The 42,477-nt window shown below is 67.8% G+C and carries 40 protein-coding genes and 1 riboswitch; of the genes, 16 read left to right on the top strand and 24 right to left on the bottom strand.

Features of this window, described 5'->3' with window-relative positions:
- Positions 1-115: 115 nt before the first annotated feature.
- Positions 116-802, bottom strand: a complete 687-nt coding sequence (locus HC022_RS02165) for an arylesterase (RefSeq protein ID WP_175583415.1) — start codon at positions 800-802, stop codon at positions 116-118.
- Positions 803-818: 16 nt separating this feature from the next.
- On the opposite strand from HC022_RS02165, the gene HC022_RS02160 reads away from it, so the two are divergent.
- From HC022_RS02160 to HC022_RS02150, 3 genes are all read left to right on the top strand, one after another.
- Positions 819-1,511 (top strand): ABC transporter ATP-binding protein, encoded by a 693-nt coding sequence (locus HC022_RS02160; protein WP_167451154.1) that lies wholly within the window; start codon positions 819-821, stop codon positions 1,509-1,511.
- On the top strand, positions 1,508-4,033 hold the full coding sequence (locus HC022_RS02155; RefSeq protein WP_167451153.1) for an ABC transporter permease: 2,526 nt from the start codon (positions 1,508-1,510) through the stop codon (positions 4,031-4,033). The genes HC022_RS02160 and HC022_RS02155 overlap by 4 nt, the downstream gene beginning before the upstream one ends.
- Positions 4,034-4,110: 77 nt before the next feature.
- Complete coding sequence (locus HC022_RS02150) at positions 4,111-4,992, top strand: inositol monophosphatase (protein WP_167451152.1); 882 nt, start codon at positions 4,111-4,113, stop codon at positions 4,990-4,992.
- Positions 4,993-5,126: 134 nt separating this feature from the next.
- Here the strand turns inward: HC022_RS02150 and gcvP are convergent, their stop codons facing one another.
- From gcvP to HC022_RS02130, 4 genes are all read right to left on the bottom strand, one after another.
- On the bottom strand, positions 5,127-7,976 hold the full coding sequence (gcvP, locus tag HC022_RS02145) for an aminomethyl-transferring glycine dehydrogenase (RefSeq protein WP_167451151.1): 2,850 nt from the start codon (positions 7,974-7,976) through the stop codon (positions 5,127-5,129).
- Between the two features lie 146 nt (positions 7,977-8,122).
- Entirely contained in the window at positions 8,123-8,482 is a 360-nt protein-coding gene (gene gcvH, locus HC022_RS02140) for a glycine cleavage system protein GcvH (protein WP_008886906.1), read from the bottom strand.
- Between the two features lie 19 nt (positions 8,483-8,501).
- On the bottom strand, positions 8,502-9,629 hold the full coding sequence (gene gcvT, locus HC022_RS02135; protein WP_167451150.1) for a glycine cleavage system aminomethyltransferase GcvT: 1,128 nt from the start codon (positions 9,627-9,629) through the stop codon (positions 8,502-8,504).
- A 160-nt stretch (positions 9,630-9,789) separates the two neighbouring features.
- Positions 9,790-9,875: riboswitch (glycine riboswitch) on the bottom strand.
- A 19-nt stretch (positions 9,876-9,894) separates the two neighbouring features.
- Positions 9,895-10,374 (bottom strand): Rrf2 family transcriptional regulator, encoded by a 480-nt coding sequence (locus HC022_RS02130; protein WP_008887107.1) that lies wholly within the window; start codon positions 10,372-10,374, stop codon positions 9,895-9,897.
- 94 nt (positions 10,375-10,468) lie between these two features.
- Here HC022_RS02130 and HC022_RS02125 point away from each other — a divergent pair, with 94 nt between their 5' ends.
- Both HC022_RS02125 and HC022_RS02120 read left to right on the top strand, forming a co-directional pair.
- Positions 10,469-11,035, top strand: coding sequence for a gamma-glutamylcyclotransferase family protein (locus tag HC022_RS02125; protein ID WP_167451149.1), 567 nt, complete (start codon positions 10,469-10,471; stop codon positions 11,033-11,035).
- The gene (locus HC022_RS02120) at positions 11,032-12,261 is read left to right on the top strand and encodes a DUF2254 domain-containing protein (RefSeq protein WP_167451148.1); all 1,230 of its coding nucleotides are present in this window, start codon (positions 11,032-11,034) and stop codon (positions 12,259-12,261) included. The genes HC022_RS02125 and HC022_RS02120 overlap by 4 nt, the downstream gene beginning before the upstream one ends.
- 21 nt (positions 12,262-12,282) lie before the next feature.
- On the opposite strand, the gene gltX is transcribed toward HC022_RS02120, so the two are convergent.
- Positions 12,283-13,620, bottom strand: coding sequence for a glutamate--tRNA ligase (gene gltX, locus HC022_RS02115; protein ID WP_089956486.1), 1,338 nt, complete (start codon positions 13,618-13,620; stop codon positions 12,283-12,285).
- 101 nt (positions 13,621-13,721) lie between these two features.
- On the opposite strand from gltX, the gene HC022_RS02110 reads away from it, so the two are divergent.
- Positions 13,722-14,672, top strand: coding sequence for a 1-phosphofructokinase family hexose kinase (locus HC022_RS02110; protein ID WP_008887241.1), 951 nt, complete (start codon positions 13,722-13,724; stop codon positions 14,670-14,672).
- Positions 14,673-14,724: 52 nt separating this feature from the next.
- Here the strand turns inward: HC022_RS02110 and HC022_RS02105 are convergent, their stop codons facing one another.
- Both HC022_RS02105 and HC022_RS02100 read right to left on the bottom strand, forming a co-directional pair.
- A complete protein-coding gene (locus tag HC022_RS02105) occupies positions 14,725-15,723 on the bottom strand; it encodes a hypothetical protein (protein WP_167451147.1) in 999 nt (332 codons plus the stop codon).
- Between the two features lie 12 nt (positions 15,724-15,735).
- Positions 15,736-15,945, bottom strand: coding sequence for a hypothetical protein (locus HC022_RS02100; RefSeq protein WP_008886544.1), 210 nt, complete (start codon positions 15,943-15,945; stop codon positions 15,736-15,738).
- 147 nt (positions 15,946-16,092) lie between these two features.
- Here HC022_RS02100 and HC022_RS02095 point away from each other — a divergent pair, with 147 nt between their 5' ends.
- A complete protein-coding gene (locus HC022_RS02095; protein WP_167451146.1) occupies positions 16,093-17,013 on the top strand; it encodes an MBL fold metallo-hydrolase in 921 nt (306 codons plus the stop codon).
- A 148-nt stretch (positions 17,014-17,161) separates the two neighbouring features.
- Here the strand turns inward: HC022_RS02095 and HC022_RS02090 are convergent, their stop codons facing one another.
- Entirely contained in the window at positions 17,162-17,713 is a 552-nt protein-coding gene (locus tag HC022_RS02090; protein ID WP_089956479.1) for a 2OG-Fe(II) oxygenase, read from the bottom strand.
- A 124-nt stretch (positions 17,714-17,837) separates the two neighbouring features.
- On the opposite strand from HC022_RS02090, the gene HC022_RS02085 reads away from it, so the two are divergent.
- The gene (locus tag HC022_RS02085; RefSeq protein ID WP_008886555.1) at positions 17,838-18,227 is read left to right on the top strand and encodes a metallopeptidase family protein; all 390 of its coding nucleotides are present in this window, start codon (positions 17,838-17,840) and stop codon (positions 18,225-18,227) included.
- A 233-nt stretch (positions 18,228-18,460) separates the two neighbouring features.
- Here the strand turns inward: HC022_RS02085 and HC022_RS02080 are convergent, their stop codons facing one another.
- Positions 18,461-20,119, bottom strand: a complete 1,659-nt coding sequence (locus HC022_RS02080; RefSeq protein ID WP_167451145.1) for an NAD+ synthase — start codon at positions 20,117-20,119, stop codon at positions 18,461-18,463.
- 147 nt (positions 20,120-20,266) lie between these two features.
- Between HC022_RS02080 and HC022_RS02075 the strand changes: the two genes are divergently transcribed.
- Positions 20,267-21,748 (top strand): MORN repeat-containing protein, encoded by a 1,482-nt coding sequence (locus HC022_RS02075; protein ID WP_167451144.1) that lies wholly within the window; start codon positions 20,267-20,269, stop codon positions 21,746-21,748.
- Positions 21,749-21,895: 147 nt separating this feature from the next.
- On the opposite strand, the gene HC022_RS02070 is transcribed toward HC022_RS02075, so the two are convergent.
- Positions 21,896-22,399 (bottom strand): hypothetical protein, encoded by a 504-nt coding sequence (locus tag HC022_RS02070; RefSeq protein ID WP_167451143.1) that lies wholly within the window; start codon positions 22,397-22,399, stop codon positions 21,896-21,898.
- Positions 22,400-22,628: 229 nt separating this feature from the next.
- Here HC022_RS02070 and HC022_RS02065 point away from each other — a divergent pair, with 229 nt between their 5' ends.
- A complete protein-coding gene (locus HC022_RS02065) occupies positions 22,629-23,549 on the top strand; it encodes a YihY/virulence factor BrkB family protein (RefSeq protein ID WP_167451142.1) in 921 nt (306 codons plus the stop codon).
- A 248-nt stretch (positions 23,550-23,797) separates the two neighbouring features.
- Here the strand turns inward: HC022_RS02065 and HC022_RS02060 are convergent, their stop codons facing one another.
- From HC022_RS02060 to HC022_RS02050, 3 genes are all read right to left on the bottom strand, one after another.
- Entirely contained in the window at positions 23,798-24,850 is a 1,053-nt protein-coding gene (locus tag HC022_RS02060) for an AI-2E family transporter (protein WP_008886941.1), read from the bottom strand.
- Between the two features lie 87 nt (positions 24,851-24,937).
- Positions 24,938-25,627 (bottom strand): TrkA family potassium uptake protein, encoded by a 690-nt coding sequence (locus HC022_RS02055; RefSeq protein WP_165617034.1) that lies wholly within the window; start codon positions 25,625-25,627, stop codon positions 24,938-24,940.
- A 2-nt stretch (positions 25,628-25,629) separates the two neighbouring features.
- Positions 25,630-27,030 carry a TrkH family potassium uptake protein gene (locus HC022_RS02050; protein WP_167451141.1) on the bottom strand — a complete coding sequence of 467 codons (1,401 nt, stop codon included), beginning with the start codon at positions 27,028-27,030 and terminating at the stop codon, positions 25,630-25,632.
- Positions 27,031-27,250: 220 nt separating this feature from the next.
- Between HC022_RS02050 and HC022_RS02045 the strand changes: the two genes are divergently transcribed.
- Entirely contained in the window at positions 27,251-27,850 is a 600-nt protein-coding gene (locus tag HC022_RS02045; protein WP_167451140.1) for an exopolysaccharide biosynthesis protein, read from the top strand.
- A 27-nt stretch (positions 27,851-27,877) separates the two neighbouring features.
- Here HC022_RS02045 and HC022_RS02040 read toward each other — a convergent pair whose 3' ends face one another.
- Genes HC022_RS02040 through HC022_RS02030 form a run of 3 tightly spaced genes read right to left on the bottom strand, consistent with a single transcriptional unit; the run spans position 27,878 to position 29,909 of the window.
- Entirely contained in the window at positions 27,878-28,102 is a 225-nt protein-coding gene (locus tag HC022_RS02040) for a hypothetical protein (protein ID WP_167451139.1), read from the bottom strand.
- A gap of 20 nt (positions 28,103-28,122) precedes the next feature.
- Positions 28,123-28,971: a metallophosphoesterase gene (locus tag HC022_RS02035; RefSeq protein WP_167451138.1), complete on the bottom strand. Its 849-nt coding sequence runs from the start codon at positions 28,969-28,971 to the stop codon at positions 28,123-28,125.
- Entirely contained in the window at positions 28,968-29,909 is a 942-nt protein-coding gene (locus tag HC022_RS02030) for a diacylglycerol kinase family protein (protein WP_167451137.1), read from the bottom strand. The genes HC022_RS02035 and HC022_RS02030 overlap by 4 nt, the downstream gene beginning before the upstream one ends.
- 204 nt (positions 29,910-30,113) lie before the next feature.
- On the opposite strand from HC022_RS02030, the gene HC022_RS02025 reads away from it, so the two are divergent.
- The 3 genes from HC022_RS02025 (at position 30,114) to HC022_RS02015 (ending at position 32,650) form a co-directional block, all read left to right on the top strand.
- Entirely contained in the window at positions 30,114-30,842 is a 729-nt protein-coding gene (locus HC022_RS02025; RefSeq protein WP_089956452.1) for a CbiX/SirB N-terminal domain-containing protein, read from the top strand.
- A gap of 112 nt (positions 30,843-30,954) precedes the next feature.
- The gene (locus HC022_RS02020) at positions 30,955-31,410 is read left to right on the top strand and encodes a hypothetical protein (protein ID WP_167451136.1); all 456 of its coding nucleotides are present in this window, start codon (positions 30,955-30,957) and stop codon (positions 31,408-31,410) included.
- 4 nt (positions 31,411-31,414) lie between these two features.
- A complete protein-coding gene (locus HC022_RS02015) occupies positions 31,415-32,650 on the top strand; it encodes an HlyD family secretion protein (protein ID WP_167451135.1) in 1,236 nt (411 codons plus the stop codon).
- A 112-nt stretch (positions 32,651-32,762) separates the two neighbouring features.
- Here the strand turns inward: HC022_RS02015 and gyrB are convergent, their stop codons facing one another.
- From gyrB to rpsT, 5 genes are all read right to left on the bottom strand, one after another.
- The gene (gene gyrB, locus HC022_RS02010; RefSeq protein ID WP_008887125.1) at positions 32,763-35,180 is read right to left on the bottom strand and encodes a DNA topoisomerase (ATP-hydrolyzing) subunit B; all 2,418 of its coding nucleotides are present in this window, start codon (positions 35,178-35,180) and stop codon (positions 32,763-32,765) included.
- 79 nt (positions 35,181-35,259) lie between these two features.
- The gene (gene recF / locus HC022_RS02005; RefSeq protein ID WP_167451134.1) at positions 35,260-36,366 is read right to left on the bottom strand and encodes a DNA replication/repair protein RecF; all 1,107 of its coding nucleotides are present in this window, start codon (positions 36,364-36,366) and stop codon (positions 35,260-35,262) included.
- 148 nt (positions 36,367-36,514) lie between these two features.
- Positions 36,515-37,633, bottom strand: coding sequence for a DNA polymerase III subunit beta (gene dnaN, locus HC022_RS02000; RefSeq protein WP_008886527.1), 1,119 nt, complete (start codon positions 37,631-37,633; stop codon positions 36,515-36,517).
- A 153-nt stretch (positions 37,634-37,786) separates the two neighbouring features.
- A complete protein-coding gene (gene dnaA, locus HC022_RS01995) occupies positions 37,787-39,163 on the bottom strand; it encodes a chromosomal replication initiator protein DnaA (protein ID WP_040384663.1) in 1,377 nt (458 codons plus the stop codon).
- Between the two features lie 522 nt (positions 39,164-39,685).
- A complete protein-coding gene (gene rpsT, locus HC022_RS01990) occupies positions 39,686-39,949 on the bottom strand; it encodes a 30S ribosomal protein S20 (RefSeq protein ID WP_008887011.1) in 264 nt (87 codons plus the stop codon).
- A 254-nt stretch (positions 39,950-40,203) separates the two neighbouring features.
- Here rpsT and HC022_RS01985 point away from each other — a divergent pair, with 254 nt between their 5' ends.
- Entirely contained in the window at positions 40,204-40,386 is a 183-nt protein-coding gene (locus HC022_RS01985; protein ID WP_008886447.1) for a hypothetical protein, read from the top strand.
- A gap of 115 nt (positions 40,387-40,501) precedes the next feature.
- On the opposite strand, the gene HC022_RS01980 is transcribed toward HC022_RS01985, so the two are convergent.
- Positions 40,502-41,278: an enoyl-CoA hydratase gene (locus HC022_RS01980; protein ID WP_008886852.1), complete on the bottom strand. Its 777-nt coding sequence runs from the start codon at positions 41,276-41,278 to the stop codon at positions 40,502-40,504.
- 64 nt (positions 41,279-41,342) lie between these two features.
- Entirely contained in the window at positions 41,343-42,194 is an 852-nt protein-coding gene (gene mutM / locus HC022_RS01975; RefSeq protein ID WP_167451133.1) for a bifunctional DNA-formamidopyrimidine glycosylase/DNA-(apurinic or apyrimidinic site) lyase, read from the bottom strand.
- Positions 42,195-42,275: 81 nt separating this feature from the next.
- Between mutM and HC022_RS01970 the strand changes: the two genes are divergently transcribed.
- A partial coding sequence (locus tag HC022_RS01970) for a class I SAM-dependent methyltransferase (RefSeq protein ID WP_167451132.1) occupies positions 42,276-42,477 on the top strand: 202 nt, incomplete at its 3' end.

The raw sequence follows: 42,477 nt of genomic DNA, 5'->3' as shown, positions 1-42,477 counted from the left end.
CCAGACCCAGACCCAGACCCAGACCCAGACCCAGACCCAGACCCAGACCCAGACCCAGACCCAGACCCAGACCCAGACCCAGAGGCGTTCACCCGATCCGCGAGGACCGCAAGCCTCAGTCGGCGTCCTCGATCCGGGCGATCAGCTCCTCTACGGACGGCCCGAGCGCCTCGACGACGCGCGTCACGCCCTCGGCGTTCGGATGGATCCCGTCGGCCTGCATGAACCCCGTGGCGTCCTGCGGCGTACCGCCCTCGGGCAGGATCCCCGCGAAGAAGCTCGGCGCATAGACCGTGTCGAACCGCTCGGCCAGTTCGGGATAGATGGCATCGAAGCTCTGCTTGAACTCCGGGCCGTAGTTTCCCGGTGCCTGCATCCCAACCAGCAGCACCTCGACCCCCTTCGCCTCGGCGGCCTGCAGGATTCCCTCGAGATTGGCGCGGCTCACCTCGGGGCCCAGCGCCCGCAGCAGATCATTGCCGCCCAGCGTCACGATCATCCCCTGGATCTCGGGCGTCAGCGACCAGTCCACCCGCGACAGCCCGCCCGCGGTCGTGTCGCCGGAGACACCGCCGTTCACGATCCTGACATCGTGCCCGCGCTCTTCGAGCCACGCGCGCAGCTGCGGTACGAAGCCGTCCTGCTCGATCAGCCCGTATCCTTGCGTCAGGCTGTCACCCAGCGCCAGCAGGTGCACCGTTTCGGCCCGGGCTGGCGCCGCGAGCATGCCGCAGAGCAGCACCAGCGCCGGCATCGCCTTGTTCAGCCGCATGGCGACCCCATATCCTAGCGAGCGCTTCATTTTCCCGGATCCCCTTATGCCTGCTCCCGTCATCGCCCTCAAAGATGTCACGCTCAGCCTGCGCGGCAATGCCGGGATGGTAGAAATCCTGCACGGCATCTCGCTCGAGGTCGGCAGCGGCGAGACGCTGGGGCTGATCGGTCCGTCGGGCAGCGGGAAGTCCTCGCTTCTGATGGTGATGGGCGGCCTCGAGAACGCCACCGGGGGCACGGTCGAGGTTCTGGGACAGGACCTGACGTCGATGACCGAGGACCAGCTCGCGCGCTTTCGCAGGGATCACATGGGGGTGGTGTTCCAGAGCTTCAACCTGATCCCGACGATGACCGCGCTCGAGAACGTGGCAACGCCGCTCGAACTTGCCGGTCATCGCGATGCCTTCGAGAGGGCCCGGGCCGAGCTCGAGGCGGTGGGGCTCGGCCATCGCGCCGACCACTACCCGGCGCAGATGTCCGGGGGCGAACAGCAGCGGGTCGCGCTGGCCCGCGCTTCGGCGCCACGGCCCGACGTTCTGCTGGCGGACGAGCCCACCGGCAACCTCGACGGTCGGAACGGCGACGCGATCATGGACGTGCTCTTCGGCCTGCGCGACCGCCACGGCGCGACGCTGGTGTTGGTCACCCACTCGAACGCACTGGCGCAGCGCTGCGACCGCGTGGTGCGGCTGACCGACGGCGAGGTCGCGGAAGGGGCGGCGAGGGCGGCGGAATGAGCCTTTCCATCGCGGCCCGCTTCGCCCGACGCGAGTTGCGCGGCGGCCTGCGGGGGTTCCGGATCTTCCTCGCCTGCCTCGCCCTTGGCGTCGCGGCCATCGCCGGCGTCGGATCGGTGCGCTCGGCGATCCAGGCCGGTCTCAGCGATCAGGGCGCGATCCTGCTCGGCGGCGACGCGCAGGCCGAGTTCACCTATCGCTTTGCCTCGGAGGACGAGCGCGCCTGGCTCGAGAGCGTGTCGACTGCGGTCTCCGAGGTCACCGACTTCCGTTCGATGGCCGTGGCCGAGGGCGAGACCGGACCCGAGCGTGGCCTGACGCAGGTGAAATCGGTTGACGACGCCTACCCGCTGCTGGGCGAAATGGTGCTCGACCCGCCGATGCCGCTGTCGCAGGCGCTCGACGGCAACGACCTGCCCGGCGCGGTGATGGCACCGGTGCTGGCCGACCGGATGGGCCTCAGCCCGGGCGACAGCTTCGCGCTCGGCACCCGCCGCTTCACCCTCTCGGCCACCATCGTGACCGAGCCCGACGATGCCGGCGGCGGCTTCGGGCTGGGCCCGCGCACCATGGTCCGCACCTCCGATCTCGAGGGCTCGGGCCTGCTCGCGCCCGGCTCGCTCTTCGAGACCGAGTACCGCTTGCTGGTGCCCGAGGGCACAGACATGGACGCGCTGCGCGGCCGGGCCGAGGCGCAGTACGAAGGCAGCGGCATGCGCTGGCGCGATGCCCGCAACGGCGCGCCGGGCGTCGCGCGCTTCGTCGACCAGCTGGCGAATTTCCTCGTGCTGGTCGGGCTCTCCGGGCTCGCGGTCGGCGGCATCGGCGTCTCTGCCGCGGTGCGCGCCTACCTCGCGCGCAAGACCGCGGTCATCGCCACCCTGCGCACCCTCGGCGCCAGCCGCCGGGTGATCTTCCTGACCTATTTCCTGCAGATCGGCGCGCTGAGCCTGCTCGGAATCGCCATGGGCCTGGTCCTCGGTGCCGCCGTGCCGTTGCTCTTCGCCCCGATGATCGCGGGCGCGCTGCCGATCCCGGTGATCTTCACCCTCTACCCCGGGCCGTTGGCCGAGGCCGCGATCTACGGCATCCTGACCGCGCTGCTCTTCACGCTCTGGCCGCTCGCCCGCACCGAGGAGGTCCGCGCCGCTGCCCTCTTCCGCGACGCGCTCGACAGCGCCCGCGGCCTGCCTGCGACCCGCTTCGTGGTCGCGACCGGACTGCTGGTGCTGCTTCTGGTGGGCGTCGCCATGGTGTTCTCGGGGAGCCCGCAGATCACCCTCTGGACCGCCGGCGGCATCCTTGGCGCGCTCATAATCCTCGCGGTCGCCGCCACCGGCATCCGCGCGCTGGCCCATCGCAGCGTCTCGGCCGCGCGCGGTCGCCCCGCCCTGCGCTGGGCGCTCGCGGCCATCGGCGGCCCGCGCGAGACCGCCGCCTCGGTGGTGCTGTCGCTGGGGCTGGGGCTCTCGGTGCTCGCCGCCGTCGGCCAGATCGACGGCAACCTGCGCAGCGCCATCGACCGCGACCTGCCCGAGGTCGCCCCGTCCTATTTCTTCGTCGACATCCAGCCCGCCCAGATCGACGGCTACCTCGAGCGTCTCGAGAATGACCCGGCCGTCAGCCGCGTCGACACCGCGCCCATGCTGCGCGGCGTGATCACCCGGATCAACGGCGTCAACGCGCAGGAGGTGGCGGGCGATCACTGGGTGGTGCGCGGCGACCGCGGCATCACCTACGCCGCCACCCCCGACGACCGCACCATCGTCACCAGCGGCGAATGGTGGCCCGAGGATTACGACGGCCCTCCCCAGATCAGTTTCGCCCGGGAAGAGGCCGAGGAGATCGGGCTCAAGCTCGGCGACGAGATCACCTTCAACGTGCTGGGCCGCGACATCACCGCGACCATCACCAGCTTCCGCGACGTGGATTTCTCGACGGCGGGCATCGGCTTCGTGATGACGCTGAACCCCGCTGCGCTGCAGGGCGCGCCGCACACCTTCATCTCGACGGTCTATGCCGAAGCCGGGGCCGAGGCGCAGATCCTGCGCGACCTTGCCTCCACCTACCCCAATATCACCGCAATCCGGGTGCGTGACGCCATAGACCGGGTGGCGGAGCTGCTCGAGGGCATCGGCGCCGCGATCCGCTGGGGCGCCGCGGCGACGCTTCTGACAGGCTTCCTCGTGCTGATCGGAGCGGCGGCGGCGGGCACCGGTGCGCGCACCTACGAGGCGGCGGTGCTCAAGACCCTCGGGGCCTCGCGCCGGCGCATCCTGCAGAGCTTCGCGCTGCGCTCGGCGCTGCTCGGTGCCGGGGCCGGCGTGGTGGCGCTGGTCGCGGGCATCCTCGGCGGCTGGGCGGTGAGCACCTTCATCATGGAAACCAGCTTCGCCATCGTCTGGCCCTCGGCGCTCGGCATCATCGCGGGCGGCGTGCTCGCCACGCTGCTCGCCGGCATCGCCTTTGCCTGGGGTCCGCTGGCAGCCCGGCCGGCGCAGGTGCTGCGGGCGCGCGAATAGCCGCCGCCCGCCGCTTGCACCCATGCGCCCCGGCTGGCACTCCGGGGGCACCTCTGGCTGCGAACGGACCCCGACCCATGCGCGATTCCCTCTCCCCCACCCTGCCGATGACCGTCTCCACGCTGACCTCCGCCCAGCGCGCTTCGATCCTCAACCTCGTGCGCCGCGCCGCCCGGGCCGAGATCCTGCCCCGCTTCCGCACGCTCGAGGCCTCGGACATCGACCACAAGACCTCGCGCCAGGACGTGGTGACCGAGGCCGACCGCGCCGCCGAGCGGATGATCGCGCGCGGCCTGCTGACGCTCTTCCCCAACGCGCTGATCATCGGTGAGGAGAACGTCGCGCTGCATCCCGAGGTGCTCGACGGCATCCCCGAGGCCGAGCTCGCCTTCACCATCGACCCGGTCGACGGCACCTGGAACTATGCCCACGGGCTCGCCACCTTCGGCGTGATCGTCTCGGCGCTGCGCTTCGGCGTGCCGGTCTTCGGGCTGATCTACGACCCGCTGATGGATGACGTGGTGATCGGCGAGACCGGCGGCCCGGCCGAGCTGGTCACGCCGAAGCGCCGCGCCCGCCGCACCCTGACGGTCTCCGGCGGCGGCCCGGTCGAAGAGCTGCAGGGCTACGCCCCCTTCTACATGCTGCCCGCCGACAAGCAGGCGCAGTTCGGCGCGCTGATGCCCCGGTTCGAGCGCGTGGGCTCGCTGCGCTGCTCGGCGCACGAGATGCGGATGCTGGCGCAGGGCCACGTGGATTTCGTGCTCTCCGGCCGGCTCACGCCTTGGGACCACGCCGCGGGCGCCCTGCTCTGCCAATGCGCGGGCGGCCATGTCGCCATGCTCGACGGCAGCGCGTACAACGCTGCAAACCGCGAGGGCTACCTGCTCTGCGCCTCCGACCCCGCCACCTGGGGCCGGATCCGCGACACGCTCGGCTTCCTGCTCGAAACCGACTGACACCACCCGATACCACACGGCCCCCCGGATACGGCACGGCCCGCCCTCCGGACAGGAGCGCGGGCCGTCTCTTCATCTTGCCCCTAAACTCCGGGGAGTGTGAGGGGCTGGCCCCTCACTCCGGCGCTCTCCGCCTATTCCGCCGCCTCGGCATAGTCGCTCATCGGCGGGCAGGTGCAGACCAGATGCCGGTCGCCGTAGACGTTGTCGACGCGGTTGACCGGCGGCCAGTACTTGTCGACCCGGAACGCACCCGGCGGGAAGCACCCCTGCTCGCGCGAGTAGGGGCGGTCCCAGTCGCGGACGAGGTCCTCCATCGTGTGCGGCGCGTGCTTCAGCGGGTTGTTCTCCGCGTCGATCCGCCCGTCCTCGATGTCGCGGATCTCTTCCCGGATCGCCAGCATCGCGTCGCAGAAGCGGTCGAGCTCGGCCCGGGTCTCGGACTCCGTCGGCTCCACCATCAGCGTGCCCGCCACCGGCCAGCTCATGGTGGGGGCGTGGAAGCCGCAGTCCACCAGCCGCTTGGCGATGTCCTCGACGGTCACCCCCGCGGATTTCTCGAAAGGCCGCACGTCGAGGATGCACTCGTGCGCCACCCGGCCCTGCGGCCCGGTGTAGAGGATCTCGTAGGCGCCCGAGAGCCTTGCGGCGATATAGTTGGCGTTCAGGATCGCCACGCGCGTGGCCTGCGTCAGACCCTCGCCGCCCATCATCAGGATGTAGCCCCACGAGATCGGCAGCAGCGAGGGCGAGCCGAAGGCCGCAGCAGAAACTGGCCCCGCGACGCCCCCCTTGAGCGGATCGGAGGGCAGGTGCGGCACCAGATGCGCCTTCACCCCGATCGGGCCCATGCCGGGGCCGCCACCGCCATGCGGGATGCAGAAGGTCTTGTGCAGGTTGAGGTGGCTCACGTCGCCGCCAAGATCGCCCGGACGCGACAGGCCCACCATGGCATTCATGTTGGCGCCGTCGATATAGACCTGTCCGCCATGCTCGTGGGTGATCGCGCAGACCTCCTTCACCGTCTCCTCGAAGACCCCGTGGGTCGAGGGGTAGGTGATCATGCAGGCCGCCAGCGTGTCGCTGTACTGCTCGGCCTTCGCGCGGAAGTCCGCCACATCGATCGAACCCTTCTCGTCGCATTTCACCGGCACGACCTTCCAGCCGACCATCTGCGCCGAGGCCGGGTTGGTGCCATGCGCGTTCACCGGGATCAGGCAGACGTTGCGCTGGCCCTCGCCGCGCGCCTTCTGCCACGACGCGATGGTCAGCAGTCCTGCGTATTCCCCCTGCGCGCCCGAGTTCGGCTGCATGGAGAAATCGTCGTAGCCGGTGATGGCGCAGAGCTTCTGTGACAGATCGGCGATCATCTCGGCATAGCCCTTGGCCTGATCCGCCGGCGCGTAGGGGTGCAGCGAGGAGAACTCGCGCCAGCTCACCGGCATCATCTCGGCGGCGGCGTTGAGCTTCATCGTGCACGACCCCAGCGGGATCATCGCGCGGTCGAGCGCAAGATCGCGGTCCGCGAGGCGGCGCATGTAGCGCATCATCTCGGTCTCGGCCCGGTTCATCTTGAAGATGTCATGGGTGAGATAGGCGCTCTCGCGCAGCAGCGCCTCGGGCAGACGGTACGCGCCGGCGCTCTCGACATCCTCGCGCACGAGGCCGAAGGCCCGCCAGACCGCCTCGATCTGCGCCGGGCGGGTGGCCTCGTCCAGCGTGATGCCCACCTTGGTCTTGCCGACCCGGCGCAGGTTTACGCCTTCCTTGATCGCCGCCTGCAGGATGCCCCGCTGCAGCAGGCCGACCTCGACGGTGATGGTGTCGAAGAAGGTCTCGTTCTCCACCGCATAGCCCGCATCCTCGAGCCCCCTGGCAAGGCGCGCGGTCTTGAGGTGGATGCGCTGCGCGATGGCCTTCAGACCGGTGGCACCGTGGAACCCCGCGTAGAGGCCCGCCACCCCCGCCAGCAGCGCCTGCGCCGTGCAGACGTTCGAGGTCGCCTTCTCGCGGCGGATGTGCTGCTCGCGGGTCTGGAGGGCCAGCCGGTAGGCGCGGTTGCCCAGCGCATCGACCGAGACCCCGACGATGCGGCCCGGCATGGCGCGCTTGAACGCCTCGCGGCAGGCCATGTAGGCGGCGTGCGGACCGCCGTAGCCCAGCGGCACGCCAAAGCGCTGGGTCGAGCCCACGGCGATGTCGGCGCCCATCGCACCCGGCTCCTTCACGAGGCAGAGCGCCATGATGTCGGCGGCGACGATGCCGACCGCCTTGGCCGCGTGCAGGGCCTCCATGGCGGGGCCGAAATCACGCAGGCCGCCGTAGGTGCCGGGGTACTGGAAGATCGCCCCGAAGACCTTGTCGGCGTCGAGCGCCTCGGGCGCGCCCACGACGATCTCGATGCCCAGCGGCGCGGCGCGGGTCTTCATGACGGCGATGTTCTGCGGGTGGCAGTTCTCGTCGACGAAAAAGGCCGTGGCCTTGGACTTCGCCACCCGCTGCGCCATGGTCATCGCCTCGGCGCAGGCGGTGGCCTCATCGAGCAGCGAGGCGTTGGCGATCTCGAGCCCGGTCAGGTCGCTGACCATGGTCTGGTAGTTGAGCAACGCCTCGAGCCGGCCCTGCGAGATCTCGGGCTGGTAGGGCGTGTAGGCCGTGTACCACGCCGGGTTCTCGAAAATGTTGCGCTGGATCGCCGGCGGCGTGATCGTGTTGTGGTAGCCCATGCCGATCAGCGAGGTGAACACCTTGTTCTTCTCGGCCACGTCCTGCAGCCGCCAGAGCATCTCGCGCTCGGAAAGCGGCGCGCCGAAATCGAGCGGCGCCTCCTGCCGGATGGCCTCGGGAACGGTCTGGGCGATCAGCTCGTCCAGGTCGGCGACGCCGAGGGTCTCGAACATCCCGGCCATCTCGGCGGGGGACGGTCCGATATGGCGCCGGTTGGCGAAATCGTAGGGGAGATAGTCGGTCGGGGTGAAGGGCATGTCGATTTGTCCAGGATGTCCAAAGCCGGGGCGGGAACGGGCCCCGCCCTGCCATCATTCCAAAAATACTCACCGCCCGCCTTCCGGTCCGCGCCGTGACCAGGCCCGGAAGGCGCTAGGCGAGTCGCTGCATCAATGGAGCAAGCCTAGCCGATGAACTTCTTGTAGGCAGCCTCGCTCATGAAATCGTCGAGCACCGAGAGATCCTCGACCTTGAGCTTGAAGAACCAGGCTTCGCCCTCGGGATCCTCGTTGACCTTGCCCGGATCCTCGACGATGGCCTCGTTGACCTCGACGATCTCGCCGTCGATCGGGGCGAGGATGTCCGACGCCGCCTTGACCGACTCGATCACCACGACTTCGTCATCCTTGCTCACCGTGGTGCCCGGCTCGGGCAGCTCGACGAACACCACGTCGCCCAGCTGTTCTGCCGCGTGGGCGGTGATCCCCACCACCACCAGGTCGCCCTCGATCTCGAGCCACTCGTGTTCTTCGGTAAATTTCATAACGCTCGTCCCTTCCAAGTCAGCGTTTGTAGCTTTGTTTTACGAACGGCAGCGCGATCACGTCGACCGGCAGCCGCTTGCCCCGCACTTCGCCATAGAGCCGCGATCCCGGGGCCGCCGCCTGCGCGGGCACGTAGCCCATGGCGACCGGCCCACCGACCGTCGGTCCGAACCCGCCCGAAGTGATCCGGCCGACCGCGTCGCCGCCGGTCTCGGTCTCGAAGAGCTCGACCCCCTCGCGCATCGGCGCGCGGCCCTCGGGCTTCAGCCCGACCCGCACCGACGGCGCACCGGTGGCGATCTCGGCAAGGATCTTCTCGGCCCCCGGAAACCCGCCCGCCCGCGCGCCATCGGCGCGACGCACCTTCTGGATCGCCCAGAGCAGCCCGCCCGCCACCGGCGTGGTGCTGGGATCGAGGTCGTGGCCGTAGAGGCAGAGCCCCGCTTCGAGCCGCAGCGAGTCGCGGGCGCCGAGCCCGATGGGCTCGACCGCCTCATGCGCCAGCAACGCCTCCGCCAGCGCCACCGCGGACGCCTCGGGCACCGAGATCTCGTAGCCGTCCTCGCCGGTGTAGCCCGAGCGCGAGACCCAGCACTCGGACCCCGCAAGCTCGACCGTCGCGACATCCATGAAGCGCATCCCGGCCACCGCCGGGTTCAGCGCCGCCAGCACCTGCTCGGCCGCGGGCCCCTGCAGCGCGAAGAGCGCCCGGTCCTCGATATAGTCGACGGTGACGCCCGCGGGCTCGAGCCCGGCGCGCAGCCGGGCCACGTCGGCCTCCTTGCAGGCGGCGTTGACCACGAGAAACAGGTGATCGCCGCGGTTGGCGATCATCAGGTCATCCTCGATGCCGCCATCCTCGTTGGTGAAGAGCCCGTAGCGCTGCCGGCCCTCGCCGAGCCCGGCCACGGCGACGGGCACCAGCGTCTCGAGCGCCAGCGCCACCCCTTCCGGGTCGTCGCCGCGCAGGATCACCTGGCCCATGTGGCTCACGTCGAAGAAGCCCGCTGCCGCGCGGCAGTGGAGGTGCTCTTTCATGACACCAAGCTTGTATTGCACCGGCATCTCGTAGCCGGCGAATGGCACCATCTTCGCTCCAAGCGACAGGTGCAGATCGTGTAGTGGCGTGCGTTTCAGCTCATCCATCGCGTCTCACATCCCTCTGGCCCGGATGCGGCGCGCGGCCTTGCCCCGGACATTCCTCGCACGGATAGGATCCGTGCCTGAATGCCCCCTCTGTCCGTCAGCCTGAGATCGTTATCCCTTCGGCGGGCGCGAACGGGCCGCGCCACTCTCCAGAGTTCTTGTGTCCGCAAAGGTCCATGGGCCTGAGAGTTTCCGGGGCGGTTGCTCCTTCGGCACCGGACGGGCCGGTTCTCCCCTCGCGGTCCGGATCAAGCTACGCTGTTTGTCACTGAGCCGCAAGATTCTGCTGGCGCAAAGCCCCGGTGCACTGCCCTGCCGGTGCAAGAATGTCCATCAGCGGGGCATTGTCACAGACCAGCGTATCGAGCGAGATCGGGTCAAGCGTCGCATAGAAGGCGCTGGCCGCATCGGTCAGCGCAATCTTGAGGCGACAGGCGTTGGTCAGCGGGCAGGTGTTGTCCACGTCGGCGAAGCATTCCGCCAGCGGTACCGGCGCCTCGAGCGCGCGGAACACGTCGCCGATGCGGATCTGGTCTGCCGGGCGCCCGAGCTCGAGACCGCCGTGGCGGCCGCGCTGGGTGTGCAGGTAGCCCAGTTGCGCAAGCTGGTTGATTACCTGCGCAAGGTGGTTCTCGGACGCGTTGCAACGCCTGGCGATCTCGGCTTTCGTCACCAGACGGCCGGAGTTGGCCGCGCAATGCATCAGCACACGGATGGCAATGTTGGTTCTCTTGGTAACGCGCACGGCCCAGGTCCTCGCTTCCTCAGGTCGCCGGATTACATACATCATCCGGGAAAAGACGGTTTGACATACATCAATCGCGAGAACGGAACGACGCTTGAGTAACGCATTCTTCTTTGGTTACGGCTCCCTGGTGAACCGGTTTACCCACGGCTTCACCCCGGCACACGGCGCAACCGCCCGCGGTTGGCGACGCGCGTGGCGGGTCACCCCCGATCGCGAGCTTGCCTACCTCACCGCGATTCGCGACCCGGACTGCGAGATCGAGGGGCTGATCGCGCCCGTTCCCGAAGACGGCTGGGCGGCGCTCGACCTCCGCGAGCACGCCTATCAGCGGCTCGACGCCGCCGCCTGCGTCACCCACGCGGCCCCGGACGTGGCGCAGCTTGCGATCTATGCCATCGCGCCCGAGCGGCTGCACGCGCCCGACGATGACCATCCGGTGCTGCTGAGCTACATCGACGTGGTGATCCAGGGCTATCTGGCGGAGTATGGCCCGGAAGGCGCGGAGCGATTCTTCGCCACGACCACCGGCTGGGAGACGCCGGTGCTCGACGACCGCGCCGCGCCGATTTACCCGCGGGCCCAGCGCCTGACCGACGACGAGCGCGGCTTCGTGGACCGGCACCTCGACGCGCTCGGCAGCAGAAGGATCCACCGATGAAGCGTTCGAAACCGTTGCTCATGGTGCGGCGCGTGGCGCGCAACCTTGCCGCGCGGGTGCTGTTCGGCGCGCTGGTCGCGCTGGCCACCGCCTCGCTGGCGCCGCTCTTCGATCCGCTCATCCCCGAGGAGTGGCAGGACCGTTTCGGCAGCGACGCGGTGATGCCGCTGCTCAACATCCTCGCCACGACCATGCTCACGGTCACGACCTTCTCGCTCTCGGTCATGGTGCAGGCGTTCCAGACCGCCGCGAGCCAGGCCACGCCGCGCGCCTACCGGCTGCACCTGTCGGACACCACGACGCAGACCGTGCTCGCGACCTTCACCGGCGCCTTCCTGTTCTCGCTCACCGCCATCGTGATGTTCCGCGCCGGGTTCTACTCGGAATCCGCCGCCGTCGTGGTGTTCTTCTTCACCATCCTTGCCATCGCGGCCATCGTGCTGGCGATCCTGCGCTGGATCGACCACCTGAGCAGCCTCGGCAGCATGGACGACACGCTGAGCAAGGTCGAGGAACGCGCCCGCGAGCCGCTGCGCCGCATCCTCTCCCAGCCCGCGCTCGGGGGCGTGCCCCTGAGCCCCGACGCCGAGATCCCCTCGGGCGCGACGGCCCTGCCCGCGCCCTCCGGCGGCTATCTGCAATTCATCGACATGAATGCGCTGAGCGACGCGCTGGCGAAGACCGGCGCCTCGATCACCCTCGCCCGTGCGCCGGGGGAGCACGTGCTCAAGGGCACGCCGCTCGGCTGGGTGCTGGGCGAAATCAAAGACATGGCGGCGCTGGCCAAGACCTTCACCTTGGGCGAGATCCGCACCAACGAGCAGGACGCGCGCTTCGGGATCGTGGTGCTGAACGAGATCGCGGTGCGGGCGCTGTCGCCGGGGATCAACGACCCGGGCACCGCCATCGACGTGCTGCACCGGCTGAGCCGGATCCTGTCCGAGGCCGACCCCACCCGCGGCATCCCGGCGGAATTCCCGCGCATCGAGGTGCCCGTGCTGAGGGCCGGCGACCTGATCGAGGACGGTTTCGCCGCGCTGATCCGCGCCGGGGCCGGTCATCCCGAGGTCGTTGGGGTCGCGGTGTCGGAACTTGCGCAGCTCGAACAGTCCGAGTGGGACGAGCTGGCTATGGCGGCGCGCTCCATGCGCGGCTACGCGCTGCGTCACGCCAAACACGCGCTCGAGATCAGTGACGACCGCCGCGATCTTGCACGGCGGTCGTGAGATCTTTGAGACAGCCCGGGCTCAGCCCTCGGCGAGCTTGCGCGCCGGGATCTGCTGCAGAAGCGGCATCACGTCGGCCATCTCGGGGCCGCGCTCGAGACCTGTGAGCGCCTTGCGCAGCGGCATGAAGAGACCCTTGCCCTTGCGGCCGGTCTTTTCTTTCACCGCCTTGGTCCACTCGCCCCAGGTCTCCTGGGTGAACGGGCCCTCGGGGAGCATCGCCATGGCCTCGGCGATGAACGCCTTGTCCTCGTCCGCCACCAGCGGCTCGGCGCCATCGCGGAACAACGCCCACCACTTGGCCAGCTCCTTGCGGGTCTGGATGTTCTCTCGCGTCACGGTCCAGAACAGCTCGGCCTTGTCGGCGGGCACGCCCAGCGCTTCGATCTCGTCCGCCACTGCCTCGAGCGGCAGGCCATGCAGCTTGCGCGCGGTGAGCGGGTAGAGGTCGTTCTCGTCGAACTTGGTGGGCGCCGCACCGAACTGGCTCAGCTCGAAACCGTCGGCGATCTCCTCGAGCGACATGCGCAGCTCGACCGGCTGGCTCGAGCCGAGACGGGCCATCAGCGACAGCAGCGCCTCGGGTTCGACGCCTGCCTCGCGCAGGTCGCGGATCGACAGAACGCCGAGTCGCTTCGACAGCGATTCGCCCTGCGGGCCGGTCAGCAGCGAGTGGTGACCGAAGCCCGGCGGGGTGCCGCCCAGCGCCTCGATGATCTGGATCTGCGTCGCGGTGTTGGTGACGTGGTCCGAGCCGCGCACCACGTTGGTGACGCCCATCTCGATGTCGTCGACCACCGACGCGAGGGTGTAGAGGATCTGGCCGTCGCCGCGGATCAGCACCGGGTCCGACACCGACGCCGCGTCGATCGAGATCGGGCCGAGGATGCCGTCCTCCCAGTCGATGCGCTGCTGGTCGAGCTTGAAGCGCCACACGCCGTTGCCGCGCTCGGCACGCAGCGCGTCCCTCTCGGCGTCGGAAAGTGCAAGCGCCGCACGGTCATAGACCGGGGGCTTGCCCATGTTCAGCTGCTTCTTGCGCTTGAGATCAAGCTCGGTCGGGGTCTCGAAGGCCTCGTAGAAGCGACCGATGGCGCGCAGCTTGTCGGCGGCCTCGTGGTAGCGGTCCAGCCGCAGGCTCTGTCGCTCCGTCCTGTCCCACGTCAGGCCCAGCCACTCCAGATCGCGCTTGATGCCGTCGACATACTCTTCCTTGCTGCGCTCGGGATCGGTGTCGTCGATGCGCAGAATGAAGGTACCGCCGGACTTGCGGGCGATCAGGTAGTTGAACAGTGCCGTGCGAAGGTTGCCCACGTGGATGTGGCCGGTGGGCGAAGGGGCAAAACGGGTGACGGTCATGGGAGGCTCCTGCTTACGCGGAGGGCACTTCCCACAAGCGCGGTCATTTGTCCAGTTCGCGGCTCTTGGCGAAGCCCCCGGCGCCTGACATGGTGCAACCCATGAAGGATATTCTGACGGTCACGCTCAACCCTGCGCTGGACATCTCGACGACGACCGACCGGGTCATCGCGGGCCCCAAGCTGCGCTGCGATCCCATTGTCGTCGATCCCGGCGGCGGCGGGATCAACGTCGCCCGCGTGGCGGCCGAGATGGGGGCACATGCGCGTGCCTTCGTCGCCCTTGCCGGACCCAGCGGCATGCGGCTCGAGGCGACGCTCTCCGAGCTCGGCATCCCGCTGGTGCGGATGAAGGCGCCGGACGAAACCCGCGAGAGTTTTGCCGTGCACGACCGGGAGACCGGCGCGCAGTACCGCTTCGTCCTGCCCGGCCCGCAATGGTCGGAAGAGGACGTGGCCGAGTCGCTGCAGGCCATCGCCTCGTCGGTGCCCAAGGGCGGCATCGTGGTGCTGAGCGGCAGCCAGCCGCCGGGTGTCTCGGTGCACTACGCGACCGAGCTCTGCCGGGTGCTGCTGCCGCAGGAGGCGGAGGTGATCGTCGACACCTCGGGCGCGGCGCTGGAATACCTCGCCGCGGGCACTGACCCGGCGCCCGCCGTGCTGCGCATGGACAGCGAGGAGGCCGAGCAACTGGCGGGCCGCCCGCTGGTGACGCGCCGCGAATCCGCCGAATTCGCCGCCGAGCTGGTGGCACGGGGCGCGGCGAAACGGGTGATCCTCGCCCGAGGGGCGGACGGCTCGGTGATGGCCGGGCCCGACGGGCTCACGCAGGTGAGCGCCGCCAAGGTCTCGGTTGTGTCGGCCGTCGGCGCGGGCGACAGCTTCGTCGGCGCTTTCGCCTACGGGCTGGCCACAGGCATCGGCGCGCCGGATGCGCTGGCGCTCGGCGCCGCCGCCGCGAGCGCAACGGTCACCACGCCCGGAACCCAGCTCTGCCGGCACCAGATGATCGCCGAGCTGCTGCCGCAATGCGGCGCCAGCGAGATCGACTGACGACGGGCCTTCATCCGGAAAGTGGCCCGCGCAAGGCACGCGGGCCACAAGCTCAGACAACCTGCGCTGCCTCGGCGGCCCGCAAGTTCACCCGCACCATGGTCTGGTTCAGCAGCATGTAGGCGATCTCGCCAAAGGTCGCGGGGCCGGTGAATCCCCCGGTCGTCTTCGATTCCAGCTCGCCATAGAGGTAGTTGAGGATGCAGTTGCACGACAGCTCCCGCGTCCCGTCCCCCTGCGCCCGCGCCGCGAACTCCGAGGCATAGTCGCCGGGCGTGCTGGCAATGTGATAGGTCATGCCCTCGATCACCGGGGCATAGAAGCTCACACCCGCCGCCGGATCCACCGCCTGAAACGACACGTTGACCATCGCGCCCGCGAAATTTGCCACCAGCGGGCAGCGTGTGTCGATGCCCTTCTCGACGAGATAGGCGGCGAAATCGACCTCCTGCCCGTTGACCATGGCGGTCTTCGCCCCGAAGCCGGTCTCGCCGAAGCTGATCTCGTCCGCGGACATGTCGGGCTCGAAGAGGTTGAGGATGTCGAGATCCGCGACCTCTCCCGCGGGAAGTTTCACGTGCAACAGCATCGCGCCGTCCTCGTGCATCTCGCCCCTGGCGCCGTCGAAGACCTTGGGCGTCACCTCGCCGAGATCGTCGAGGTGAATGCCGGTGATCCAGCCCATCAGCGGCTGGTCGAAGAGGCCCGGAAACTCGGCGCCGCGGATCGCGAACGCCTCGTGCGCCTTGCTGAAGGCCGGGATCAGGATGATCGACAGACCGTTTTCGTAGCGCCCCATGGTCAGGCTCGGCAGGTCCTCGCCCCGGTAGAGCACCGGCCGCGCGTCCTCGGCGGCTTCGATCTCGGTCACGAAGACGTTCTCGCGGTCCGTGCGGCCGCCGGTCTCGGTCACGAAATAGACCGAGGTGCCGCCGATCCAGCGCCCCTTGGGCAGGGAAGACAGCGCCTCCTCGGAGCCGGCGATCACCAGCACCGCCCCGGCCTCGATCCGGGCACGCGCCTCGGCAACGGACATCATTGCGTTTTTCATGGGTCTGACCTCTCAGAAGAGTGCGATGTCCTTCACCGCGAAGGAGTTCTTTTCGAAATAGGTGCGCAGTTCCGCGATCTTGCTGTTGAGCGCGGCCGGACGCTGCTTCACCTCGCGCCGCAGGCGGGTCACGAGGAGTTTTGTGGCAAGCACGGCCCCGGCCAGCTCTTTCTCGGTCATGAGCACGCGCTGCCAGCAGGGGTTCGACGCATCGGGAATCATCTCAGGGCTCCTCACTCAAGGGGTGAGGCTGGGTACCCGATGACTCGTTAATCTCGCGCAAACGGCAGCGCGCATTTCTGGCAGGGACGCGCGTTCGCGCTAGAGTCCCCGCCATCGGCATGGCCGGCAACGAGAGGGAACACGACCATGATGCAACCCAACATTTCGAGACGCGGCATCCTGGGCGGCGCGGCGGCGCTGCCGCTGATGGCCGCGGCGGGCCGGGCAGGCGCCCAGGTCGCCCAGAAGGGCGCGCAAGCGCCCAAGGTCAACCGTGTGACGCTCGGCGACTTCGAGATCACCGCGCTGATGGCCGGTACGGCGACCCGCGAGGAGCCGCACAAGATCTTCGGCCTGAATGCCAGCGACGAGGAATTCGCCGCAGTCTCCGAAGCGGCCAACATCCCGACCGACAAGGCGCAGTTCTTCTTCACACCGACGCTGGTCAACACCGGCGCCGAGCTCATCCTCTTCGACACCGGCCTCAACCCCGACGGCATCGTCGCGGCGGTCGAGGCCGCGGGCTACGGCAGCGACGAGGTCACCCACGTGGTCATCACCCACATGCACGGCGACCACGTCGGCGGCCTCACCGGCGGCGGCGGCCCGACCTTCGCCAACGCCCAGCATGTCACCGGGCATGTGGAATACGACCACTGGTCCGGCGCCGGGGGCGAGACCTTCACCGGCAAGATCCAGCCACTGGCCGACCGCTTCGAATTCATCGCCGACGGGGACAGCGTCGCCTCGGGCGTCACCGCGATGATGACCCCCGGCCACACCCCGGGCCACATGAGCTACATGCTGGAAAGCGGCGGCAAGCAGCTGGTGCTGATCGCCGATCTGGCCAACCACTACGTCTGGTCGCTGGCCCATCCGGACTGGGAAGTGTCCTTCGACACCGACAAGGCGCAGGCCGCGCAATCCCGCCGCAAGCTCCTCGACATGCTCGCCGCCGACAAGACGCCCTTCATCGGCTACCACATGCCGTTCCCGGCGCTCGGCTACGTCGAGACCCGCGATCAGGGCTTCCACTACGTGCCGCACAGCTACCAGCTGATGCTCTGACGACAGAGGCCGCACGCGTCCCCCGGGACAGGCGCGCGGCCCGCCCCTTCATCTTGCCCGGTAAACTCCGGGGGAGTCCGCGTCAGCGGACGGGGGCAGCGCCCCCTCTTCCCCTGTCCACCACCGCAGAACGCCCCCTACACACCGTTCACCGGAAGGCCGGACCGTGCGCCCAGATCGTCAGCGAATGCCGCTCGCCCTGGCTCACCGGTGTCACCCGGTGCAGCAGGAAGGACGGGAACAGCGTCGCCGTGCCGCGCTCCGGTGCCGCCTCGAGGCTGTGCGCCGAGGGCATGATCTCGAGCGTCCCGCCGCGGTAGCGCCCGGGGCAGGTGAGCTGCACCACCATGGTCAGCTTGCGCCGCGCCGCGAGCCGGCCGTCACCGATGTCGGAATGCCAGCCGAAATGACCCTCACGCTCGGCGCCGTAGCGTGCGACCTGCGGGCTCTCGTCGAAGGCGTCGAGATCGAAGCCGAAGGCCTCGCGGTTGGCTTGCCGCACCACGTCGACGATCCGGTCCATCACCCATTCCGTCCCCTCCACGTCGTCGAGCCAGACCAGCTCGGCGCGGCGCAGGTTGTGGTCGCGGGTGTTGCCGACGAGCCGCGCGTCGGCGCTGCCCGCGGCGCGGGCAATGTCGATGATGCGGTCGCATTCCGCCTCGGCGAAGGCGGCGGGGATCTTGTGGACGGTGAGCATGTGGGACTCGCAGCAAGAGGATCGCCGTCCCTTACAAGCATCGCCCCGGGCTTCTGGCCGGATTGCGACCCTCCGGGCGGAAAACGACCTTTTCCTCGCGTCGCCCAGCGGCCATATCAGAGCCATGAGCACCCCCGATCTCTCCGCCTTCGAAGCCATGGCCCGCCGCGCCGTCGAGACCTTCCCCGAGCCCTTCCGGAAGTCCGCCGCAGAGGTGCTGTTGCAGGTCGAGGAGTGGCCGCCCGAGGACGTGCTCCGCGAGATGGAGATCGACGATCCGCTCGAGCTCACCGGGCTCTACGAGGGCATCCCGATGACGGAACGGTCGTTCAGCGACCCCTCGCCCTGGCCCGACCGGGTCTGGCTGTTCCGCCAGCCGATCCTCGCCGAATGGCGCGACCGCGGCGACATCGAGCTCGAGGACCTGGTGATCCACGTCACGGTCCACGAGTTCGCCCACCACTTCGGCTGGTCCGACGACGACATCGCCACCATCGACAGGTGGTGGGAGTAGCAGCCCGCTCGCGCCCCGACGCGGGCGGGCCGTGCGCAAGGTCGGGTCGCACCGCGATCCCGACTGCGTCACCAGTTTGCTATGCCAGGATCAGCCCGTCGGCTCGCGTCTCGAACCGAAACGCACGAGCTCAATGCCCGGAGTGATCGGGACAGACCGAGGACCGGCCACTCGGCCAGGGGCGTTCCGGCGCCGCCCTCCCCACCCGAGGACCGCGCCCCTGCCCCGGCCCGTCAGCTGTTGTCCCGCCAGCGGTTCACGATGGGATAGCGGCGGTCGAGCCAGAAGGCGCGCTTCGACAGGCGCGCGCCCGGGGCCGACTGGAAGCGCTTGTATTCCGAGATGTAGAGCAGATGCTCGACCTTCTTGGCGTCCGCCCGGTCGTAGCCCGCTGCCACGCAATCGGCGATCGAGCCGTCGTCATCCACGAGGATCTTCAGGATCCCGTCCAGCACCGGGTAGTCGGGCAGCGAATCGCTGTCCTTCTGGTCGGCGCGCAGCTCGGCCGAGGGCGGCTTGGTGATGATGCGCTCGGGGATCGGCGCGGCCCCGGGGCCCGACATCCAGCCGCGATGGTTGGCGTTGCGCCAGCGGCAGATGTCGAAGACGCGGGTCTTGTAGAGATCCTTGATCGGATTGTAGCCGCCCGCCATGTCGCCGTAGATCGTGGCATAGCCCACCGCGACCTCGGACTTGTTGCCGGTGGTCAGCAGCATCTCACCGAACTTGTTGGACATCGCCATCAGCAGCAGACCGCGCAGGCGGGACTGGATGTTCTCTTCCGTCAGGTCCGGTTTCAGCCCCTCGAAGAGCGGCGCCAGCGTCGCGGTGATCGCGTCGCGGCCGGGCGTGATCGGCACGAAATCGTAGTGGCAGCCCAGCGCCTCGGCGCAGGCCTTGGCGTCCTCGAGCGAATGCTCCGAGGTGTATTCCGACGGCAGCATCACGCAGCGCACGTTGCCGGCGCCCAGCGCGTCCACCGCGATGGTCGCCACCAGCGCCGAGTCGATGCCGCCCGAGAGCCCGAGCAGCACCTTGCCGAAGCCGGTCTTGCGGCAATAGTCGCGCAGCGCGACCACCATCGCGTTGTAATCCTGCTCCATCGAGTCCGGGTGGCGGGTGAAATCGCCCTCAAGCGCGCGCCAGCCGCTCTCGGTGCGCTCGAGATCGACATGGGCCACGACTTCCTCGAAGACCGGGAGCTGCACCGCCACCTGCCCGTGCGGGTTCAGCACGAAGCTGCCGCCGTCGAAGATCTGGTCGTCCTGCCCTCCGGTCATGTTCACGTAGATCAGCGGCAGGCCGGTTTCGATGACGCGGGCCACCATCTTGTTCAGGCGGGTCTCGTACTTGTCGCGGTGATAGGGCGAGCCGTTCGGCACCAGCAGGAACTCGGCGCCGGTCTCGGCCAGCGTCTCGGCCACGTCCTCGTACCAGGCGTCCTCGCAGACCGGCGAGCCGACCCGGGTGTTGCCCACCGCGTAGGGGCCGCCGATGGGGCCGCTGTCGTAGATGCGCAGCTCGTCGAAGACCTCGTAATTCGGCAGGTGATGCTTGAAGACCTGGGTGGTGATCTTGCCGCCGCGGCAGATGACGTAGGCGTTGTAGAGCTCGGTGCCCTCGACCCAGGGCGTGCCGATGGCAAGGGTCGGGCCGTCGGCGCAATCCTCGGCCAGCTGCCTCACCGCCGCCATGCAGTCGAGCGTGAAGGCGTTCTTCGAGGGCAGGTCCTGCGGGCTGTAGCTGGCGATGAACATCTCGGGCAGCGCCACCATGTCGGCCCCCGCCGCCTTGCCCTGTTCCCATGCATCACGGGCCTGCGCGGCATTGCCCGCGAGATCGCCGAGCACCGGGTTGAGCTGCGCGATGGTGAGGCGGAAACGGTCGGCCATACCCACGTCCTTTCGATCACATCCTCGTGCCGACATAGCAGAACCACGCCGGAGGGGAAGGAGCCCGGGGCAAAAGAGATTGTCAGTCCAAGGGGGCTTGTTTACCTTCCGGGCACGAGGCGAGGGATATCCGGCAAGGAACGAACAATGACACGCGCAGGCATCAAACTTGCCGCCGCAGCGGCTTTTCTGGCCATTGCCGGCGCCGCCATCGCGCAGGATGACGGCGAGATCATCACCAAGCAATTCGACGATGGCGGGGTCTACGAGGGCACCTTCCAGGACGGTCTGCGCCACGGGACCGGCACCTACCGGCTGCCGAACGGCTACGAGTACACCGGCACCTGGGTCGAAGGCGAGATCAATGGCGAAGGCACCGCCCGCTACCCCAGCGGCGCGATCTACGAAGGCCATTTCGAGAAGGGCAAGCCCGAGGGCATCGGGCGCATCGTGCTGGCCGACGGCTCGGTCTACGAGGGCTCCTGGCTCGACGGCAAGATCACCGGAAAGGGCGTGATCCAGTACGCCAACGGCTCGCGCTACGAGGGCTCGTTCCGCAACGCGCTGCACCACGGGCGCGGCGTGATGACGACCCCCGAGGGCTACCGCTACGACGGCGACTGGGTGAACGGCGTCGAAGAGGGCAACGCCACCATCACCTACCCGGACGGCTCGGTCTACGAGGGCCGCGTCGCCAACGGCAAGCGCGCCGGTCAGGGCGTGCTGACCATGGCGGACGGGCTGGTCTACGAGGGCATGTGGCGCGACGGGCAGCAGGACGGCTCCGGCAAGCTCACCCTGCCCAACGGCGACATCTACGAGGGCGAACTGGTCGACGGCCGCCGCGAGGGCGAGGGCAAGGAGACCTACGCGAACGGCGACACCTACGAGGGCGCCTTCAACAACGACCAGCGGCAGGGCTTCGGCACCTTCACCGGCGCCGACGGCTACCAGCTGCAGGGCAGCTGGGTGGCGGGTCAGATCGAGGGCGAGGGCCGGGTGACCTACCCCGACGGCTCGGTCTACGAGGGCGAGATCCGCGGCGACCTCGCCAACGGGCGGGGCAAGACCACCTATCCCGACGGCTCGACCTATGACGGGGCCTGGGTCGACGGCGTGATCGAGGGCGAGGGCATCGCCACCTACACCAACGGCGTGGTCTACCAGGGCGCCTTCAGCAACGCACGCTACAATGGCGAGGGCCGGATCACCTACCCCGACGGCTACACCTACCAGGGCGCCTGGAAGGACAACCAGCGCCACGGCCACGGCACCGCGACCTATGCCGACGGCGCCACCTACACCGGCGATTTCCGCGAGGACCTGCGCCATGGCGAGGGCGAGATCGTGATGCCCGACGGCTTCCGCTACAGCGGCGGCTGGGTGAACGGCGATTTCGAGGGCGAAGGCATCGCGACCTACGCCAACGGCGACGTCTACGAGGGCAGCTTCCGGGACGGCAAGCGGCACGGCCAGGGCACGCTGCGCTACGCCACCGGCGAAGAGGTCTCGGGCGACTGGGTGAACGGGGTGCTGACCACCGCCACACCGGTCACCACGCCCGATGACGGCGAGGCGCCTGCCGAGGGCGCCCCTGCCGAAGGCGCCGAGGCCCCTGCCGCCGACTGAGTTGGCGGCGCGCCCTGCGTCGCCGATTGTCCGGGCGACTGGCCATGGTCTGCTCGCCGGATTGGCCGGGTGACTGGTTCCACCGCTCCTCACGCCGCCCAAAAGATGACCGGGCCGGTGACGGGCCGGCCCGCCCTGCCCCGCCGGTCAGCTGTCGCGGCAGCGCGAGACGCCCATGCGGATCAGGTCGGCCCCCATCAGCGTCAGGTAGCCCGATGTCACGTAGCGGGCCCGCGACAGGAACCAGCCCTGCACGCCCGGCGGGTAGTAGGTTGCCATGCGCTGCGACCAGTATTCGAAGCGCTCGCGGCGGATCGGCCGTGACGGGTAGCCCGGCCCATGGAAACCGAAGCGCGTGTCCGGGTCGACGCAGACGTTGCCCGCGCCGAGGTAGAGCGTGCAGGCCGAGAGGCAGTAGCGCCCCCGGATCTCGACCCGTTCCCCGCGCGAACGCAGCGCCCGGATTTCGGCGAAGCGCGGCTTCAGCCGCCCGCCGGTGTCGTTGCCGATGACCCGCACCGAGCTGCCGCCCGCGAAGCCGTATTGCGGCGCGCCCCGGGCCGGGAGCGCCAGCGCGCAGAAGCACATGAGAGCGAGGAACGCGGCCAGCCGGAAGGCCGGTCGCGGCGAAAGCGGTTCGGAGGGGGGCATTGCCGGGTCTCCTGCAGATCCTGGTGTCGCCTCGCGGCGCGGGTTGTCACGGGGCGACGTCGCTTCGGACGCCGCTGCGACGGGGCCCAGAGGGCCTCGTGCCGCGCCAAGGGACCGGATTCGGCTTAAGCGCCGGTTGAGGTGCGAAATTGTCTCTAATTGTCAGTTATTTCGCGCGCGCAGCGTTGGTGCATTGACGCCGCGACAGCGCACCGCCCATCCTCAAGGCATGAGCGACACCTCCCTTCCCGAGGACGCCCCCGCCGGGGCGCCTCCTCCGCCTGCGCCGCGCAGAGCCGTCAAGCTGACCTTCGGCGACTGGATGAGCGCGCTCTGGGGCACCTGGCAGCGGATGGACGAGCGCAACCTCGGCCTGATCGCCGCAGGGGTCGCGTTCTACGCCTTCCTCTCGCTGTTCCCGGCGATCTCGGCCGTGATCGCGATCTGGGGCTACTGGGCCGACCCCATTGTCATCTCCGAGCAGATGGAGCTGGTGAAGGAGGTCATGCCGGAAGAGGCCTACAGCCTTCTGGCGACACAGATTTCGGCGCTCATCACCGCCAACCGCTCGACCCTGCAATGGGCGTCGGTGATCTCGATCGTACTGGCGATCTGGTCGTCGCGGGCCTCGGTCGCGGCGCTGATCCGGGGCCTAAACGCTGTGTACAACACGCCGCACCGCGAGAACGCCATCCGCCGGCTCGCCGTGGCCTTTCTGCTGACCGTGCTACTGGTCCTGACCGCGCTCGTCGCCTTCGCGGCGGTGGTGATCGTGCCGGCGACCTTCGTCTTCCTCGGTCTGCCGTTCCACGTGGAGCTCATGGTCAGCATGCTGAAATGGGCGATCCTGCTGGCAGTGGTGTTCTTCGCCATCGCCCTCCTCTACCGCTACGGCCCCAACCGCCGGCAGGCCCGGATGCGCTGGTTCACGCCCGGCGCGGTGCTGGCGCTGCTCGGCTGGGCGCTGGGGTCGTGGGTCCTGACCACCTACGTGCGCAACTTCGACCGCCTGAACGAGGTCTACGGATCGCTCGGCGCGGTGGTGGCGCTGCTGCTCTGGTTCTACGTCAGCGCGCTGGTCACGCTTCTGGGCGCGCAGCTTAACGGCGAGCTGAACAAGCGCCGCAAAATTCGTGAAACTTATTCTTGAAGACCCGGGAACCGGTTGAGACGACGGGCGTTCTTATCCCAAGGGCGCGAAAGTCCTGTCCCTAAGCGTGTCGCACCCTGTCCCGACTTCCCTCAGCGACACGCACCCCATACCCCGCTCTCCCTCCCCGGAGAGCGGGGTTTTCTTTTTCCACGCCTCCCCGGTCCCGCCAGTGTCTCGGCAGACAGCACAACGCCCGCACCGGTGTCTCCGGGCGGGCGTGTCCGTGGTCGCGACATGTAAGCTGGTCAGGCAGGCCGGGCGGCGGGATTGCGCGAAGGCCGGTCGCCGAGGATGTCGAAGAGACGCAGCGTGATCAGCGTCACCGGGATCGCGACGATGCCGCCCAGCGGGCCCCAGAACCAGAGCCAGAACAGCAGCGCGACGAAGATCAGGAACGGGTTGATCTGCACGTGCCGCCCGACCAGCGAGGGCGTGACGAACTGCGCCTCGGTCATGTTGAGCCCGAGATAGATCGCCATCGGTGCAAAGGTCATCAGCCCGTCGAAGTTGACGATGCCCGCCAGCAGCAGCCCGCCGGCCAGCGCCGCCGGCCCGAGGTAGAGCACGAAATTCAGAAGCATCGCAGCGATGCCCCAGACCACGGCGCCGGGCAGCCCGATGAGCATCAGCGCCGCCCCCACCGCGAGGCCAAGCCCCGCGTTCACCACCGAGATCGCCGCGAAATAGCGCGAGACCATTTTCTCGGCCGCACAGAAGCGCTCGAGCATCATCGGCGTCTCGGGGCCCGAGCCGATGCGGTGCGCCATCCAGCGGTAGATGTCGTTGCGGGTCAGCAGGAAGAAGAAGAGCCCGCCGAGGAACACCAGCACCTGCGCGAGGATCACCGGTGCGAGGAACAGCGCGTCCTTCATCGTCGGCACGCCGGTAGCGTCCGAGGATTCGGCGACCGCCGCGCCGAGCGCGTCCTCGATCTCGCCGCTGACCTCGCCGATACCCTGTATCAGGCCCCGGTATTCGAACATCAGCTTGCCGAGCTCGAACTTGATCGAGGGGATCCGGTCGATGACGAGGGTGATGTAGGGCTCTACGAGGAAGGCGAGCGCCGCAATCGCGAAGAAGATGCCGATGATGATACCGAGCGCCACGACGCCGCGCGGCAGCCCGAGACGTTCGAGCCGGTCGGCGAGCGGCGCGAAGATGACCCCCACCACGATGGCGAGCATGAGGGGGGCGAAGATGTCTTCTGCTACCTTGAGAGCAAGGAGCAGCGTTCCGGCAGCCATGATCGCCACCGAGACGCGCAGCACTGGATCGGGGGCGGTGGCTGATCGTTTCATGCCGGCTCAACCTTGGATCGGGCGCGAAGGTTCCGCCCCCTCGGAACCAAATGTTGTGTCAGCCGGCCCGTCCCGTCCGGGGCCCTCTCAGCCGCGCTCGGCGAGGCCGTTTTCGGCGGGCTCCGGCGGCTCTGCGAAGAGCGCGTCGAGCTTCTCGTGCGCCTTCGGGGCGGCCACGATGATCAGCCGGTCGCCCTCGCAAAGCTCGTCAATGTCGAAGACGAATTCCTCCTCGTTTTCGCCCCGCGCGATGCCGATGATGCGCGCCTTCTCGGGCAGCTCGAAATCGGCGACGGTCCAGCCGTGGCAGCGCTTGCCGATCTTGTAGCCCAGCACCTGCACGCCCTTGTAGTAGCGCAGGTCGAGCGCGGCGTCGGCGCCGTCTTCGAGCACCCGGACAATGGAACGCGCCACCGTGGCGTGCGGAGTGATGAGGTCGCTCAGGCCAAGCTCCTGGCAGACCGACAGCAGTTCCGGGCGCACGATCTGCGGCACCACGCGCGGGAAGCCGACCGAGCGGCCGACGGCGGCGGCCAGCACGTTCACGTCGTCGGCGTTGGTCAGCGCCACCAGCGCGTCGGCATGATCGCCGAAGGCATCGCGCTGCACCGTGGGCAGGCAGCCGTCGCCATGCACCATGCCGCAGTCCAGGGTCTCGCGCGCGGACTTCAGCCGCTCGGGGTTCTCGTCGACGAGGACGACCTCGTGACCGCTTTCCAGCAGCTCCTTGGCGGTCGCCTGACCGAAGCGCGAGGCTCCGACGATCACAACTCGCATGGTCAGCTCCTTTTCCGGATCCATGTGTAGGGAGACAGCGCCGCGATCAGCGCGACGAACTCGAGGCGCCCCAGCAGCATCGCCGCGATCAGCGCGAGCTTGAGATGGGGGGCGAGAGAGGGTTCCGAGATTCCGACCGAGAGCCCGGCAGTGGATTGCGCCGAGATGATCTCGAAGCTCGCATAAAGCGGGTCGATGCCCGAGGCGATGAAGATCAGCCAGAACACGAAGGCGCAGGCCACGTAGAGCGACAGGATCGCGGCGATGGCGGCGATGCGCTCCTCCTCGATCTCGCGGCCGCGTTCGGTGAGATGGATGACCGCACGCGCGGGCGAGCGCAGGCGGATGAGCGTGAGCCGCACGCTTTTCGCGAGCAGCACCGCGCGGTCGATCTTGATGCCCCCGGCGGTGGAGCCGATGCCGCCGCCGACGAACATCCCAGCGAGCACCAGCGCCACCAGCGGCCGGTACTCCATCACCGGGGCCACCGAGAAACCGGCGGTGGTCATGCCCGAGATGAAGTTGAGCGCGGTCTGAAGCAGCACCATCGGGTTGGTCTCCCGGTCGAGCAGCAGAAGCCCCACCACCACCAGCGCGCCGCCCAGCGTCGCGCCCAGCACAGCGCCGGTATTGGTCTTCTCCCACGCCGGCCCGAGCCCGTAGCGCCGGGCGTAGACGTAGAAGAGCAACGATACCGAGGTCGCGAGACAGGCCACCATCGTCACCACCTGCGCCGCGACAGGATAGGAGGCCAGGGAGTCCGGGCGCGGCGAGAAGCCCCCGGTCGAGACCGCAGAGAGCGCGATCATCAGCGCCTCCCAGAAGCTGGGCATCAGCGGCCAGAGCGCCAGCACCGCAAGCACGGAAATCGCCGTGTAGACCCGCAGCAGCGCCCGGGCCTGATCGCGGGTCGAACTGAGGATGTCGCGCTCCTCGATGCCGGCCTCGCCCATGGCCTGCGCCACGTTGCCGGGACCGAGGATCAGCGCGCTGCCCGCCACGGCGATGGCAAAGCCCCCGCACCAGAGCAGCCAGCCGCGCAGCAGGTGCCCGGCCACCGGCCAGTCGTAGACGTCCCCCGCCACCGACAGCCCGGTCGAGGTGATCCCCGAGACGGATTCGAAGAGCGCATCCAGCACACCCAGCCCCAGCACTTGAAAGGCGGGCACCGGCAGGATCGCGGCAAAGAGAAAGAGGATCACCAGCGTGCAGACCGCCTCGATGGCGCGCAGGTCGTGCGGGGGTGGCAGGCGCCGTCCCGCAAGCCCCGCGCCGATGCAGAGCACCGAAGCGCCGCCGGTCATCGCGGCGAGTTCCCACTCGCCCTCGATCAGGGCCACCGCCGTGGGTGGCAGGAAAATGGCTGACAAGATCATCCCGTGGCTGAGGACGGCGCGGCTCACCACGCCGGGTCTCGCTCTCCAGGTGACGCTGTTCTGTCCGCGGCTTTTGGCCAAGCGGCCCCCCTTGAGCTGCACCGGATTCGGCCCGGCAACCCGGCGGACGGTAGCACCATGCCCAGCCCTCTGCCCGCCTCTTTTTTGATCTGCTATAGGCTGTTGCAACGGAACCCGGACGGGCCCCGCGCATTGAGTAACGATCGGAACAGGAGACCCGCACCAAATGACAGCCGCGGCGCAACAAGGGCACGGGCCCGTCGGGCAGATCGTCGACAGACTATCCAGGGTGACCGAAGCAGAAGACCTCACATTGCGGGACCTGTTCGAGGAATTCGGCGAGAGCTCGTTCCTGCCGGCGCTGATGGTTCCTGCTCTGCTGGTGGTCTCGCCGCTCTCGGGGATTCCACTGTTCTCTTCGGCCTGCGGGCTGGCGATCGCCTTCATCTCGGCGCAGATGCTGGTGTCCCGGCGTCACCTCTGGCTGCCGGACGTGCTGATGCGCCGCCGCATCGACAGCGAAAAGGCCCACAATGCGGTGGGCAAGCTGCGCGTGGTGAGCAACTGGCTCGACAAGCATTCCAAGCGCCGGCTGCGGGTGCTGACTGCGACCCCGCTCTCCAAATGGCTGCAACTGCTGTGCTTCCTATGCGGCGCAGCGATGCCGTTCCTCGAGATCGTGCCGTTCTCGTCCTCGCTGCTCGGCGGCGCGGTGATGCTGATCGCCACGGCACTGCTGGCACGCGACGGTATCTTCGCGCTGTTCGGAAGCTGCGTCATCGTGGGCGCGGCGCTGGTGCCGCTCTTCGCGCTCGGGGTGATCTGAGCCCCCCGGGCGCACGGTCGGCCTTGTTCAGCCCATCGCCGCCCAGCCGAGGACCACCGCGACCAGCACCCCCAGAAGAAGCAGCCCGAGAAACAGCCGCGTCGCACTGCGCCCGGCGCGGCGATCGGTGGCAGTCTCGGGAAGATGGCTGGGCCGGTCGGCGGCACCCGCGTCTCCGGGCCCGGCACGCACGTCGCGCGGATGCGCCACGTGTTCGGCATTTTCGGCGGTGTCAGTCTCGCGCTCCGTCATCGGACGCCCCTCCTGTTGACTCAGTGGCGCAACGCCGCGGGGTCCCTGACCGTTCCCGCCGGCTCCGCGGACATAGTGTCGCGGCGCTCCTTCCAGCCCTCGTCACCATAGACGAACCGGCGCACGCCGGCCTCGGCAAAGGCACCGTCGCGGGCGATCATCCGCGTCACCGCCACCTCGTCCTGCGCCACGTCGAGCAGGGCGAAATCGTTCTCCTGCCCGCGCAGCCGGGTCGAAAGCCCGGTACCCACGTGAACCTGCAGCACCTGCGAGCGGTTCTTGCGCGACAGGAAGGGCTCGGCCCGCCAGCGGTGCAGGTGGCCCGAGAGCACGATATGCGCGCCACAATCCGAGAGCTGCTCGATGGCCTTGTTGGCCCCGCGCATCAGGCTCTTCTTCACGTCGGCATCCTGCTCGAACGGGTGATGCGCCAACACCAGCTTGGTGCCCTCGGACTCGCCGAAGATGCGGCAGGCCTGGCGCAGCTGGAACCAGCGCACCTTGCCGCGCTGCCAGCGGTAGCGGTCGACGGTGTTGAGCCCCACCGCCACGATCCCCGCGCCCCGGAAGGTCGGGAAGAGGTCGTTGCAGATATGCTCGCGATACCGCTTGTAGGGCCGGATGAACCGCATCCAGAGATTGTCGAGCGAGACGTCGTGATTGCCTGGCACCGCCATCCACGGCGCTTCGAGCCGGTCGAGGAAGGCGCGGGCCTCGCGATATTGCGAAACACGGGCGCGTTGGGTGAAATCGCCGGTGACGGCAACGAGATCGGGACGCGCTCCGTTTATCGCGGCGAGCAGCGGGTTGAGCAGTTCGACATCGGTACGTCCGAAGTGCAGGTCTGAGATATGGGCTATTCGGGTCATTCTGTCGGGTCGTTTCGGGGCACCATGACTCGGAGGGGCACGTCGCGCAACCGGACGCGGATCGGTGTCTTCATCAGGGCCTTCTCGCCGTCGCGGGCGACAAGCGCCTTGGGACGGCCGGTGTGGATGGTGATGTCGCGGGCGGTCACGAGGTCGAAATCGGCACCCTTCTGGGCCGCGCCGCCCGCCAATTTCAGCGCCGTGCGCACGAGGTCGATGCTGCGCTCGCCCTTGGCGGTGAAGAGCGCGAACTTGCCGTCCCGCACCGCCTCGACGCCGTCGAGGTTGAAACGGTCGAGCTGGTAGGCGCTGTTGGCAACGAAGACCAGCGACGTGCGGACCTTCCTCTCCTGCCCGTCGATCACGATGCGCAGCTTCAGCGGGCGGCGGAAGCCCGAGAGCGCGAGCAGCACCGACCAGTAGGCGGCAATGCGCGAGCGGCCCCAGCGGTTGTAGATGCTCTCGCGCCGGTGAAGGATCAGAGGGTACACCCCGAGGCTGGCGTTGTTCAGAAACACCTCGCCGTTGACCTCGCCCAGCGGCATGTCGTGCAGCTCGCCATTGGCCAGCACGTCGATGGCGCCTTCCATGTCCTCGGGAATGTCGAGACCGCGCGCGAAGTAGTTGAAGGTGCCCTGCGGGATCACCCCCATCGGCACGCCCTCGTCATGGCTCGCCGCCGCCACTGCAGCAATGGTGCCGTCCCCGCCGGCGGCGACCAGCATGTCGGCGCCGCTCTGGCGCAGTGCACGACGGGCGGCCTCGGTCAGGTCCTGGTTGCGGTCCGGCGCGACCACCTTGGCATTGAGCCCGGCCTCTCCCAGCAATGCCGCGATCCTGGCGCGACGGTCGCCTTCCGCGTGGTCTCCGGATCTTTCGTTGAGAATGACGCAAACGGTGCGCTGGGACTGCACGATGGCCTCCTGGATGAACCCCATTTCAACGTCCCGGCGGGGCACGCGGTTCCATCACCTGTTGAAAAGGCAGCTTTCAAGACGCATCTTCAAAAATCCGGATAGGTCCGGCGACGGACCCGTTCGAATCGTCTAGCATCAATCCAGACGCTGCCGAGCGTCGCCCTCCCTTACGCCAACGAGCACAAACAAAAACAAATCAAGCAGCTGCAAGGAGTCGCCGACGAAATGGCCGAGCCCCCGACGCCCCCACTGTCCGCAGTGATCGTGGCCCATGGAAGTCCATCCGACCCGCCCTCGCAGGAGGCCGCGCTGCGGGCGCTGGCCGTGAGGGTCGAATCCCGGATGCCCGGATGGGAGATCGGCAGCGCCACGCTTGCCACCACCGGCAAGCTCGAGGCCGAGATCGCGCGGCTGGGCAAGCCGCTGATCTACCCGTTCTTCATGGCGCGGGGCTGGTTCACCGGACAGGTTCTGGCAAAGAAGGCCCGCGCGCTGGGGGTAAGGATGCTCGAACCCTTCGGCGTTGAGCCCGGGCTCCAGGCCTGCGCCCGGCGCGAGTTGTCCGCGTTCCTCGCGGCGCGCGGCTGGCAGGCCTCCGAGACGGCGCTGGTCGTCGCCGCGCACGGCAGCGCCGTGTCGCGCACCAGTGCCGACAGTGCCTATGCCTTCGCCAAGACCCTGCACGCGGGTCTCGGTTTCACCGCGACGCGCACAGGCTTCATCGAGCAGCCGCCGTTCCTCAAGGACGTTGCACAGGGGCTGTCGCAGGCGGTCTGCCTGCCCTATTTCGCGCAGGAATCCGGTCACATGAGCGACGACGTGCCCGCCGCGCTGGCCGCCGCGGGCTTCGAGGGCCCGACGCTGCCGCCCTTCATCGCCTGGGCCGACACGCCCGCCTTGATCGCCGAGAGCATCGCGCGACAGGGGGCCGAGGCAGGACTCCCGTGTAAGTAGCATCCAGATCACGCCAAAACCTCTTAAGTGCAGGATCTGGCGAGAAAAAGCTTATCACGCCCCCGTGACTGTGCCTAAATGCCCGTGGTTCCGCAGCACACGGGGGTCTTCGGTGGAGCAATCGTCCATCCATCCGCTCGCGCCGCATCACATCCCCGGCTACGTGGCCGGGGCCGACGGCAGCGATGTCCTGTTCACGGCGATGGCGATCTTCGGGATCATCCTGGTCGCCGCGCTCGGGGTGTTCTATCTCACGCTGCACGCGATCCCCGAGCGGATGGCCCACAAGAGCAACCATCCGCAGCTTCAGATCGTCGGGATCCTCGCGCTGCTGGCGCTGTTCACCCACAACAACCTGTTCTGGGCAGCGGCGATCCTCGTGGCCGGGTTCCGGGTACCCGACCTGCTCACCCCGATCGAATCCATCGCCGACTCGCTGGCCGCGCTGAAGGCCAAGGCACTGGGAGAGCCCCAGCCCGTCGCCGAGGCGCCCGAACCCGCGCCTGCCCACGGGCATCATGGGCATGGACACCCCCACGCCCCCGACGCACCGAAAGAGGAGAGCTGATCCGATGCTCGAAGCGATCCTCTGTTCGCTGGTCTCGCTGCTGCCCGATTACCTGTTCCGCCGCTACGGTCAGGGCAAACGGATCGGGCACGAAATCACGCTCTTCTCCATGTGGTATGAGCTGCGCTGGGGCCTCACCATCTGGCTGATGCTGACCATCTCGCTGATCACGGTGCTGTTCTACTACCACCCGGCGAGCCTGACCGTGAACTCCTACTTCCGTACCGTCACCATCCTCCCGCAGGTCAGCGGCCGGGTCTCCGAGATCCACGTCTCGAACAACCAGATCGTCTCGGCAGGCGATCCGCTGATCGAGCTCGACGGCCTGTCGCAGCGCGCTTCACTCGACGCGGCGCGGGCGCAGCTGGTCGAGACCGAGGTCTCGGCCACCATCGCCGAGACCGATCTCGCGCTGGCCGAGGCGGGTGTGGCGCAGGCCCGCGCCGCCCTGACCCAGTCGCAGGAGGAACTCGAGCGCAACGAGACCCTGCGCGATCAGGGCTCCAGCGCCGTCCGGCTGACCGAGATCGAGCGCCTGGAGAACCTCGTCGACCAGCGGCAGGCGCAGCTTCAGGCGGCGGAATTGCAGCAGCAGAGCGCGCAGCAGCAGATCGACCAGGTCATCCCCGCCAGGCTCGAAAGCGCCAAGGCGCAGGTGGCGCTGGCGCAGGCCGAGCTCGACAAGACGGTGATCATCGCGGGCATCGACGGGCAAATCGAACAGTTCGGCCTGCAGGTCGGCGATTTCATCAGCCCGCTGGCGAGGCCCGCGGGGATCCTCGTGCCCACCGAGTCGGGCCGCAACCGTTTCCAGGCCGCCTTCAGCCAGATCGCGGCGCAGGTCATCCACACCGGGATGGTCGGCGAGATGGGCTGCATGTCCAAACCCCTCGACATCATCCCAATGGTCGTGACGCAGGTGCAGGACGTGATCCCGGCGGGGCAGATCCGGCCCACCGACCGGCTCGCGGATCCGCAGGACAACGTGCGCCCGGGCAGCGTTCTGACCTATCTCGAGCCGCTCTACCCCGGCGAGGCCAGCCGGGTCCCGCCCGGCAGCAGCTGCATCGTGATGCTCTACACCGACAACCATGCCAAGCTCGAGGACGAGACGCTGCCCACCGGCCGGAAGATCTTCCTGCACGTGGTGGACACCATCGGCGTGGTGCATGCCGCCGGTTTGCGACTGCGGATGCTGTTCATGCCAGTGCAGCAACTGGTGTTCTCGGGCGGCCATTGACCCCCGGACCCGGGGCCCCTGCCCCGCGCCATGAACCTGACCAAGTCAAAGGGCGGCGCGCAGTCCCTGCACGCCGCCCTTCCCTTGTCTCATGCCTCCGGCCCGCAGGGGCTCAGAAGTCGAGGTTCTCGACGCTGAGCGCGTTCTGCTGGATGAACTCGCGCCGCGGTTCCACCACGTCGCCCATCAGCTTGGTGAAGATGTCGTCGGCCTCGGTCAGGTCGTCGACCCGCACCTGCAGCAGCGTGCGCGCGTCGGGATCGAGCGTCGTCTCCCAGAGCTGGCCCGGATTCATTTCGCCCAGTCCCTTGTAGCGCTGCAGGGCCAGACCCTTCTCGCCTTCCTCGAGGATCCCCTCGAGCAGGCCGAGCGGGCCGTAGATGGCCTGCCGGCGATCCTTGCGCTCGAGCGTGGAGGCGGTCGAGTAGATCGCCTGCAGTGCCTGCGTGAAGCTTCCGGTCTTGCGCGCCTCGCCCGAGCGGAGCATCGGGCCGTCCAGCGTCCGGACCTCTTCCACGCCGCGAAGGATCCGCGCGAGACGGATGCCACGGTCCTGCGTGATGCGGCCGGTCCAGCCCTTCTCGTACTCGACCGCGATCAGGTCGAGCCGCTGCGCCACCCGGTCGGCCACGCCCTGAAGGTCGGCATCCACGGCGCCCGGCACGAAGGCCCCGGCCACGGCGGCCTGCTCGAGGATGTGGCGCGGGTAATGCGTCGGGAAGGCGTCGAGCACGCGCTTGAGCTGGCGTGCCTCGTCGATAATGCGTCGCAGGTCCTGTCCGACGATGACCTCGCCGCTGCCCAGCGTGAGATGCGCGCCGTCGATGCCCTGGTCGATCAGGTAAGCGTCGAGCGCCGCCTGGTCCTTGACGTAGACCTCGGACTTGCCGCGGCTCACCTTGTAGAGCGGCGGCTGCGCGATGTAGAGATAGCCGCCCTCGATCAGCTCCGGCATCTGCCGGTAGAAGAAGGTCAGCAGCAGCGTCCGGATGTGCGCGCCGTCGACGTCGGCGTCGGTCATCAGGATGATCTTGTGATACCGCAGCTTTTCGATGTTGAACTCGTCGCGGCCGATGCCGGTACCGAGCGCCATAACGAGGTTGCCGATCTCCTGGCTGCCGAGCATCCGGTCGAACCGCGCCCGCTCGACATTCAGGATCTTGCCCTTCAGCGGCAGGATCGCCTGCGTGCCACGGTCGCGCCCGGTCTGCGCCGAGCCGCCTGCGGAGTCACCCTCGACGATGAAGAGCTCGGTCTTGGACGGGTCCTTTTCGGAGCAGTCCTTGAGCTTGCCGGCGAGGAAGTTGACGTCCATCGGGTTCTTACGGCGGGTGAGTTCGCGCGCCTTGCGGGCGGCCTCGCGGGCCAGCGCTGCCTCGACGATCTTGCCGACGATGATCTTGGCCTCGTTCGGGTGCTCCTCGAACCACTCGGTCAGCTTCTCGTTCACAAGGTTCTCGACCGCCGGGCGTACCTCGGACGAAACCAGCTTGTCCTTGGTCTGGCTCGAGAACTTGGGATCGGGGACCTTGACCGAGAGTACGCAGGTCAGGCCTTCGCGGGCGTCGTCACCGGTGAAGTTGACCTTCTCGCGCTTGGCGATGCCGCTGTCGGTGGCGTAGCGCGTGAGCGTCCGGGTCAGCGCCCCGCGGAAGCCCGCGAGGTGGGTGCCGCCGTCGCGCTGCGGGATGTTGTTGGTGAAGGGCAGCACGGTCTCGTGGTAGCTGTCGTTCCACCACATCGCGACCTCGACGCCGATGCCGTCCTTCTCACCGGTCATGTAGATCGGATCGGGCATCATCGGCTGCTTGGAGCGGTCGAGGTATTTCACGAACTCCTTCACGCCGCCGTCGTAGTGCAGCTCGATCCGCAGCGGTTCCGCCGGGCGCTCGTCCTCGAGGATGATGCGCACGCCGGAGTTCAGGAAGGCGAGCTCGCGCAGGCGCTTTTCGAGCGTGTGGAAGTCGAAGTCGAGGTTCGAGAAGGTACCGGTCGAGGCGAGGAAGCGCACCTCGGTGCCCTTTTCGCCCGGAGCCTCGCCCACGACGCGAAGGTGCTCGGTGGTCTCACCGTGCTCGAACTTCGCGTAGTGCTCCTTGCCGTTGCGCCAGATGCGCAGCTCGAGCCAGACCGAGAGCGCGTTCACCACCGAGACGCCCACGCCGTGCAGACCGCCGGAAACCTTGTAGGAGTTCTGGTCGAACTTCCCGCCGGCGTGCAGCTGGGTCATGATGACCTCGGCCGCCGAGACGCCTTCTTCGTGGTGCATGTCGACCGGGATTCCGCGGCCGTTGTCACGCACCGAGACCGAGTTGTCGGCATGAATCTTCACGCGAACGAAATCCGCGTGGCCTGCCAGAGCCTCGTCGATGCCGTTGTCCACGACCTCGTAGACCATGTGGTGCAGGCCCGAGCCGTCATCGGTGTCGCCGATGTACATCCCGGGACGCTTGCGCACTGCTTCCAGGCCCTTGAGAACCTTGATAGAATCCGCGCCGTATTCCTGCGGCGCGCCTGCGGGTTCGGCCATCTAGCCATCCTCTGTCTTGTTTGTGGATTTTATAGTGGGAAAGCCCTGCAATGTCACGCAGATGACACAAGATTTGGTGTCAGTTGAGCGGGTTTTCAACGAAAGATTGCCCGCCCTCCTCGCGCACCTCGAGCCGCTGTGCGCGGGCACCGAGCTCTCCGAAGAGCTCGGGTCCGGTGCCGGTCATCCAGGCCTGCGCCCCCAGCGCGCAGATCTCGTCGTAAAGCGCCGCGCGGCGGCCCGCGTCGAGGTGGGCCGCGACCTCGTCGAGCAGCAGGATCGGCGGCGCACCGAGGTCGGCGGCCAGCGCCCGCGCGTTGGCGAGGATCAGCGAGATCAGCAGCGCCTTCTGCTCGCCTGTGGAGCAGTCCGAGGCCGGCACGCCCTTGGCGGCAAAGACCCCGTGCAGGTCGGCGCGGTGCGGCCCGATCAGCGTGCGCCCGGCCGCCATGTCGCGGAAGCGGCTCTCGGACAGCGCGGCGCGCAGGCCCTCGGCAGTCTCGGGAATGTCGGCCTCGGTCGACACCAGCTCGAGTTCGGCGGCGGGAAACTGCGTCTCGGCCCCCTCCTGCGCCTGCGCCAGCCGTGCCAGCGCCGCCTGCCGGTTCGACTGGAGCTGCGCGCCGGCCTGCGCCATCTGCCCTTCGAGCGCCGCGTACCAATGCGCGTCGCGGACCTGGTCCTTGAGCAGCCTGTTGCGCTCGCGCATGGCCTTTTCGTAGGTCAGGGAGGCGTCGGCGTGGTCAGGGAAGAACGACAGCGTCATGCGGTCGAGAAACCGCCTGCGGCCCTCGGGCGCCTCGATCCAGAGCCGGTCCATCGAGGGCACCAGCCAGAGCACCCGGGTGATCCGCGCCAGCGCCGTCTGCGGCGCGGGCTTGCCGTCGATCGAGACCTGCCGCGCGGCACCGGCCTCGGCACGGATGTCGATCTCGTGGACCCCGTCGGGGGCGTGCAATTCCGCGCCGATGCGCCAGCCCAGGGCCTCGGGCCGGCGGGCGATCTCCTGCGCCGCGGCACGCCGCATGCCGCGCCCGGGCGACAGCAGCGACACCGCCTCGATGAGATTGGTCTTGCCCGCCCCGTTCGGCCCGTAGATCGCCACGGGACGCGCATCCACCGCGATTTCCGCGCGACGGTGCGAGCGGAAATGCGACAGCGCGAGCGAGGAAAGATGCAGGCTCATGGAGGTGCCTGGCGCATGTTGGAAGGTGTTTTTTCGAGTATCTCCAGACAGATGAAAGACAGGCGCGGTGCCTGTCCCTCAGTCTTGTCCGGACACGAGACGGCTGGCTCCCAAGCGGTGCGAGGCTTCGGGGACGGGGTGCCCCGACTCACACCCGCATCGGCATCACGACATAGACCGCGCTGGTGTCGCTGCCCTCGCGCATCAGGGTCGGGTCGCCGGACGAGTTGAACATGAACACCGCGTTCTCGCGATCCACCTGGCTCGCGATCTCGAGCAGGTACTTTGCGTTGAAGCCGATCTCGAGCGGGTCGTCGCCATAGGCCACGGCCAGCTCTTCCTCGGCGGCGCCGCTGTCGGGCGCGTTCACCGAGAGCACCAGCCGGTCCTCGTCAAGCTGCAGCTTCACCGCGCGCGACCGCTCGGACGAGACGGTCGCGACCCGGTCCACCGCCTTGGCGAACTCGCTCGCATCGACCTCGAGCCGGCGGGTGTTGCCGGTGGGGATCACGCGCGAATAGTCGGGGAAGGTGCCGTCGATGACCTTGGAGGTCAGGGTAATGTCGGGCGTGGCGAAACGCACCTTGGTCTCGGAAACCGACACCGCGATGTCCATCTCGTCCTCGTCGAGCAGCTTGCGCAGCTCGCCCACGGTCTTGCGCGGCACGATCACGCCCGGCATGGCCTCGGCGCCCGACGGCAGCGGCGCGTCGATGCGCGCAAGGCGGTGGCCGTCGGTGGCGACGCAGCGCAGCACCCGGCCCTCTTCGCTGTCGGCGATGTGCATGTAGACGCCGTTCAGGTAGTAACGGGTCTCTTCGGTGGAGATGGCGAATTTCGACTTGTCGAAGAGCTTGCGCAGCACCTCGGCCTTGGCGGTGAAGTTCGTCGCGTATTCCGACGAGGCCATGACCGGGAAGTCCTCCTTCGGCAGGGTGGCGAGGTTGAAGTTCGACCGTCCCGCAGTCACCGTGAGACGTCCGGCGCCGCCGTCCTCGGACAGTTGCACCAGCGCCCCGTCGGGCAATTTGCGGACGATCTCGTGCAGCGTCACCGCCGACACGGTCGTGGCCCCTGCCCGCTCGACCTGCGCCGGCGCCTTGTCCAGGACCTCGATGTCGAGATCGGTGGCACGGAAGGTCACCGTGTTGCCCTCGGCCTCGATCAGGACGTTGGCGAGGATCGGAATGGTATTGCGCCGTTCCACCACGGATTGCGCCTGACTCACTGCCTTGAGCAGTGTCGCGCGTTCGATACTGACTTTCATCCCTCACCCTCCGCGATGCCGGAGATGCAGCCTAGCGCCATGCGCTAGCCGCTCCAAGCGTTGTTTCTGCGATTGATCCGATGGTTTCAATGTGCCGTCAAGGCCGCGGGGCCACGGTTTCGCGGCCCCGGCTCGATGTGTTGTGACAGGGACTCAGGCTTCGAGCGCGCGGCGCAGCAGCTCGACGTCGTCGGCGATCTGGCTGTCCTGCGTGCGCAGTTCCTCGATGCGCTTGACGCCGTGCATCACGGTGGTGTGGTCGCGCCCGCCGAAGCGGCGGCCGATCTCGGGCAGCGAGCGGGCGGTGAGCTGCTTGCACAGGTACATGGCCACCTGCCGCGGACGCGCGAAGTTGCGCACCCGCTTCGGGCCGATGAGATCCGAGAGACGGATGTTGTAATGCTCGGCCACCTTGCGCTGGATCTCCTCGATCGAGATCTTGCGGTCCGAGGCGCGCAGCACGTCGGCGAGACAATCCTGCGTCAGCTCCATGGTGATCGGCTGGCCGACAAGAGACGCGAAGGCGAAGAGGCGGGTCAGCGCGCCCTCGAGCACCCGGACGTTGGTCGAGATGCGATGCGCGAGGAATTCGAGAATGCCGTCGTCGAGTTGCAGCGACGGGTATTGCAGGCGGTAGTTCTGAACCTTGGACTGGAGGATGCCAAGGCGCAGTTCGTAGTCGGTCGGGTGCAGGTCGACGACGAGGCCGGACTGGAGCCGCGAGCGGATGCGGTTCTCGAGGTCCTTGATCTCGTCGGGGGCACGGTCGGCCGAGATGATGATCTGCTTGTTCTGGTCCACCAGCGCGTTGAACGTGTGGAAGAACTCTTCCTGGGTGGAATCCTTGCCGGCGATGAACTGCACATCGTCCACCATGAGCACGTCGACCGAACGGAACAGCTCCTTGAAGTCCATCATGCGACGTTCGCGCAGGGCCTGGACGAAGCGGTACATGAACTGTTCGGCGGAGAGGTAGAGCACGTTCAGGTCGGGACGGTGGTTGCGCAGGTCCCATGCGATCGCATGCATCAGGTGCGTCTTGCCGAGGCCGACGCCGCCGTAGAGGAAGAGCGGGTTGAAGGTCACCTGGCCGCCCTCGGCCACGCGCTTGGCCGCGGCGTGGGCCAGCTCGTTCGGCTTGCCGACGATGAAGCTGTCAAAGGTGAAGCGGGCGTCGAGCGGAGCCCCCGGAAGCACGTCCCCAGAGGTCGCGGTCGCCGTCTGCGTGGACGCGGCGGAGCCCGCGGTCGGAGCCGGGCGCGGCTGCTGCGACGGTCGCGTATCGACGTTCGCAACCTGGAACTTCAGGCGCCTGATCTCGGAATCCATCGATGCCAGCTTGGCCAGCAGAAGCTCGCCGAAATTCTGCGACACGTAGGTGCCGATGAAGTTCGTCGGGACATTGAAGACCGCGATGCCACCGGGCTCGATGCCGTGGAATTCGATCGGCTGGATCCAGGTCTTGTAGTTGTTCTCCCCGATCGTGCTGCTCAACTGGTCCTGCAACGCGCCCCATTGTTCCTTCGTCATTCTGTCCCCGCTCCGAAAGCTTCTTGCCATGTGCTCGACTCGTCGTCCCGGGGCGCCCTGCGCGTGGCGCCCCGCGAAGCACGTCGCTTGACAATACTCGGCTGCCCCATGCCGTGGAAGCATGGGCTGGGGTGACACGCACCCCTGACCGGAAACAACGCCGCTACCGCCCTTGCTCCCCTGTGCAAAGGTGGCTTGGCTGGCGCTTTCCGCGCTTTGTATATGTTCGGACTGGCAGGGCTTGCGCCCTGTTCCGACAGCTGTGACAGCAGACTGCCGAAGACGCGGCTTCAAACGCCACTGGAATGCGTGGCGCTGATCCGCTTGCCTGTCCCCCCAAGCAATGTGACTCGCCTGTTGAAATTAGCAACTCGGCGTGAACAGCGGCAACCGATCTTCAAACTTGACTCCGGAGTTTACCGAAAAAGAATCTCTTTGATCAATTAATGGGTGGAGGAACGAAAAAAGGCACCACTGGTTGTGGTGCCTTTCGCCTTAGAGATATTCGCAGTGTGTGGCTTTTCAGCCGAGCGATTTGACGCGCGATGCGAGGCGCGAGATCTTCCGCGACGCGGTGTTCTTGTGGAAGACACCCTTCGTCACGCCGCGCATCAGCTCGGGCTGTGCGGCGCGCAGGGCGGCGACTGCGGCGTCCTTGTCACCGGAGGCGATGGCCTCCTCGACTTTGCGGAGGAAGGTGCGGATGCGCGAACGGCGGGCCTTGTTGACCGCGAACCGATTTTCGTTCTGGCGGGCGCGTTTTTTGGCTTGGGGCGAATTTGCCATGATGATCTGTCCTGTCTGTCTCGGGTCTATGGTATCTGGAGTGCGCAATACCGCCTTGACCCGGACTCTGTGTCGGGACCGATTCTTGCCAAAGCGGGCATCACGCGCATGTAGCGGCGGCACCTATAGCAGAATCTCGGAAAAGCAAAGCCCAAATGCCCGAAACGCGCCATGGGTCGCAGAATCGCTTTCAGTTCCCTATAGTCGGGCTCCCGTCACGGCGGGCGTGTTCTCACTGAAGGGAGGAGTCAGAGATGGACGCAATGCAGATCACCGAGTACGCGCAGGCGCTCTACCGCACCCATGGCGACCGGGCCGAGATCGAAGCCGCGCAGAAGGTGCGCGAAAGCGAAGAGCGCGGAAACGCCACCCAGGCGCGCGACTGGCGCGCCATTCAGGCGGCCATCCGCAGCCATCGCGGCGCCCTGCAATCCTGACATGACCTGAGCCCGGCCGGATCGGGGCCCGCTCACGGCCCGCGACATCCCGGTCGGGAAACGCAAAACGGCCCGCCGATCCGGCGGGCCGCTCAAAACAGTGTCGCCTGCGCGATCAGCGGTCGCGGAACTGCGCGCTGCGCTTTTCCTGGAAGGCGGCCATGCCTTCCTTCTGATCCTCGGTACCGAAGAGCGAGTGGAACACGCGGCGCTCGAACAGCAGACCTTCGGTCAGCGTGGTCTCGTAGGCGCGGTTGACCGCCTGCTTGGCCGCGATGGTGGCGATCATCGACTTCTCGGCGATCTTGTCCGCCGCGGTGCGCACCTCGTCCATCAGCTGCTTGGCGGGGACGACGCGGCTCACCAGACCGGCGCGCTCGGCTTCTTCCGCATCCATGAACCGGCCCGTCAGGTGCATGTCCATCGACTTGGACTTGCCCACGTAGCGGGTCAGGCGCTGGGTGCCGCCGATGCCGGCGATCACGCCGAGGTTGATCTCGGGCTGGCCGAACTTGGCGTTGTCGGCACAGATGATGAAATCGCACATCATCGCCAGCTCGCAGCCGCCGCCCAGCGCGTAGCCGCTGACCGCTGCGATGATCGGCTTGCGCACCTTCGCGGCAGCATCGACCGTCGGCTGGAAGAAATCGCCGAGGAACATGTCGACGAAGCTCTTCTCGGACATCTCCTTGATGTCGGCCCCTGCGGCAAAGGCCTTGGCCGAGCCGGTCAGGATGATGCAGCGCACCTTGTCGTTGGCGTCCGCCTCGGTGAGGGCCTGCGCCAGCTCTGACAGAAGATGGCTGTTAAGGGCGTTCAGGGCGTCCGGGCGATTGAGGGTGATGGTTGCGACGTGGTCCTCTACTTCGACGATGATCGTCTCATAGGCCATGACTTCGGGCTCCCGTCCGTTAGCGTCAAAACGCAGCCTTAACAGCTTGACCGGACCGATCAAGCTATCTTTGGCAGCTCGGACAGTAGAAGGACGAGCGCCCCGATTGCACGATCCGGTGGACGGTTTCCGTGCATCCGGGCGTTCGGCAGGGCGCGCCCTCGCGCCCGTAGACGTCGAAGCTGTGCTGAAAATATCCAAGCTCGCCATCGGCTTGGCGGAAATCGCGCAGGCTCGAGCCGCCCGCCGCGATGGCCTCCTCCAGAACCTGCCGGATCACCGGAACGAGCGAGGCGATGCGTTTCGCGGAAATTCTGCTGACGCGACGTCCGGGATGAATCCCGCAGCGATAAAGCGCCTCGCAGACGTAGATATTGCCAAGCCCCGCGACGATTTTCTGGTCGAGCAGCGCCGACTTGATCGGCATCGTCCGCCCCGAAAGCGCCGCCACGAGGTGGGATTCGCTGAACGCGTTGCCCAGCGGTTCCGGCCCCAGCGCCGCCAGCAGCGGATGCTGCTCGGCCGTCGCCGTGGGCATCAGGTCCATCGCGCCGAAACGTCGCGGGTCGTTGAAGGTGATGCGGGCGCCGTCGGCCAGGTCGAGCACCACGTGATCGTGCTTTTCCGGAGCAGGGTGGTCGTGCACGAACCGCCCCAGCGCATCGCCCGAGACCAGCATCCGCCCGGTCATGCCGAGGTGGATGAGCAGGGTCTCGCCGCTGTCGAGATCGCCCAGAATGTACTTTGACCGCCGCCGCAGCCGCTCGACCCGGGCCCCGGTGAGGCGCTCGGCCATGCGCTCGGGGAAAGGCCAGCGCAGGTCGGGACGGTTGACCAGGGCCTTCGCGATGGTGTTGCCCTCCATCACGGGGGCGAGGCCGCGGCGCACGGTTTCGACTTCGGGCAGTTCGGGCATTCTCACTCCTTGTCACGGGGCCGCATTGCAGCGCGGGCCGCGCGCTCTATAAGGAGATGCAGCAACAGGACGGCAAGACCCATGAGCGACAACACCCAGAAAACCACGCATTTCGGTTTCACCGATATCCCCGAAAGCGAGAAGGCAGGCCGGGTGCGCGGCGTCTTCGGGTCGGTGGCGTCGAAATACGACGTGATGAACGACGCCATGTCGATGGGCATCCACCGCATCTGGAAGGATGCGATGATGGACTGGCTGGCGCCGCGGCCCGGGCAGCGGCTGC

Source organism: Salipiger sp. HF18, assembly GCF_011806505.1.
GTDB classification, from domain to species: Bacteria; Pseudomonadota; Alphaproteobacteria; order Rhodobacterales; family Rhodobacteraceae; genus Salipiger; species Salipiger thiooxidans.
The sequence above is the reverse complement of the archived record's forward strand: the minus strand, read 5'-3'. Positions and strand labels throughout refer to the sequence as shown.

Bases quoted from the DNA above. Each gene is read 5' to 3' on its own strand.
- HC022_RS02165 (WP_175583415.1), bottom strand. From the start codon at position 802: ATGAAGCGCTCGCTAGGATATGGGGTCGCCATGCGGCTGAACAAGGCG.
- HC022_RS02160 (WP_167451154.1), top strand. From the start codon at position 819: ATGCCTGCTCCCGTCATCGCCCTCAAAGATGTCACGCTCAGCCTGCGC.
- HC022_RS02155 (WP_167451153.1), top strand. From the start codon at position 1,508: ATGAGCCTTTCCATCGCGGCCCGCTTCGCCCGACGCGAGTTGCGCGGC.
- HC022_RS02150 (WP_167451152.1), top strand. From the start codon at position 4,111: ATGCGCGATTCCCTCTCCCCCACCCTGCCGATGACCGTCTCCACGCTG.
- gcvP (WP_167451151.1), bottom strand. From the start codon at position 7,976: ATGCCCTTCACCCCGACCGACTATCTCCCCTACGATTTCGCCAACCGG.
- gcvH (WP_008886906.1), bottom strand. From the start codon at position 8,482: ATGAAATTTACCGAAGAACACGAGTGGCTCGAGATCGAGGGCGACCTG.
- gcvT (WP_167451150.1), bottom strand. From the start codon at position 9,629: ATGGATGAGCTGAAACGCACGCCACTACACGATCTGCACCTGTCGCTT.
- HC022_RS02120 (WP_167451148.1), top strand. From the start codon at position 11,032: ATGAAGCGTTCGAAACCGTTGCTCATGGTGCGGCGCGTGGCGCGCAAC.
- gltX (WP_089956486.1), bottom strand. From the start codon at position 13,620: ATGACCGTCACCCGTTTTGCCCCTTCGCCCACCGGCCACATCCACGTG.
- HC022_RS02110 (WP_008887241.1), top strand. From the start codon at position 13,722: ATGAAGGATATTCTGACGGTCACGCTCAACCCTGCGCTGGACATCTCG.
- HC022_RS02105 (WP_167451147.1), bottom strand. From the start codon at position 15,723: ATGAAAAACGCAATGATGTCCGTTGCCGAGGCGCGTGCCCGGATCGAG.
- HC022_RS02100 (WP_008886544.1), bottom strand. From the start codon at position 15,945: ATGATTCCCGATGCGTCGAACCCCTGCTGGCAGCGCGTGCTCATGACC.
- HC022_RS02095 (WP_167451146.1), top strand. From the start codon at position 16,093: ATGATGCAACCCAACATTTCGAGACGCGGCATCCTGGGCGGCGCGGCG.
- HC022_RS02090 (WP_089956479.1), bottom strand. From the start codon at position 17,713: ATGCTCACCGTCCACAAGATCCCCGCCGCCTTCGCCGAGGCGGAATGC.
- HC022_RS02085 (WP_008886555.1), top strand. From the start codon at position 17,838: ATGAGCACCCCCGATCTCTCCGCCTTCGAAGCCATGGCCCGCCGCGCC.
- HC022_RS02080 (WP_167451145.1), bottom strand. From the start codon at position 20,119: ATGGCCGACCGTTTCCGCCTCACCATCGCGCAGCTCAACCCGGTGCTC.
- HC022_RS02075 (WP_167451144.1), top strand. From the start codon at position 20,267: ATGACACGCGCAGGCATCAAACTTGCCGCCGCAGCGGCTTTTCTGGCC.
- HC022_RS02070 (WP_167451143.1), bottom strand. From the start codon at position 22,399: ATGCCCCCCTCCGAACCGCTTTCGCCGCGACCGGCCTTCCGGCTGGCC.
- HC022_RS02065 (WP_167451142.1), top strand. From the start codon at position 22,629: ATGAGCGACACCTCCCTTCCCGAGGACGCCCCCGCCGGGGCGCCTCCT.
- HC022_RS02060 (WP_008886941.1), bottom strand. From the start codon at position 24,850: ATGAAACGATCAGCCACCGCCCCCGATCCAGTGCTGCGCGTCTCGGTG.
- HC022_RS02055 (WP_165617034.1), bottom strand. From the start codon at position 25,627: ATGCGAGTTGTGATCGTCGGAGCCTCGCGCTTCGGTCAGGCGACCGCC.
- HC022_RS02045 (WP_167451140.1), top strand. From the start codon at position 27,251: ATGACAGCCGCGGCGCAACAAGGGCACGGGCCCGTCGGGCAGATCGTC.
- HC022_RS02040 (WP_167451139.1), bottom strand. From the start codon at position 28,102: ATGACGGAGCGCGAGACTGACACCGCCGAAAATGCCGAACACGTGGCG.
- HC022_RS02035 (WP_167451138.1), bottom strand. From the start codon at position 28,971: ATGACCCGAATAGCCCATATCTCAGACCTGCACTTCGGACGTACCGAT.
- HC022_RS02030 (WP_167451137.1), bottom strand. From the start codon at position 29,909: ATGGGGTTCATCCAGGAGGCCATCGTGCAGTCCCAGCGCACCGTTTGC.
- HC022_RS02025 (WP_089956452.1), top strand. From the start codon at position 30,114: ATGGCCGAGCCCCCGACGCCCCCACTGTCCGCAGTGATCGTGGCCCAT.
- HC022_RS02015 (WP_167451135.1), top strand. From the start codon at position 31,415: ATGCTCGAAGCGATCCTCTGTTCGCTGGTCTCGCTGCTGCCCGATTAC.
- gyrB (WP_008887125.1), bottom strand. From the start codon at position 35,180: ATGGCCGAACCCGCAGGCGCGCCGCAGGAATACGGCGCGGATTCTATC.
- recF (WP_167451134.1), bottom strand. From the start codon at position 36,366: ATGAGCCTGCATCTTTCCTCGCTCGCGCTGTCGCATTTCCGCTCGCAC.
- dnaN (WP_008886527.1), bottom strand. From the start codon at position 37,633: ATGAAAGTCAGTATCGAACGCGCGACACTGCTCAAGGCAGTGAGTCAG.
- dnaA (WP_040384663.1), bottom strand. From the start codon at position 39,163: ATGACGAAGGAACAATGGGGCGCGTTGCAGGACCAGTTGAGCAGCACG.
- rpsT (WP_008887011.1), bottom strand. From the start codon at position 39,949: ATGGCAAATTCGCCCCAAGCCAAAAAACGCGCCCGCCAGAACGAAAAT.
- HC022_RS01985 (WP_008886447.1), top strand. From the start codon at position 40,204: ATGGACGCAATGCAGATCACCGAGTACGCGCAGGCGCTCTACCGCACC.
- HC022_RS01980 (WP_008886852.1), bottom strand. From the start codon at position 41,278: ATGGCCTATGAGACGATCATCGTCGAAGTAGAGGACCACGTCGCAACC.
- mutM (WP_167451133.1), bottom strand. From the start codon at position 42,194: ATGCCCGAACTGCCCGAAGTCGAAACCGTGCGCCGCGGCCTCGCCCCC.